This is a genomic window from Stenotrophomonas sp. STEN008 (assembly GCF_056760435.1).
Genome location: NZ_JBRRET010000010.1, coordinates 57,672 through 104,533 on the forward strand (window position 1 = coordinate 57,672; position 46,862 = coordinate 104,533).

Annotated in this window: 45 protein-coding genes, 1 tRNA gene and 1 other RNA gene; 29 read left to right on the plus strand and 18 right to left on the minus strand. The window is 67.5% G+C overall.

Annotation, left to right across the window (positions count from 1 at the left end; translation table 11 throughout):
- Positions 1-17: 17 nt before the first annotated feature.
- From ACVOME_RS07355 to gmk, 8 genes are all read right to left on the minus strand, one after another.
- Positions 18-1,295, minus strand: coding sequence for a citrate synthase (locus ACVOME_RS07355; protein WP_053520043.1), 1,278 nt, complete (start codon positions 1,293-1,295; stop codon positions 18-20).
- Positions 1,296-1,591: 296 nt separating this feature from the next.
- Entirely contained in the window at positions 1,592-1,834 is a 243-nt protein-coding gene (locus ACVOME_RS07360; protein ID WP_005410871.1) for a type B 50S ribosomal protein L31, read from the minus strand.
- An 88-nt stretch (positions 1,835-1,922) separates the two neighbouring features.
- Positions 1,923-2,861 carry a nucleoside hydrolase gene (locus ACVOME_RS07365; RefSeq protein WP_481504909.1) on the minus strand — a complete coding sequence of 313 codons (939 nt, stop codon included), beginning with the start codon at positions 2,859-2,861 and terminating at the stop codon, positions 1,923-1,925.
- Between the two features lie 299 nt (positions 2,862-3,160).
- Positions 3,161-5,272 carry an ATP-dependent DNA helicase RecG gene (gene recG, locus ACVOME_RS07370; RefSeq protein WP_262219106.1) on the minus strand — a complete coding sequence of 704 codons (2,112 nt, stop codon included), beginning with the start codon at positions 5,270-5,272 and terminating at the stop codon, positions 3,161-3,163.
- Positions 5,273-5,279: 7 nt separating this feature from the next.
- Positions 5,280-5,666, minus strand: a complete 387-nt coding sequence (locus ACVOME_RS07375; RefSeq protein WP_053519454.1) for a RidA family protein — start codon at positions 5,664-5,666, stop codon at positions 5,280-5,282.
- 142 nt (positions 5,667-5,808) lie between these two features.
- Positions 5,809-7,971: a RelA/SpoT family protein gene (locus ACVOME_RS07380; protein ID WP_053519455.1), complete on the minus strand. Its 2,163-nt coding sequence runs from the start codon at positions 7,969-7,971 to the stop codon at positions 5,809-5,811.
- A 106-nt stretch (positions 7,972-8,077) separates the two neighbouring features.
- Positions 8,078-8,377, minus strand: a complete 300-nt coding sequence (rpoZ, locus tag ACVOME_RS07385; RefSeq protein ID WP_005410877.1) for a DNA-directed RNA polymerase subunit omega — start codon at positions 8,375-8,377, stop codon at positions 8,078-8,080.
- A 110-nt stretch (positions 8,378-8,487) separates the two neighbouring features.
- Positions 8,488-9,153, minus strand: a complete 666-nt coding sequence (gene gmk, locus ACVOME_RS07390; protein ID WP_053519456.1) for a guanylate kinase — start codon at positions 9,151-9,153, stop codon at positions 8,488-8,490.
- Positions 9,154-9,504: 351 nt separating this feature from the next.
- Between gmk and fdnG the strand changes: the two genes are divergently transcribed.
- The 8 genes from fdnG (at position 9,505) to selD (ending at position 19,993) form a co-directional block, all read left to right on the plus strand.
- Complete coding sequence (fdnG, locus tag ACVOME_RS07395) at positions 9,505-12,573, plus strand: formate dehydrogenase-N subunit alpha (protein ID WP_481504910.1); 3,069 nt, start codon at positions 9,505-9,507, stop codon at positions 12,571-12,573.
- Between the two features lie 10 nt (positions 12,574-12,583).
- Positions 12,584-13,501: a formate dehydrogenase subunit beta gene (gene fdxH / locus ACVOME_RS07400; RefSeq protein ID WP_065175731.1), complete on the plus strand. Its 918-nt coding sequence runs from the start codon at positions 12,584-12,586 to the stop codon at positions 13,499-13,501.
- Positions 13,498-14,145 (plus strand): formate dehydrogenase subunit gamma, encoded by a 648-nt coding sequence (locus ACVOME_RS07405; protein ID WP_053519460.1) that lies wholly within the window; start codon positions 13,498-13,500, stop codon positions 14,143-14,145. Before fdxH ends, ACVOME_RS07405 begins: the two co-directional genes overlap by 4 nt.
- A 281-nt stretch (positions 14,146-14,426) precedes the next feature.
- Complete coding sequence (fdhE, locus tag ACVOME_RS07410; RefSeq protein WP_197600569.1) at positions 14,427-15,410, plus strand: formate dehydrogenase accessory protein FdhE; 984 nt, start codon at positions 14,427-14,429, stop codon at positions 15,408-15,410.
- A 4-nt stretch (positions 15,411-15,414) separates the two neighbouring features.
- Positions 15,415-16,839, plus strand: coding sequence for an L-seryl-tRNA(Sec) selenium transferase (selA, locus tag ACVOME_RS07415; RefSeq protein ID WP_065175729.1), 1,425 nt, complete (start codon positions 15,415-15,417; stop codon positions 16,837-16,839).
- Positions 16,836-18,767, plus strand: coding sequence for a selenocysteine-specific translation elongation factor (gene selB / locus ACVOME_RS07420; RefSeq protein WP_346475427.1), 1,932 nt, complete (start codon positions 16,836-16,838; stop codon positions 18,765-18,767). Before selA ends, selB begins: the two co-directional genes overlap by 4 nt.
- A 24-nt stretch (positions 18,768-18,791) precedes the next feature.
- Positions 18,792-18,887: transfer RNA gene (locus tag ACVOME_RS07425), tRNA-Sec, on the plus strand.
- 26 nt (positions 18,888-18,913) lie between these two features.
- Positions 18,914-19,993, plus strand: a complete 1,080-nt coding sequence (gene selD / locus ACVOME_RS07430; protein ID WP_065181687.1) for a selenide, water dikinase SelD — start codon at positions 18,914-18,916, stop codon at positions 19,991-19,993.
- A gap of 33 nt (positions 19,994-20,026) precedes the next feature.
- On the opposite strand, the gene ACVOME_RS07435 is transcribed toward selD, so the two are convergent.
- On the minus strand, positions 20,027-20,887 hold the full coding sequence (locus ACVOME_RS07435) for a YicC/YloC family endoribonuclease (RefSeq protein WP_053519464.1): 861 nt from the start codon (positions 20,885-20,887) through the stop codon (positions 20,027-20,029).
- A gap of 123 nt (positions 20,888-21,010) precedes the next feature.
- Here ACVOME_RS07435 and rph point away from each other — a divergent pair, with 123 nt between their 5' ends.
- From rph to pepQ, 7 genes are all read left to right on the plus strand, one after another.
- Positions 21,011-21,736: a ribonuclease PH gene (rph, locus tag ACVOME_RS07440; protein ID WP_053519465.1), complete on the plus strand. Its 726-nt coding sequence runs from the start codon at positions 21,011-21,013 to the stop codon at positions 21,734-21,736.
- Positions 21,733-22,122 carry a VOC family protein gene (locus ACVOME_RS07445; RefSeq protein WP_074899697.1) on the plus strand — a complete coding sequence of 130 codons (390 nt, stop codon included), beginning with the start codon at positions 21,733-21,735 and terminating at the stop codon, positions 22,120-22,122. Before rph ends, ACVOME_RS07445 begins: the two co-directional genes overlap by 4 nt.
- Entirely contained in the window at positions 22,119-22,715 is a 597-nt protein-coding gene (gene rdgB, locus ACVOME_RS07450) for an RdgB/HAM1 family non-canonical purine NTP pyrophosphatase (RefSeq protein ID WP_005410891.1), read from the plus strand. Before ACVOME_RS07445 ends, rdgB begins: the two co-directional genes overlap by 4 nt.
- Before the next feature lie 56 nt (positions 22,716-22,771).
- Positions 22,772-23,998 carry a radical SAM family heme chaperone HemW gene (gene hemW / locus ACVOME_RS07455; protein ID WP_128988524.1) on the plus strand — a complete coding sequence of 409 codons (1,227 nt, stop codon included), beginning with the start codon at positions 22,772-22,774 and terminating at the stop codon, positions 23,996-23,998.
- A gap of 105 nt (positions 23,999-24,103) precedes the next feature.
- On the plus strand, positions 24,104-26,374 hold the full coding sequence (locus ACVOME_RS07460; RefSeq protein ID WP_065181688.1) for a DUF1631 family protein: 2,271 nt from the start codon (positions 24,104-24,106) through the stop codon (positions 26,372-26,374).
- Positions 26,371-26,745: a PilZ domain-containing protein gene (locus ACVOME_RS07465; protein WP_065175725.1), complete on the plus strand. Its 375-nt coding sequence runs from the start codon at positions 26,371-26,373 to the stop codon at positions 26,743-26,745. Before ACVOME_RS07460 ends, ACVOME_RS07465 begins: the two co-directional genes overlap by 4 nt.
- Positions 26,746-26,819: 74 nt before the next feature.
- A complete protein-coding gene (gene pepQ / locus ACVOME_RS07470) occupies positions 26,820-28,151 on the plus strand; it encodes a Xaa-Pro dipeptidase (RefSeq protein ID WP_065181689.1) in 1,332 nt (443 codons plus the stop codon).
- A gap of 538 nt (positions 28,152-28,689) precedes the next feature.
- Here the strand turns inward: pepQ and ACVOME_RS07475 are convergent.
- Both ACVOME_RS07475 and ACVOME_RS07480 read right to left on the minus strand, forming a co-directional pair.
- On the minus strand, positions 28,690-30,012 hold the full coding sequence (locus tag ACVOME_RS07475; RefSeq protein ID WP_111186809.1) for an aminopeptidase P N-terminal domain-containing protein: 1,323 nt from the start codon (positions 30,010-30,012) through the stop codon (positions 28,690-28,692).
- 5 nt (positions 30,013-30,017) lie between these two features.
- Positions 30,018-30,566, minus strand: coding sequence for a UPF0149 family protein (locus tag ACVOME_RS07480; RefSeq protein WP_053519828.1), 549 nt, complete (start codon positions 30,564-30,566; stop codon positions 30,018-30,020).
- A 153-nt stretch (positions 30,567-30,719) separates the two neighbouring features.
- Here ACVOME_RS07480 and ACVOME_RS07485 point away from each other — a divergent pair, with 153 nt between their 5' ends.
- From ACVOME_RS07485 to ACVOME_RS07520, 8 genes are all read left to right on the plus strand, one after another.
- Positions 30,720-30,941, plus strand: a complete 222-nt coding sequence (locus ACVOME_RS07485) for a TIGR02449 family protein (protein WP_005410898.1) — start codon at positions 30,720-30,722, stop codon at positions 30,939-30,941.
- Positions 30,938-31,234 carry a cell division protein ZapA gene (locus ACVOME_RS07490; protein WP_053519829.1) on the plus strand — a complete coding sequence of 99 codons (297 nt, stop codon included), beginning with the start codon at positions 30,938-30,940 and terminating at the stop codon, positions 31,232-31,234. Before ACVOME_RS07485 ends, ACVOME_RS07490 begins: the two co-directional genes overlap by 4 nt.
- Positions 31,235-31,332: 98 nt before the next feature.
- A non-coding RNA gene (ssrS, locus tag ACVOME_RS07495) (6S RNA) lies at positions 31,333-31,518 on the plus strand.
- A gap of 83 nt (positions 31,519-31,601) precedes the next feature.
- Entirely contained in the window at positions 31,602-32,195 is a 594-nt protein-coding gene (locus ACVOME_RS07500) for a 5-formyltetrahydrofolate cyclo-ligase (protein ID WP_053519830.1), read from the plus strand.
- Positions 32,192-32,671 carry an EVE domain-containing protein gene (locus ACVOME_RS07505; RefSeq protein ID WP_283219376.1) on the plus strand — a complete coding sequence of 160 codons (480 nt, stop codon included), beginning with the start codon at positions 32,192-32,194 and terminating at the stop codon, positions 32,669-32,671. Before ACVOME_RS07500 ends, ACVOME_RS07505 begins: the two co-directional genes overlap by 4 nt.
- 22 nt (positions 32,672-32,693) lie before the next feature.
- Positions 32,694-33,341 carry a ribose-5-phosphate isomerase RpiA gene (gene rpiA, locus ACVOME_RS07510; protein ID WP_065175077.1) on the plus strand — a complete coding sequence of 216 codons (648 nt, stop codon included), beginning with the start codon at positions 32,694-32,696 and terminating at the stop codon, positions 33,339-33,341.
- 23 nt (positions 33,342-33,364) lie between these two features.
- Complete coding sequence (locus ACVOME_RS07515; RefSeq protein WP_164150879.1) at positions 33,365-33,811, plus strand: DUF192 domain-containing protein; 447 nt, start codon at positions 33,365-33,367, stop codon at positions 33,809-33,811.
- 133 nt (positions 33,812-33,944) lie between these two features.
- Positions 33,945-34,790 (plus strand): SirB1 family protein, encoded by an 846-nt coding sequence (locus ACVOME_RS07520; RefSeq protein WP_053519834.1) that lies wholly within the window; start codon positions 33,945-33,947, stop codon positions 34,788-34,790.
- A gap of 39 nt (positions 34,791-34,829) precedes the next feature.
- Here the strand turns inward: ACVOME_RS07520 and ACVOME_RS07525 are convergent, their stop codons facing one another.
- Positions 34,830-35,054 carry a rubredoxin gene (locus ACVOME_RS07525; protein ID WP_053519835.1) on the minus strand — a complete coding sequence of 75 codons (225 nt, stop codon included), beginning with the start codon at positions 35,052-35,054 and terminating at the stop codon, positions 34,830-34,832.
- Between the two features lie 34 nt (positions 35,055-35,088).
- On the opposite strand from ACVOME_RS07525, the gene thiE reads away from it, so the two are divergent.
- Together thiE and hemL are read left to right on the plus strand one after the other, a co-directional pair.
- A complete protein-coding gene (thiE, locus tag ACVOME_RS07530) occupies positions 35,089-35,715 on the plus strand; it encodes a thiamine phosphate synthase (RefSeq protein ID WP_111186788.1) in 627 nt (208 codons plus the stop codon).
- A gap of 15 nt (positions 35,716-35,730) precedes the next feature.
- A complete protein-coding gene (gene hemL / locus ACVOME_RS07535) occupies positions 35,731-37,020 on the plus strand; it encodes a glutamate-1-semialdehyde 2,1-aminomutase (protein ID WP_065175080.1) in 1,290 nt (429 codons plus the stop codon).
- 159 nt (positions 37,021-37,179) lie between these two features.
- Here the strand turns inward: hemL and azu are convergent, their stop codons facing one another.
- Positions 37,180-37,629: an azurin gene (gene azu / locus ACVOME_RS07540; RefSeq protein ID WP_050509801.1), complete on the minus strand. Its 450-nt coding sequence runs from the start codon at positions 37,627-37,629 to the stop codon at positions 37,180-37,182.
- Positions 37,630-37,752: 123 nt separating this feature from the next.
- On the opposite strand from azu, the gene ACVOME_RS07545 reads away from it, so the two are divergent.
- A complete protein-coding gene (locus tag ACVOME_RS07545) occupies positions 37,753-38,355 on the plus strand; it encodes an HAD-IA family hydrolase (RefSeq protein ID WP_065181694.1) in 603 nt (200 codons plus the stop codon).
- A 110-nt stretch (positions 38,356-38,465) separates the two neighbouring features.
- On the opposite strand, the gene ACVOME_RS07550 is transcribed toward ACVOME_RS07545, so the two are convergent.
- Positions 38,466-39,692 (minus strand): acetylornithine transaminase, encoded by a 1,227-nt coding sequence (locus ACVOME_RS07550; protein ID WP_262219095.1) that lies wholly within the window; start codon positions 39,690-39,692, stop codon positions 38,466-38,468.
- 63 nt (positions 39,693-39,755) lie between these two features.
- Here ACVOME_RS07550 and ACVOME_RS07555 point away from each other — a divergent pair, with 63 nt between their 5' ends.
- Complete coding sequence (locus tag ACVOME_RS07555) at positions 39,756-40,628, plus strand: ion transporter (RefSeq protein WP_053519846.1); 873 nt, start codon at positions 39,756-39,758, stop codon at positions 40,626-40,628.
- A gap of 105 nt (positions 40,629-40,733) precedes the next feature.
- Here ACVOME_RS07555 and ACVOME_RS07560 read toward each other — a convergent pair whose 3' ends face one another.
- Both ACVOME_RS07560 and ACVOME_RS07565 read right to left on the minus strand, forming a co-directional pair.
- The gene (locus ACVOME_RS07560; protein ID WP_481504911.1) at positions 40,734-41,714 is read right to left on the minus strand and encodes a YiiG family protein; all 981 of its coding nucleotides are present in this window, start codon (positions 41,712-41,714) and stop codon (positions 40,734-40,736) included.
- Between the two features lie 76 nt (positions 41,715-41,790).
- Positions 41,791-42,609, minus strand: coding sequence for an SDR family oxidoreductase (locus ACVOME_RS07565; protein WP_053519841.1), 819 nt, complete (start codon positions 42,607-42,609; stop codon positions 41,791-41,793).
- Between the two features lie 108 nt (positions 42,610-42,717).
- Between ACVOME_RS07565 and ACVOME_RS07570 the strand changes: the two genes are divergently transcribed.
- Complete coding sequence (locus ACVOME_RS07570; protein ID WP_481504912.1) at positions 42,718-43,401, plus strand: hypothetical protein; 684 nt, start codon at positions 42,718-42,720, stop codon at positions 43,399-43,401.
- A gap of 34 nt (positions 43,402-43,435) precedes the next feature.
- On the opposite strand, the gene ACVOME_RS07575 is transcribed toward ACVOME_RS07570, so the two are convergent.
- A complete protein-coding gene (locus ACVOME_RS07575) occupies positions 43,436-43,924 on the minus strand; it encodes a DUF2867 domain-containing protein (protein WP_414487636.1) in 489 nt (162 codons plus the stop codon).
- A gap of 14 nt (positions 43,925-43,938) precedes the next feature.
- Positions 43,939-44,601 (minus strand): serine/threonine-protein kinase, encoded by a 663-nt coding sequence (locus tag ACVOME_RS07580; RefSeq protein WP_111186793.1) that lies wholly within the window; start codon positions 44,599-44,601, stop codon positions 43,939-43,941.
- Between the two features lie 85 nt (positions 44,602-44,686).
- On the opposite strand from ACVOME_RS07580, the gene ACVOME_RS07585 reads away from it, so the two are divergent.
- Positions 44,687-46,684 (plus strand): bifunctional DedA family/phosphatase PAP2 family protein, encoded by a 1,998-nt coding sequence (locus ACVOME_RS07585; RefSeq protein ID WP_065181701.1) that lies wholly within the window; start codon positions 44,687-44,689, stop codon positions 46,682-46,684.
- The last annotated feature ends 178 nt before the right edge of the window (positions 46,685-46,862 follow it).

Genomic DNA, 46,862 nt, shown 5'->3' on the forward strand with positions numbered 1-46,862 from the left:
TTGCGGTTGCGGGGCGATCAGCCCTGGTAGTCGCGCACGTCGCTGCCGGTGTAGACCTGGCGCGGACGGCCGATCTTCATTTCCGGATCGACCTGCTGTTCCAGCCAATGCGACACCCAGCCGGAGGTACGGCCCAGGGCGAACATGACGGTGAACATCTCGGTCGGAATCTGCAGCGCCTTGTAGATGATGCCGCTGTAGAAATCGACGTTCGGGTACAGCTTGCGGGCGACGAAGTAGTCGTCCTGCAGCGCGGCCTGCTCCAGCTTCACGGCCACGTCCAGCAGCGGGTCCTGCACGCCCAGCTGCTTGAGCACCTTGCTGGTCATCTCGCCGATGACCTTGGCGCGCGGATCGAAGTTCTTGTAGACGCGGTGGCCGAAGCCCATCAGGCGGAAGCCGGAGGTCTTGTCCTTGGCCTTGAGCACGGCCGATTCCACGTTGTCGGCCGAACCGATTTCTTCCAGCATCTTCAGCACGGCTTCGTTGGCACCACCATGGGCCGGACCCCACAGCGCGGTGACGCCTGCGGCAACCGACGCATACGGATTGGCACCGGTCGAGCCGACCAGGCGCACCGTCGAGGTGGACGCGTTCTGCTCGTGGTCGGCGTGCAGGATGAACAGCAGGTCCAGCGCCTTGACCACGTCTGGATTCAGTTCGTACTGGCCGTCGGCCGACTCGAAGGTCTGCTTCAGGAAGCGGCTGACGTAATCCAGCGAGGTGTCGGGCGTGTTGGCCGGCAGGCCCTTGCCGTGACGGTAGATCAGCGCCGAGAGGGTCGGCACCTTGGCGATCAGGCGCACAGCGGCCTGGCGGCGCTGTTCGGCGTCGGACAGGTCCAGCGCGTCGTGGTAGACGGCCGACAGCTGCGCGATCGCGGCAGCCAGGATGGCCATCGGATGGGCATCCTTGGCGAAGCTGCCGATCAGGGTGTTGATCGAATCGGGGACGTTGGCCTCGGCAGCCAGCTCATCGGTGAAGGCCTTCAGCTGCTCGGCGCTCGGACGCTCGCCGTTGATCAGCAGGTAGGCCACTTCGACGTAGCTCGACTTTTCCGACAGCTGTTCGATCGGGTAGCCGCGGTACAGCAGCACGCCCTTGTCGCCGTCGATGTAGGTGATGGCGGACTTGCAGCTGGCCGTCGCGGTGAAGCCGGAATCGTAGGTGAAGTACCCCGTTTCCTTGGTCAGCTTCGCGATGTCGACGCAGTCGTTGCCAAGGGTGGGTTTGATGACGGGCAGAACGACCGACGTGTCGCCGGCGTTGAGCGTGACCTGATCAAGATCGGACACTGTGTGCGCTCCTTCATGGGAAGGCGCCTGCCCAAGCGCATTGGTCAGGCACGTGAATGACGTCCACGACCTGTGTCGTGGATCACGCCATTATCGCACAGCAGCATTTGCCCGGTGCTAGACGGAAGTCGTAGACGGCAGGCGGCCGGAACCCGGCCAGCGAGTGGCCCGGATCGGCAAAAGCGTTGTCACGCGAACGCAGTGTTCTGTCCATCCAAACGCCTGTTGGGCAGGCGCCGGGGAAAAACAAACGGCCGCGCAGAGCGCGGCCGTCGGTTCGGAGCGGGATCGACAGATCAGCGCGCGTAGCGCTTCTGGAACTTGTCGATGCGGCCCGAGGTGTCGATGACCTTGTGCTTGCCCGTGTAGAACGGATGCGAAGCCGAGGAAATTTCAACCTTGACCAGCGGGTATTCGTTGCCGTCTTCCCACTGGATGGTTTCCTTCGTCGCCATGGTGGAGCGGGTCAGGATCTTGAAATCGGAGGTGACGTCATGGAAGACGACGTCGCGGTAGTTCGGATGGATATCGGCCTTCATGGGCTCACACCGTAAATGGGCTGGTGGTCAAGAGCGGCATTATAAGCACCGGCCGCCCCTTGGAGCAACCGGTGGCGTGGATCCGCGCTCAGTCCGCGCCAAGTGCCTGCCGCACAAGGCTTTCGAAGCGGGCCTGGTCGTAGGCCATCAGCAGGTCGCAGTTGTCCGGCTGGCCGGTCTGGCGGTTCCAGTCGACGAGGGTCACGCCGCGACTGAACGTTCCGTTCAGTTCCACGTTCAGCGGCCGCGATTCCACCCGCAGCTGCCCTTCCGGGTTCAGCGCCCAGGCCATGGCCAGGGCATCGGCGGTGTACCAGCGTCCGCCCTTGCTGTCTTCGGACAGGCCACGGGTCTTGCGCGAGATCAGCTCATAGAAGCGGGCGCGCTCCGAATCGGCCTGCAGCCACGTCTCGGCCTGCTGCAGCGGCAGGCCGTGGGCGACGGTGGCTTCCCAGTCCGACACCAGCAGGTGCTTGAATGCGGTGAACACCACGTGCGCCGCTTCCGGATCGAAGGCGATGTTGAACTCCGCCGCCGGCGTGATGTTGCCGTGGCAGGTGACCGCGCCGCCCATCACCACGATGCGCTTGATGCGCTCAGGCAGGGTCGGGTCCAGCTTCAGCGCCAGCGCCAGGTTGGTCAGCGGGCCGAGCATCACCAGCATCAGTTCGCCGGCATGCTTGTGCGACAGGCGCAGGATCGCCAGCGCGGCATGCTCGGCTTCGGCCTGTCGGCCCGGCGGTGGCAGATCGACATCGCCGTAGCCATCACGGCCGTGCACATGCGCGGCATCGACGGAGGGATGCAGCAGCGGATCGGGGCTGCCGGCAAACACCGGCACGTCGGGACGGCCGACGATGTCGCAGAGCTTGAGGGCGTTACGGACGGTGTACTGCAGGCCGACATTGCCGGCGGCGATGGTCAGGGCGACCACGTCATGCCGTTCATCGGCAAAGGCCATCAGCAGGGCCAGGGCGTCGTCCACACCGGGATCGGTGTCGATCAACAGGGGGATCTTGTGGGTCATCGTTGCCGTCTTCAGATCGGCAACGAAGTGTGGACCGGGATGATGACCGTTGCAAGTATGGGGGTTCTGGCAGGGCTGTGCCCTGCACCCGCCGAATCAACGGCAAACGCCAGAGCAACGGCAAAAGCTGGTTTTCTGGGGGATGGCGGGGGTGGGTCCGACATTTTCCCGCGGCCTGTCGGAATGGCATTTTGCTCTGGTAGGTGTCGACCTTGGTCGACACCTCCACGGGATGATCGAGAAGGCTGTCTGTAGAGTCGAGCCATGCTCGACTCCCGCGCGCAGCGCACAGAGGCCGCTTACGCCGAGGCGTAGCGCACGGCCGTGCCGATCCAGCGGCTGACCACGCGATCGGCCAGTGCGGGCTGCTGGGCCAGCAGGCGCTCGGCCAGCTCATGCACGCCGGGCAGCAGGCCGGCGTCGCGTGCAAGATCGGCGATGCGGAAGCCGGCCAGGCCTGTCTGCCGCGTGCCAAGCAGTTCGCCCGGGCCGCGCAGCTCCAGATCCTTCTCGGCGATGACGAAGCCATCGTTGGTTTCGCGCATGGTCTGCAGACGCTCGCGCGCCATCTGCGAAAGCGGTGCCTGGTACAGCAGCACGCAGCGCGACACCGCCGAACCGCGGCCGACGCGACCGCGCAGCTGGTGCAGCTGGGCCAGGCCCAGACGCTCGGCGTTCTCGATCACCATCAGCGAGGCATTGGGCACGTCCACACCCACTTCGATCACCGTGGTCGCCACCAGCAGGTCGATGTCACCGGCCTTGAACGCGACCATGGTCGCCTGTTTCTCGGCGGCCTTCATCCGCCCGTGCACCAGCCCCACGCGCACGCCCGGCAGCAGCGCCTGCAGCGATTCGAAGGTGGCCTGTGCGGGCGTGGCATCCAGCTCTTCGCTTTCCTCGATCAGCGTGCACACCCAGTACACCTGCCGTCCTTCCGCGCAGGCCAGGGCGATACGTTCGATCAGCTCCGGCCGGCGGTCGTTGTTCAGGGCCACGGTCTGCACCGGCGTACGGCCCGGCGGCAGTTCGTCGATGGCCGATACGTCCAGGTCCGCGTACTCGGACATCGCCAGCGTGCGCGGAATCGGCGTGGCGGTCATCACCAGCTGGTGTGGCACGCTGTTGCCACCGGCGCCCTTGTCGCGCAGCGCCAGGCGCTGGTGCACGCCGAAGCGGTGCTGTTCGTCGACGATGGCCAGGGCGAGGTCCTGGAACACCACCGCCTCCTGCATCAGCGCGTGGGTACCGACCACCACCTGCGCTTCGCCATTGGCGACCTGTTCCATCACCTTCGCGCGCGCCTTGCCGGTGACCTTGCCGGCCAGCCAGGCGATACGTACGCCCAGCGGCTCCAGCCAACCGCGCAGATTGTTGAGATGCTGTTCGGCCAGCAGTTCGGTGGGCGCAGCCAGCGCGACCTGCTTGCCCTGCTCTACCGCCAGCATGGCGGCCAGCGCGGCCACCACGGTCTTGCCGGAACCCACGTCGCCCTGCACCAGCCGCAGCATGGGACGGGGTCGCGCGAGGTCTTCGCGGATCTGCTTGAACACGCGCGCCTGCGCACCGGTGAGGGCGAACGGCAGCTGCTTCAGCAGGGCCTTGGCCAGCGCACCGGGGCCGGCCAGCGGCGGCGCATGATGCGCCTGCAGCGCGATGCGTTGGCGACGCAGGCTGAGATGGTGTGCCAGCAGTTCTTCCATCGCCAGCCGGCGCTGCGCCGGATGGGTGCCGGCGGCCAGCGCGGCCAGGTCGGCATCCGGTGGCGGCCGGTGCACCGTCAACAGCGCACTGCGCAGCGACGGCAGGCCGAGGCCATCGAGCCAGCCAACGGGCAGCAGTTCCAGCGCGGCTTCTTCAGGCAGGCGATCCAGCGCCTGGCCGATCAGCCTGCGCATCGTCATCGGGCCCACACCTTCCACCGTGGGATACACCGGATCGAGGCGGTCGCCAAGTTCAGGATCATCGTTGCGCCCCAGCACCTGGTAGCTGGGATGAACGATTTCCAGGCCAAGGTGGCCCGGCTTGGGCGTACCGAAACAGCGCAGGCGGTTGCCGACCGCGAACTGGCCGACCTGCTGCTGGCGGAAATGGAAGAAGCGCAGCACCAGGGTGCCCTGCCCCTCGTCCTCGACCGCCACCTTCAGCATCGGCCGGTAGCGCATGCCGCGCTCGACCGCGACGACGCGCACTTCCACCTGTGCCGGCACGCCGGATCGCAGGTCTTCGATGCGGGTCAGCCGGGTCCGGTCCTCATAGCGCAGCGGCAGGTGAAGCCAGAGATCCTGCAGGGTGGCCAGGCCACGCGCCTGCAGCTTGGCGGCCACGGCCGGACCCACGCCGGCGAGCATCGCCAGGGATGCTTCGCCGGACGGTGACAGGACCGGAGTGACCGCCGCCTTGCGTGCCACGGGGGCGTCAGTCGATGACCATCACCGCGTCGACCTCGAAGTTGGCGCCCTTCGGCAGGCCGGAGACTTCGATGGTGGAACGGGCCGGGAACGGAGCCTGGAAGTAGTCCTGCATGACAGCGTTGACCTTGGCGAACTCGCCCAGGTCGGTCAGGTACAGGCCAAGGCGCACGACCTGGTCCAGCGAACCGCCGGCAGCTTCGGCCACGGCCTTGAGGTTGTCGAACGCGCGGCGGGCCTGGGCTTCGACATCACCGGCACCGACGATGTCGCCGGTCGCCGGATCAAGCGGGATCTGGCCGGAGAAATACACGGTGTTGCCGGCGCGCACGGCCTGCGAGTAAGGGCCGATGGCGGCAGGCGCCTTTTCGGTGTTGATGATCTGGCGGGACATGGTCGCTCCGGTGCATTTGGAAAACAGAGCGGCGATTGTAGCAACCCGGTAGCGGGGGGGGGGGGGGGGGCCCGCCGGGCGCCCCCGCCCCCCCCCCCCCCCCCCCCCCGCTACCGGTGCACCATTTACGCATGGCGTGGCTCTACTGGCGGCGCACCGACTGCACGACCGACAGGCGGCGCAGGCGCCGCATGACCTCGGCCAGGTGGTTGCGGTCGCGCACCTGGATGTTGAACGCCAGCACGGCAGCGTTGAAGTCGCGATCCAGATAATCCACGCGCTCGATGTTGGACTGGCTCTGCGCGATCGCGGCGGCAAGCTGGGCCAGCACGCCGGTACCGTTCTCCACCTCCACCACCAGCGAGGTGTCGTAGTCACCGGAAACGGTGGTATCCCAGCCGATCAGCACCCAGCGCTCGGGCGACTTGCGCAGCTCGGCCAGGTTCGGGCAGTCCATGCGATGCACCACGATGCCCTTGCCGGCGGTGTGGTAGCCCATGATGTCGTCGCCGGGAATCGGCTGGCAGCAGCCCGCGAAGGTGACCACGCCGCGCTCGCTGCCATTGATCAGGATCTTCTCCTGCGAGTGGTGGCGCGAATGCGGGCCGCCACGCAGTTCCGCATAGGCCATCAGCGCCTGCGCGGCCTGGGTCGGCATCCAGTTGCCGAGCGCGACCTCGGCCAGCAGGGCCTCCAGACGCGGGAAACGGTGCTCGGCCAGGAATGCATCCAGGCGCCCCTTCGGCAGCCGCTCCAGCGAGGAATCCATCGCCTCCAGCGCACGGTCAAGCATGCGGTGGCCCAGCTGCACGGCGTCCTCGTGCTCCAGCTGCTTGAGCTGGTGGCGGATCGCGGTGCGTGCCTTGCTGGTGACCACGAACTCCAGCCACTGCGGTTTGGGCGTGGCCGAACGCGCGGTGATGATCTCCACCGACTGCCCGGAGACCAGCTTGGTGCGCAACGGCACCAGCTTCTTGTCCACGCGCGAGGCCACCGCCATGTTGCCGACATCGGTATGCACGGCGTAAGCGAAATCGAGCGCGGTGGAATTGCGCGGCAGGGCCAGGATCTTCCCCTTCGGCGTGAACAGGTAGACCTCGTCCGGGAACAGGTCGACCTTCACGTTGTCGAGGAATTCCAGCGAGGAGCCGGCCGCGCGCTGCGAATCGATCAACTCGACGATCCACGCGTGGGCACGGCTCTGCGCGCTGTTGGGCGAATCGCCACCGAACTTGTAGGTCCAGTGTGCGGCCACGCCTCGCTCGGCAATCAGGTCCATTTCCTCGGTACGGATCTGCACCTCGATCGGCGAGCCATACGGTCCGAACAGCACGGTGTGCAGCGACTGGTAGCCGTTGGCCTTGGGAATGGCGATGAAGTCACGGAAGCGACCGTCCAGCGGCTTGAACGTGGCATGCACCGAGCCCAGTGCGTGATAGCAGGTGGGCACGCTGCGCACGACCAGGCGGAACCCGAACACGTCCATCACCTGGTCGAAGCTCTTGTTCTCGTCGCGCATCTTGTTGTAGATGCTCCACGGCGTCTTGATGCGGCTGACCAGGCGGTGTTCGATGCCCTCCTTCGCCAGTCGCTGCGAGAGCTGCACTTCCACCTGCGCCATCGCCTCGCGGCGCACCACCGGCTGGCTGCGGATGTGCTTTTCCAGGATCGCGTGGCGCCACGGATACAACGCCTTGAAGCCCAGGTTCTGCAGCTCGCTCTTGACCAGGCTCATGCCCAGCCGCTGCGCGATCGGCGCGTAGATCTCCAGCGTCTCGCGGGCGATGCGGCTCCTCGCTTCGCGGCTCTGGGCGCCCAGCGTGCGCATGTTGTGCAGGCGGTCGGCCAGCTTGATCATGATCACGCGCAGGTCGCGCGACATCGCCAGCAGCATCTTGCGGAAGCTCTCCGCGGCAGCTTCCTGGCGGTCCCGGAACTTCAGCTTGTCCAGCTTGGTCACGCCATCGACGAGTTCGGCAACCGGCTCGCCGAACTCGGCGGCCAGCGCCTCGCGGGTCAGCGGCGTGTCCTCGATGGTGTCGTGCAGGATCGCGGCGATCAGCGCTTCGACATCCAGGCCGAGCTCGGCCAGCACCTGCGCAACCGCCACAGGATGGGTGATATAGGGCTCGCCCGACTTGCGTGTCTGCCCAGCGTGCGCAGCGGCCCCGACTTCCCAGGCACGGCGCAGCAGCGGCAGCTGCTCCGGCGGCAGGTAATGGGCGGCGCGTTCAAGCTGGAGGACGTAGTCGGGTACGGCGGCAGTGGGGGCTGCGGCGACCTTGGCAGTGGGGCCTGGGTTCATGCCCGAAGCCTATTCCAGCGCGACGTTTACGGCAAATCCTGAATGCGAAACAGCCCGCACGGGGCGGGCTGTTCGGCGTGTCCAGCGATGACGTTGATCGATGCGATCAATCGTCGTTCTTGGACATGTCTTCATCGGCGACCACTTCCGCGGCGGCCCACTCCAGCGCTTCGCGCTCGGCGCGCTCACGCTCGGCCTTCTCGACTTCGTCGATCAGCGCGTTGTCGATCTTGCGGGCAGCGATCTCGCGCAGCGCCAGCACGGTCGGCTTGTCCTCGGTCTCGCTGTTGTCCAGCGTGGCCTGCACGCCATTGGCGAGCTGGCGGGCACGCTTGGAGGCCATCATGACCAGCTCGAAACGGTTGTTAACGACTTCCAGGCAATCTTCTACGGTGATGCGGGCCATACGGGCTCCCGGCGACCGGTCGGCCGCTCAGTCGAATGAGGGAAAGGGGACGGAGTGTACCGGCAGGGGCTGGACAAAATCAAGCCAACCCTCACCCGATTCTTTTGGAATCAGTCAGTTGCGCCCGGATCAGGGGTCAACAGGGCCTGGATCAGCCCGGCGTGGCGGACCTTCTGGGCCTCGCGGCGCAGGCGGCTGGCGGTGAAGATCGCGCACAGCTCGTCCACGGCGGTGTCGAACACCTCGTTGACGATGACGTAGTCGAACTCATTGAAGTGCAGCATCTCGTCGCGGGCGGCGCCCAGGCGCTGGGCGATCACCGCCTCGCTGTCCTGCCCACGCTTGCGCATGCGGTCCTGCAGGGCCTGCTTGGACGGCGGCAGGATGAACACGGTGACCGTGCCCGGTACCAGCTGCCGGACCTGCTGCGCGCCCTGCCAGTCGATCTCCAGCAGCACATCCTGGCCGGCCGCCAGCTGCGGTTCCACCGACTGCCGCGCCGTGCCCTTCCAGTCTCCGTGCACCCATGCATGCTCGAAGAAGTCGCCCGCAGCAATCATCTGCTCGAACTTCTCTGCGGTGACGAAGTGATAGTGCTCACCGTTCACTTCACCCGGTCGCATGGCCCGCGAAGTGAAGGAGATCGACAGGGCGATCTGCGGGTCGCGGGCCAGCGTCGCGTTGACGATGCTGCTCTTGCCGGCGCCTGAAGGGGCGGCAACGATGTACAGCGTGCCGCGCGCGATGGTGGCCGACGGGGTGGACGGGGCGCTCATGCACGGAACCCAACTGGTTGATTTCGCAAAATTTTTCCTCGATGTTCCAGACATGGCGCGGAGGATCGCGCCAGGACGGCGGGGACTGCGCGGAACATCCTGGAACCAGGCCCGGCAGACGGCTCCCCGGGGTGCGGGCACGCAACTTTACCAGAGCGGCCCCTCCCCGCGCCCGGCCACACCCGGCCGGCCTTGTGCCACATGGGCATGCGGGGGGCTGTGCTATAACCGGCGCATTGCGGTCGTTCCCGGAAAGACGCTCGCGGCATGCTGGCGGTTCTCCCCTTCGACGGCCGTACCCACCGACAGCCCGGAGGCCTGCACGCCTCCCCGCCATCCAAGGAGAACGGCATGCCCTCGATGAGTCGCCGCCAGTTCCTGAAGGTCACCGGGACAACCCTGGTGGGCTCCAGCCTGGCCCTGATGGGCTTCGCGCCCGGCATCGCGCTTGCGGAGGTGCGGCAGTACAAGCTGACCCGCGCCACCGAGACCCGCAACACCTGTACGTACTGTTCGGTGGCCTGCGGGATCCTGATGTACAGCCTCGGCGATGGCGCCAAGAACGCCGAGCCGAGCATCTTCCACATCGAGGGCGACCCGGACCATCCGGTCAACCGCGGCACGCTGTGCCCGAAGGGCGCCGGCCTGGCCGACATCATCCACAGCAAATCGCGCCTGCTCTACCCGGAATACCGGGCACCGGGTACGAACGAGTGGAAGCGCCTGAGCTGGGACGATGCTCTGGACCGCATCGCGCGGCTGATGAAGGAAGACCGCGACGCCAACTTCGTGCAGAAGAACGAGGCGGGGCAGACGGTCAACCGCTGGCTGACCACGGGCATGCTGGCGGCCTCGGCCACCAGCAATGAAACCGCGGTATTGACCCACAAGGTCGTCCGCTCGCTTGGAATGCTCGCATTCGACAACCAGGCACGTGTCTGACACGGCCCGACGGTGGCAGGTCTTGCCCCGACGCTAGGCCGAGGTGCGATGACGAATCACTGGGTCGACATCAAGAATGCCGACCTGATCCTGATCATGGGTGGCAATGCCGCCGAGGCACACCCGTGCGGGTTCAAATGGGTGACCGAGGCCAAGGCACACAACAAGGCCCGCCTGATCGTCATCGATCCACGCTTCAACCGCTCGGCCGCGGTGGCCGATGTCTACGCGCCGATCCGCACCGGCACGGACATCGTGTTCCTGGGTGGCCTGATCAACTACCTGCTGGCCGAGGACCGCATCCAGCACGAGTACGTGCTGAACTACACCGACATGTCGTTCCTGGTGAAGGACGAATTCGCCTTCACCGACGGCCTGTACTCGGGCTATGACGCGCAGAAGCGCAGCTATGACCGCTCCAGCTGGGACTACCTGTATGGGGACGACGGTTACGTACGCAGCGACCCGACGCTGAAGGACCCGCGCTGCGTCTACAACCTGCTCAAGCAGCACTACGCACGCTATACCGTGGAGATGGTCGAACGCATCTGCGGTACGCCCGCCGACAGCATCCGCCAGATATGGGACATGATCGCGTCCACCGCCGGCAAGGACAAGGCGATGACCATCCTGTACGCGCTGGGCTGGACGCAGCACTCCGTCGGTGCGCAGAACGTGCGCGCCGGCACGATGGTGCAGCTGCTGCTGGGCAACATCGGCGTGGCCGGCGGCGGCATGAACGCCCTGCGTGGGCATTCCAACATCCAGGGCCTGACCGACATCGGCCTGATGTCCGACCTGCTGCCGGGCTACCTGACACTGCCCAGGCAGGACGAGCAGGACTACAACGCCTACATCGCCAAGCGCACGCAGAAGCCGCTGCGCGCCAACCAGATGTCGTTCTGGCAGAACTACCCGAAGTTCCATGTCAGTCTGATGAAGTCATGGTGGGGCGATGCCGCCACCGCCGACAACAACTGGTGCTTCGATCACCTGCCCAAGCTCGACAAGCCCTACGACATGCTGCAGGCCTACGAGCTGATGAACGAAGGCAGGATCCATGGCTACATCTGCCAGGGCTTCAACCCGCTGGCCTCGGCACCGAACAAGGGCAAGCTGATCAGCGCGTTCTCCAAGCTGAAGTTCATGGTCAGCATGGACCCGCTGGAAACCGAAACCATCGCCTTCTGGCAGAACCATGGCGCACTGAACGACGTCGACCCGAGCACCATCCAGACCGAAGTGTTCCGCCTGCCGACCACCTCGTTCGCCGAGGAGAACGGCGCGGTGGTGAACTCCTCGCGCTGGCTGCAATGGCACTGGAAGGGCGCCAACGCACCGGGCGAAGCGCGCAGCGACATCGAGATCATGTCCGAGCTGTTCCACCGCATCAAGGCGCTGTACGAGAAGGACGGCGGCGCGTGGTGGGAGCCGGTGCGCGACCTCGCCTGGAATTACGCCGACCCGAAGCTGCCGACGCCGGAAGAACTGGCGATGGAGTACAACGGCAAGGCCCTGGTGGACGTGTTCGACCCGAAGGACCCGACCCGGCTGGTGCGCAAGGCCGGCGAACAGCTGGCCGCGTTCGGCGACCTGCGCGACGACGGCAGCACGTCTTCCGGCTGCTGGATCTACATCGGTGCGTGGGGGCCGACCGGCAACATGATGGCACGGCGCGACAACAGCGACCCCACCGGCATCGGCAACACGCTGGGCTGGGCCTGGGCGTGGCCCGCCAACCGCCGCGTGATGTACAACCGCGCCTCGTGCGACGTCGCCGGGCAGCCGTTCGATCCACGACGCACCCTGCTCGCCTGGAACGGCAGGAACTGGGGCAACATCGACGTGCCCGACTTCAAGGCCGATGAAGACCCGGCCGGCGGGATGGGCCCGTTCATCATGAATCCCGAGGGCATTGCCCGCTTCTTCGCCAAGGCCGGCATGGCCGAAGGCCCGTTCCCGGAACACTACGAGCCCTTCGACACGCCGTTGCGCAGCAACCCGCTGAGCCCGGGCCAGGCGCTGACGCTGAACAATCCGGCCGCACGCGTGTTCGACAGCGACCGCGCGCAGATCGGCTCGCCGGACGAGTTCCCGCATGTGGCCACCACCTACCGGCTGACCGAGCATTTCCACTTCTGGACCAAGCACGGCAAGCTCAACGCCATCATCCAGCCGGAGCAGTTCGTCGAGATCGGCGCAGCCCTGGCCGACGAGCTGGGCATCGGCAACGGCAGTCGCGTGCGGGTCAGCTCCAAGCGTGGCCACATCGAAGCCGTAGCGATGGTGACCAAGCGGATCAAGGCACTGCAGATCGATGGCAGGACGGTGCACCAGGTGGGCGTGCCGATCCACTGGGGCTTCCTGGGTGCTGCCAAGCCCGGTTACATCGCCAATACGCTGACCAACGCCATTGGTGACGGCAATTCGCAGACGCCTGAATCGAAGTGCATCCTGGTCAAGGTCGAGAAGGTGTAGGAGACACGCCATGTCACTGCAATCGCTGGACATCATCCGCCGCTCGGCCACCACCACGCCCTCGCCGCAGGCGCGCGGCGCCCACACCGGGCAGGTCGCCAAACTGATCGACGTGAGCAAGTGCATCGGCTGCAAGGCCTGCCAGGTCGCCTGCATGGAGTGGAACGACCTGCGCGACGAGGTCGGCAGCTGCGTCGGCAGCTATGACAACCCGCCGGACCTGAGCGACCAGTCGTGGACGGTCATGAAGTTCCGCGAGTACGAGGACGAGAAGGGCAAGCTGGAGTGGCTGATCCGCAAGGAGGGCTGCATGCACTGCAGCGACCCGGGCTGCCTGAAAGCCTGCCCGTCGCCGGGCGCGATCATCCAGTACGCCAACGGCATCGTCGATTTCCAGGAGGAGAACTGCATCGGCTGCGGCTACTGCGTGACCGGCTGCCCGTTCGACGTGCCGCGGATCTCCAAGAAGGACCACAAGGCCTACAAGTGCACGCTGTGCTCGGACCGCGTGGCCGTGGGCCAGGAGCCGGCGTGCGTGAAGACCTGCCCGACCGGGGCGATCACGTTCGGCAGCAAGCAGGCGATGACCGAGCATGCCGCCGGCCGCGTCGAGGACCTGAAGTCACGCGGCTACGGGAATGCCGGGTTGTACGACCCGCAGGGCGTCGGTGGCACCCACGTGATGTACGTGCTGCAGCACGTGGACAAGCCCGAGCTGTACGCCGACCTGCCCAAGGACCCGCGCATCAGCCCCATGGTCGAGGTCTGGAAGGGGGTGGCCAAGCCGCTGGGCGTGCTGGCAATCGCCGCGACAGCCTTCGTGGGCTTCCTGCACTACATCGGCATCGGCCGCAACACGGTCAACGATGAGGAGGAAGAGCAGGCCGAGCACGAAGCAAAGAAGATCGAAGAGGAGCAGCGGCCATGAAGTACGCCCCGCACCCCCGCCAGATCGTGCGCTACCGCGCTCCGACCCGCATCAACCACTGGATCGTGGCGATCTGCTTCGTGCTGACCGCGCTGTCCGGCCTGGCCCTGTTCCACCCTGCGCTGTTCCCGTTGACGGCGCTGTTCGGTGGGGGGCCGTGGACACGCATCCTGCATCCCTTCGTCGGCCTGGCCATGGTGGTGGGCTTCGCCCTGCTCGCCTTCCGCATGTGGCGTGACAACCTGCCTACCGCCGACGACCGCGCATGGCTGCGCGGCATGCGCGAAGTGCTGCGCAACGAGGATGAGACACTGCCACCGGTTGGCCGCTTCAACGCCGGCCAGAAACTGCTGTTCTGGGCGATCATCGGCTGCCTTTCAGCGTTGCTGCTGACCGGCTTCGTGATCTGGCGGCAGTATTTCAGCCATCTGTTCCCGATCGGCGTGATCCGTTTTTCGGTGCTGGTGCACGCACTGTTCGGCTGGGTACTGGTGTGCGCCATCGTGGTGCACATCTATGCCGCGATCTGGATCAAGGGTTCGGTGCGCGCGATGACCCAGGGCAAGGTGACCTATGGGTGGGCCTACAAGCACCATCGGCAGTGGTTCAGGGACATCCTGCGCGGGCGGCGCGGAGAGGGGTAACGGCAGGGCCTGCGGCCCTGCACCCGCCGGATCAACGTCAACGTCAACGTCAAAAGCGGGCTTCCTGAGGGATGGCGGGGCGGGTCCCGCTGCTGTTGGTGGGTGTCGACCTTGGTCGACACGATGAACACGGCAACAACCGATGGGGTCAACCGATGGGGTCAGATCCCTTTTCCTTTGGAAAACGGATCTGACCCCCACCATTCAGGTGGCTGGCAGCACGCTGGACGCCAGCGTCGACAACAGCGAGGATGGAGGCTGGTTCTTCCGGCTGGCCCCGCATGGCGCAACGCATCCTTGAACCCGGTGAGATCGAGACGCTGGCCTCGCGTGATGTCCCGCGCATCATCCTGCCGGATACCGCCTCGCTGTTCGGCGGACGCGCGGACCGGCTGCGCAGCCTGGCCGGACGCAGTGCCATCGGTGGCTACCTGCAGCTGCTGGCAGCACTGGCCGATGCACAACAGGCGCTGCTGGACGAACTGACGCCGCACCAACGCGAGGCGCTGCAGGCGCAGGCCCGCGCGCAGCAGTCGAGCGCGGCGGCCAGCGCCGGCATGCCATTGCGGCCCGCCAACACACTTCAGCTCGATGGCCGATGGCGCGACTGGTTGCGCGCGCTGTGCCGGCACTGCGCCGATGAAGCCGGGCTGCCTGCGGAGACCCGACAGGAACTGCAACGGGTTGCCGCGGCCGCTGACGCCTGGCTGGATGCACAGGCGCATGCGGTGCTGGAGCGCGACGACGCACCGTCGCTGGACGCGGTCGCTGCCCTGCTGGTGATGAACGCGCTGCAGGTGTACTGGGCCGTACTCGCGGCCAGCTTCCGCCCCACCGACCTGAAACCGCTTGCCGATGCACCCGGGCTGTGCCCGCTGTGCGGCTCGTTGCCGGTGGCCAGTGTGGTGCAGGCGCGCCCACCCTACGCCTCCTACCGCTATCTGTCGTGCTCGCTGTGCGCCTGCCAGTGGCACTACGTGCGCGTGCAGTGCAGCCAATGCGGCGCGGCCGGCAAGGACATCGCCTATCGCGCGCTGGCCGAGGTCGACGGCGATGCAGGGGAGGTGGTGCGTGAAGGCGCGATCCGCGCCGAGACCTGCGATCACTGCCACAGCTACCGCAAGATTCTGTATCTGGAGAAGGATCCGGCGCTGGAGCCGGTCGCCGACGACCTCGGCACGCTGGCGCTGGATCTGTTGCTGGGCGAGGAAGGCTACATGCGCGCCAGCCAGAATCCGCTGCTCTGGCAGTCCGACGGCGACTGAACCGATGCCTCGCGTGCACGCCCCCACCGCCCCGGCCAGCGCCCTGCCCTCGCTGGACCGCCTGCTGCGCCTGCCGGCGTTGTCGACGCTGATCAGGGACCACGGCCGCAGCCGCATCGCCCATCTGCTGCGCGAGCACGTGCAGGGGTTGCGCGAGCGCAGCGGCTGCGGCCAGCTGTCACCGGAACAGCTGCAGCGGGCCGTCGCGGAACCCGGCGTGGTCGCGGCCCTGCAGTCGGCGCTGGCAGCCGATGCACGCCTGGATCTGCAGCCGGTATTCAACCTCACCGGCACGGTGCTGCATACGAATCTCGGCCGCGCGCTGTTGCCGGACGCGGCGGTACGCGCAGTAACCCGCGCGATGACGGCGCCGGTGGATCTGGAATTCGACATCGCCCTGGGCCGTCGAGGCGACCGCGATGCGCGCGTGCGGGCACTGGTCTGCGAACTGACCGGCGCCGAAGCAGCGACCGTGGTCAACAACAACGCAGCAGCAGTCCTGTTGCTGCTCAACAGCCTGGCCAATCGCCGCGAGGTAGTCGTGTCGCGGGGCGAACTGGTGGAAATCGGCGGCGCCTTCCGCATTCCCGATGTAATGCGCAGCGCCGGTGCGCGGCTGCGCGAAGTGGGCACCACCAACCGCACCCATCCGGCCGACTTCGACAGCGCCATCGGCACGCGCACCGCGCTGCTGATGGAAGTGCACGCCAGCAACTACGCCATCACCGGCTTCACCGCCAAGGTCGACACTGCACGGATGGCATCGATCGCGCACGGGCACGGGCTGCCACTGGCGGTGGACCTTGGCAGTGGCAGCCTGTGCGACCTGTCTGCCCACGGTCTGCCGCGCGAACCTACAGTGCAGGAAGCGCTGGCGGCGGGCGCCGACCTGGTCTCGTTCAGCGGCGACAAGCTGCTCGGTGGACCGCAGGCCGGCATCATTGCCGGCCGCGCCGACCTCATCGGACGCATCAACCGCAATCCGCTCAAGCGCGCCCTGCGCATGGACAAGATGGGCCTGGCCGCGCTGGAAGCGGTACTGGCGCTGTACCGCGAACCGGAACTGCTGCCGCAGCGGCTGCCGACCCTGCGCACGCTGTCCCGCGAACAGGGAGACATCCATGCGCAGGCACAGCGCCTGCTGCCTTCCGTGCAGCAGGCGCTGGCCGCGCATTACGCGGTTGAAGCGGTGCCGATGTACAGCCAGGTCGGCAGTGGCGCGCAGCCACAGGCGCAACTGGCCAGCGCCGGCCTGCGCATCCGCGTCGCTGCAGCTGCCGGGTTGGACCGTCTGGCCAAGCGCCTGCGCGGCCTGCCACGGCCGGTGCTCGGGCGCATTGCCGAGGATGCGCTGTGGCTTGACCTGCGCGGGCTTGAGTACGGGGATGAGGCTGCTTTCCTCGCCCAGTGGAGCGCGCTGCAGGCATGATCGTCGGTACCGCCGGGCATATCGACCATGGCAAGACCAGCCTGGTGCGGGCACTGACCGGCATCGAAACCGATCGCCTGCAGGAAGAGCGCGCGCGCGGCATCTCCATAGAACTGGGGTATGCCTATGTGCCGGTGGAGGCCGCACGCGCAGAGGGGCCTCCGGCGATGCTGGGCTTCGTCGATGTGCCGGGTCACGAGCGCTTCGTGCACACGATGGTGGCCGGTGCCACCGGCATCGATGTGGCGCTGCTGGTGATCGCCGCCGATGACGGCGTGATGCCGCAGACCCGTGAGCATCTGTCGATCCTGCAGCTGCTGGGTGTGGACCGCGCTGCAGTGGCATTGACCAAGATCGACCGTGTGGATGCGGCGCGCATTGCCGAGGCAGAAGCGGAGATTGTTGCCCTGCTGGCCGGCACACCGCTGCAGGGGTCTGCAGTATTCGCCTGCAACAGCACCGACAGCGCGGATGCCGGCATCCATGCGCTGCGCGCCCACCTGCATGCGTGGGCCGCCGCTAACGACAGCCGCCGGACGGCCCAGCGCCGCAGCGAGCTGTTCCGCATGCCGGTGGATCGCGTGTTCTCGCTGGCCGGTCACGGCACACTGGTCACCGGCGCGGTACAGGGCGGCGTGGCCGCGGTCGGCGCGCATCTGCAGTTGATGCCGACCGCCATCGACGTGCGCATCCGCAGCATCCATGCGCAGAACCAGGCCAGTGGACAGGCTGCCGCGGGACAGCGCTGTGCCCTGAACCTGGCCGCCATCGCCCGCGACGGCATCACCCGCGGCGACTGGATCGCCGATCCGCGCGCGCTGCAGGCCACCACCCGGGTCGACGTACGCCTTCGCCTTGCGGCACAGGTGCGGCCCCTGCGCGACTGGACACCGCTGCACATCCACTGGGGCACGATGCACCGGCAGGCCCATGTGGTGCTGCTGGAGGATGAAGACAGTGGCAACGGCCAGCTGGTGCAGCTGGTGTTCGATGCCCCGGTCTGCGCGATGTGCGGCGACCGCTTCATCGCCCGCGATTCGGCTGCAGCGCATACGCTGGGCGGCGGCACCGTGCTCGATCCCGATCCACCGCAACGACGTCGGCGCAGCCCGGCACGCCGGGCGTGGTTGGCAGCCCTTGAACAGCTCGCGGCCGGCGCCGGCGTCGGGCCGCTGCTGCAGCAGGCACCGGCCGGCATCGCGCTGGCCGCCCTGCAACGCTACTGCCGGCGTGAGGCCGCACAGATCGATCTCCCTGCAGATGCCCGGCGCATCGCCACCCGCGAGGACACGGTGATCATCCTCGCCTCGCACTGGCAGGCGCTGCGCGAACAGGTGATCCGCTCGCTGCATGACTGGCACGAGCGACGGCCGGACGAGCCCGGTGTCGACAGCGGGCGCCTGCAGCGCAGCACCCTGCCCGCGCTCTCGACCAGTCTCTGGAACGCGCTGCTGCAGGACCTGTTCGACGATGGCGCGTTGCAGCGCGTGGGCGCGTGGTGGCGGCTGCCAGGCCACGACCATGCGCCGCCGGAACGCGAGCGCGCGCTTCTCGAACGCGTGCTCCCGCGTCTGGATGCCGGTGGTTTCGATCCGCCCTGGGTGCGCACGCTTGCGGCCGATCTCGGCTTCGCCGAGGAGGAGATGCGTGCGGTCCTGCGTCGCGCCGCAGCGCGCGGCGAGCTGTTCCAGGTGGTGCCGGACCTGTTCTACGCACCGGCCCGCATCGACGCGCTGGCGGCAACGGTCGCCCGGCTGTCACAGGCAACCGGCATGGTGGATGCTGCAGCATTCCGCGATGCCATCGGCCTGGGCCGCAAGCGCAGCATCCAGATCTTGGAGTTCTTCAATCGCGTTGGCTACACTCGACGCGTCGGTGACCAGCATCGGCCGCGCGGCGACCTGCAATGGAACACCGCCCACGGATGACTGCACCGGTACCGCCGTACCTTCGGAAGGCATGCGCATCCGGGCATGCGGCTGGGCTTCAAACCCAGCAGGGGGCGTCGATCGCTCCCTGGTAGGTTCGACTCCTGCTGCCTTCCGCCATTCGTGTTCCTGCAGGAGATGCCGGCATGGCCTCGCATGTGCAGTCCCCACTCCCCCCGTCGGCCGAGGCTCCGCAGCGATTGACTTCGCTGGCCCACGGCGGCGGTTGTGGCTGCAAGATCGCACCCGGCGTGCTGGCCGAACTGCTGCGGGGCACCCCGGCGTTCCCTGCGCCGGCCGAACTGCTGGTCGGCCGCGAGACCAGTGACGATGCCGCGGTCTACCGGCTTGATGATCGCCAGGCGATCGTCGCCACCACCGACTTTTTCATGCCGATCGTCGATGACCCGTTCGACTTCGGCCGCATCGCCGCCACCAATGCGCTGTCGGACCTGTATGCGATGGGCGCGCGGCCGCTGTTCGCACTGGCCATCGTCGGCATGCCCATCAATACGCTGCCACAGGACACGATCCGCGGCATCCTGCAGGGCGGCGAACGTGCCTGTGCCGACGCCGGCATCGTGGTGGCCGGGGGCCACAGCATCGACTCGGTGGAGCCGATCTATGGCCTGGCCGCGATCGGCGTGCTGGATCCGCAGCGGCTCAAGCGCAATGCCGATGCCCGCGCCGGCGATGTGCTGGTGCTGGGCAAGCCATTGGGCGTGGGCGTGTATTCGTCGGCGCTGAAGAAAGAAGTGCTGAATGCCGAGGGCTACCGGCAGATGGTCGAGTCGACCACCCGCCTGAACAGCGTGGGCCTGCCCCTTGCCGCGCTGGACGGCGTGCATGCCATGACCGACGTCACCGGCTTCGGCCTGCTCGGCCATCTGCTGGAGGTGTGCCGTGCCAGCGGGGTCGCCGCCGAGGTGGACAGCACACAGGTGCCTCTGCTGCCGCAGACCCTGGACCTGCTGCAACGTGGCTGCGTTACCGGCGCATCCAACCGCAACTGGGCCTCGTATGGCGGCCAGGTGCATTTCGCCGAAGGCGTGGCCGCCCACTGGCAGCCACTGCTGACCGACCCGCAGACCAGCGGCGGCCTGCTCGTATCCTGCGCAGCGGACGCCGTGGATGCGGTGAATGCCGTTTTTGCCGGCGCCGGGTTTGCCCAGGCCGCGGTGATCGGCCAGCTGCTGGCGGGGCCCGCCGGCGTCAGCGTGCGCTGAAACGATGAGGGCGCCCGAAGGCGCCCCGCAGCATCACTCGATGTTCTGCACCTGCTCGCGGATCTGGTCGATCAGCACCTTCAGCTCGACTGCGGCATTGGACGTGCGGCTGTCCACCGACTTCGAGCCCAGCGTGTTGGCTTCACGATTGAACTCCTGCAGCAGGAAGTCCAGGCGGCGGCCGACCGGCTCGCGCTGCGTGAGCACGCGGCGGATCTCGACGATGTGGCTCGACAGGCGGTCCAGCTCCTCATCCACATCCAGCTTCTGCAGCCACAGCACCAGCTCCTGCTCAGCGCGGCCGGGATCGACCGGATGCGGCAGATCGGCCAGGCGCGCAGCCAGCTTGGCACGCTGGCCATCACGGATGGCGGGAATCAGCGTGCGGACGTCACCCGCGATGCGCTCGATGCCATCCACGCGCTCGGCAATGGCCGCGGCGAGCTTGCCGCCCTCGCGCTCGCGGGCCTCGACGAATCCGTCCAGCACCTGATCCAGCAAGGCCAGCGCCTCGACCTGCAGGGCCGCCGCATCGGTGGCCTCGCCCCGGGTCACGCCCGGCAGCTGCAGCAGATCGGTGAAGCTCACCTGCAGGTTGGGAAAATCCGACGTCAGGCGGTGGGCCAGATGCCCGAGCTGGCCCAGCAGGGCCTCATCGACCTGCAGATTCCCCGCCGCGTCCGGCGCACGCAGTCGCAGCACCAGATCCAGCTTGCCGCGGCTCAGGCGCGCGGCGATGCGCTCGCGCAGCTGCGGCTCCAATGCCCGCAGCTCTTCAGGCAGGCGGGTGCCGACCTCCAGGAAGCGGTGGTTGACCGAGCGCAGCTCGCAGCCCAGCGTGCCCCACGGGGTGACCCGCTCGCCACCCGCGTAGGCGGTCATGCTTCGAATCATGGAATGTGTCCGGTGCGTGCAAAGGGGGAATGGTACCCTAGCGCCCTCACCAGAGCCCCCCTGCCCGCCCCGTGAAGGTCGCGGGCATGGCGGCGTACTCCCCGCCCTTACGGAACCCGCATCATGTCCGATTCCCGCCCCAGTGGCCGCCAGCCCGACCAGCTCCGCCCGGTCGTCATCCAACGCGGCTTCACCCGCCACGCCGAAGGCTCGGTACTGGTGTGCTTCGGTGAAACCCGCGTGCTGTGCACGGCCAGCGTCGAGAACCGGGTTCCGGGCTTCCTGCGCGGCAAGGGCGAAGGCTGGGTGACCGCCGAGTACGGCATGCTGCCGCGCGCCACCCACACCCGCAGCGACCGTGAAGCGGCGCGTGGCAAGCAGGGCGGCCGCACGCTGGAGATCCAGCGCCTGATCGGCCGCAGCCTGCGCGCCTGCGTGGACCGCAATGCCCTCGGCGAACGCACCATCACCCTGGACTGCGACGTGCTGCAGGCCGACGGCGGCACCCGCACCGCGGCCATCACCGGCGCCTACGTGGCCCTGGTCGACGCCGTGAACGTGCTGATCAAGCGCGGCGAGATCAAGCGCAACCCGATCCTGGGTGCGGTAGCAGCGGTGTCGGTGGGCGTTTACCGCGGCACTCCGGTGCTGGACCTGGACTACGCCGAAGACAGCGACTGCGACACCGACATGAACGTGGTGATGAACGATGGCGGTGGCTTCATCGAGCTGCAGGGCACTGCCGAAGGCCATGCCTTCCGCCGCGATGAACTGGACGCGCTGCTGGGACTGGCCGAAAAGGGCGTGAACGAACTGCTGGCCGCACAGCAGGCAGCGCTGTCGGCATGAACCGGCGCCTTGCCCTGACCACCCTGGTGGTGGCCGACTATGACGAGGCCATCGCCTGGTATACCGGCAAGCTCGGCTTCGCACTGCTGGAGGACATCGACCAGGGCCACAAGCGATGGGTCGTGGTCGGACCGACAGACGGCAGCGCCGCCGCCCTGCTGCTGGCGCGCGCCAGCGACGAGGAACAGCGCAGCCGCATCGGCAACCAGACCGGTGGGCGCGTTGCGTTCTTCCTCAACACCGACGACTTCCACCGCGACCATGCGGCGATGCTGGCCGCCGGGGTGGAGTTCCTGGAATCGCCGCGCGAAGAACCCTATGCAACGGTCGCGGTGTTCCGCGATCTGTATGGCAACACCTGGGACCTGCTGGAGCCCCGTCAATGAAGAAACTGGTACTGGCCAGCCACAACGCCGGCAAGCTGGTGGAGATGCAGGAGATCCTTGCCGACCTGCCGCTGCAGATCACCTCGGCCGCCGAACTGGGCCTGGGCGACGTAGAAGAGACCGGCCTGACCTTCGTCGAGAACGCGCTGCTGAAGGCGCGCGCGGCCTGCGAAGCGACCGGCCTGCCGGCGCTGGCCGATGATTCGGGGCTGATCGTCGATGCGCTCGGTGGCGCACCCGGCCTGTACAGCGCGCGTTATGCCGGCCACCCGACCAATGCCGCCGCCAACAACGCCAAGCTGCTGGACGCGATGGCCGACATCCCCGATGGCCAGCGCAGCGCCCGCTTCTATGCGGTGATCGTGCTCCTGCGCCACGCCACCGACCCGCAGCCGCTGATCTGCGAGGGCCGCTGGGAAGGGCAGATCATCCGCGAACTGCGTGGCACGAACGGTTTTGGCTACAACCCGGTATTCCTGGACACCACCCACGGCCTGACCGCCGCGGAAATGGAGCCAGCCCTGAAGAACGCCATCAGCCACCGTGCCATTGCCCTGCAGCAGCTCAAGCAGCAGCTGGCGACGCTGTACTGAAGCCATCCGATCGAACCAGGGAAGCCGGCCAACGGCCGGCACTACCGATGAAGCCCATGCCGCACGCCCACGACCACTGCAACCACCTGCCCGGCGAAGCCTGCTCCGCTGACCACGACAGCCCACCGCGACTGGTGCCACCGCCGCTGTCGTTGTACGTGCACCTGCCGTGGTGCGTGCGCAAATGCCCGTACTGCGATTTCAACTCGCACCAAGCCAAGGGCGAGCTGCCGTTCGAGGCCTACATCGATGCACTGCTGCGCGACCTGGACCAGGACCTGCCGCTGGTCTGGGGCCGGGTGGTGCACAGCGTGTTCTTCGGCGGTGGCACGCCCAGCCTGTTCCCGCCGGAGGCGATCGATCGCTTCCTGCAGCAGGCCAGCGCCCGCCTGCGCTTCGCGCCGAACGCCGAGATCACGCTGGAAACCAATCCCGGCACCGCCGAGCATGGCCGCTTCGACCGCTACCGCGCGGCTGGCGTGAACCGCCTGAGCTTCGGCATCCAGAGCTTCGACGACGAAGCGCTTAAGCGGCTGGGCCGCATCCACGACAGTGGCGAAGCCGAGCGTGCGGTGAAGATGGCCCAGGATGCGGGGTACGACAATTTCAACATTGACCTGATGTACGCACTGCCCGAGCAGACGCTGGCCGGTGCCGAATCGGACCTCGAGCGCGCCTTTGCACTGCAGCCGGCGCACATCTCGCACTACCAGCTGACCCTGGAACCGAACACGGTGTTCTTCGCGCGCCCACCGCAGGGCATTCCCGATGAAGACAACGCCTGGGACATGCAGGAACACTGCCAGGCGCTGCTGGCGCAGGCCGGCTTCGGCCAGTACGAGGTCAGCGCCTACGCGCGCCCCGGCCGGCAGAGCGCGCACAATCTGAACTACTGGCGCTTCGGCGATTACCTGGGCATCGGCGCCGGTGCACACGGCAAGATCAGTTCCGGCGCCGAAGAGCACGTGCTGCGGCGCTGGAAGCTCAAGCATCCGCAGGCCTACCTGGACAGCGCTGGCACCCCGGCGTCGTTCGGTGGCGATGACGTGATCACGCCCGCGCGGCTTCCGTTCGAGTACATGCTCAACCTGCTGCGCCTGCACGAGGGCTTCAGCCTGCGTGATTTTGAATCGCGCACCGGCCTGCCGCGCAGCGTGCTCGACGCACCGCTGGCCGAGGCCGTGCAGCGCGGCTGGCTGGAGACGGCCGATGGCCAGGTCCGCCCGACCGAACTGGGCCGCCGTTTCACCAATGATGTGGTGAGCCTGTTCCTGGACGAATGAGCGCCCCGGCGTGCAGCGTGTGCATTCACCCTAAAGTAGCGCCGGCCTCGGCCGACACGGTAGATTCACAGGATCGCTCCGCGGGAATCCGGGTACCGCACGCCGATGTCAGCTGTCTTCTCCCTCTCCGCCACCGACGCTGCCCGCCTGGCCAGCACCGACCTGCCACCGCGGGTACGTGAACTGCTGGGGGCGTTGACCGGCCTGTGCCGGCAGGCACTGACCGCGCCGCTGATCCTGACCGTCGAAGCGCTGGAACAACTCCTGTTGCACGATGCCGACCGCGCGCGCAGTCCGCAGCAGCAGGCTGAACTGATGGCGCAGCGTAGCCAACTGCATGCCTTCGCCGGCCACTTCAGCGAGCGCATGCTCGATGCGGTGGCCGAGGCACTGGCGCGGCTGCGCGAACCGACCGCCTTCACGGCAGCAGCACCACCGCCCGCACTGCCGGGCACGATCGGCCTGTCGCTGGTCGACGAGCACGAGGTCGACCGCGACCTGCTGCTCACCGAAATGGTCCGGCGCGAGACGCAGCGCTCGGCCAACGCCCTGAACCTGCTCGGCCAGCGCCTGGGCGTGCTGGCTGCGGCGCCTGCGTTCGAAGCCGATACCCTTCCGCTGGCACCGCAGGCGCTGTGCGCGATGGTGCGCAGGGTCGCCGAACAGGATGGCCTCGGGGCAGAGGTGCAGCTGGCGCTGTATCGCAGTTTCGAGCGGCAGGTGCTGGAACGCCTGGGCGACCTGCTTGATCGGGCCAATGCCCTGCTCGCCCAGCAGGGCGTGCTGCCGGGCCTGGTCTACACCCCGTATCTGGCCCGCTCGTCGAGTACGCGACGGATCATCACCCAGTCCGTCGCTGGCGGCCGTGCCACGCAGCCAGCCAGGCGCGCGGCGGCCCCCATGACCGGCTGGGGCGAGAACCTGCCTGCCGGCTCCTGGTCGACCCTGATGCAGGATGCCTTCCAGTCCGGTTCCGCATCCGCTGCAGCGACCCCCGGGCTGACCACCGCCACCGGCACCCTGCTGCACGACCTGCTGCAGCGCGCGCGTACCACGCCGGCGGCAGACGCGCCTGCGGTACCGACTGCTGCCGTCGATGCGGTATTGGCAAGGCTGCAAAACCAGGCCAGCGCCGCTACCGGTGTGGTCGACCTGCAGGCCGCCGTGGTCGCGCAGCTGCGCAGCGAGCATGGCCCGCATGCGCAGATCGGCAGCCATGATCGCGACAACCTGGACCTGCTGCGCCTGTTGATGCAGCAGATCCAGCAGCAGCAGCGCCCGGACCCGGTGCCCGCCGCCCTGCTGGCGCGCCTGCAGGTACCGTTGGCACGTGCAGCGATGGCCGATCCGGGCTTCTTCGTACGCGACGAGCATCCTGCGCGCGAGCTGCTCAACCATATCGCCGAAGCCGGTGCCCGCTGGCTGGGGGACGACGACGTCGATCCGCAGTTTCTGCAGCGCATGGCACAGAGCGTGCAGAGCCTGCTCGGCGAGGATGCACGCACGCCGGAAGCCTTCGCTGCTGCCAACGAAGAGGTGCAGCAGCACCAGCGCGCGGCCGCCCATCGCGCCGAACTGGCCGAACGCCGCCACGTCGAAGCCGCGCGCGGCAGGGAGCGCCTGGAACTCGCGCGGCGCCAGGCCAGCGCCCAGATCGAGCAGTGCTGCAGCACGCAGCAGCCGCCGCGCTTCGTCCAGACCCTGCTGCGCCAGGCCTGGTCCGACGCGCTGACCCTGACCCGGCTTCGCCATGGCGAGGACTCGCCCCAGTGGCAGGAGCGGCTGCAGCAGACCGAGCGCATCGCGGCCGTTACTGCAACCGCCGCCAACGGCGTCGATGGCACCGATGGCGCCTTGGCCGCCGATGTGGAGGCCGCGCTGCTGCAGGTGGGCTATCACGCCGAGGAAGCCTCAGCGGTGGCCCGTCGCCTGGCCACGCCCGGGGGCGAGGACGACAGCACGTCGCGTACCGAACTCAGCGCGCGGCTGAAGGCCCGCGCCCGGCTGGGCGAGCACACCGACAGCCGCAGTGCGTCCGCCCCTGCCGCGCCACGCAGCAGTGCGGAGGAGGCCGCCTACGAGCAGCTGTGCTCCCTGCCCTTCGGCAGCTGGTTCGACATCGACAACGGCGACGGCACGCTTCGCCGCCAGCGCCTGTCCTGGTACAGCCTGCTGACCGGCCATGTGCTGTTCGTCAATCCGCGCGGGCAGAAGATTGCCGAAACCGACCTCGACAGCCTGGCGCGGCAGATCAGCGCTGGGCGTGCGCATCTGGTCACCGAAGACAAGGGCCGGCTGGTCGACCGCGCCTGGAAGGCCAGCCTGGGCGCCCTGCGTGCGCTTGCCGGCCGCAACCCGCAGGACACCCCCGCATGAGCATGACGCCGCCGCAGGACACCCGCCGCGCCCCCCGACGCCAGGTGTCGGACCTGGTGCCGGTGACCGACCAGATGCGCGACTGCGTGGTCGGTCGCCTTGGCAATGTGTCCGAAACCGGCATGCTGATGCTGGCCAGCACTGCGCTGCGCGACGACGCGCTGTATCAGTTCCGCTTCCCGCTGCCGCTGGGCGATGGCCAGCAGGCAGCCATCGACGTGGGCGTGCACCTGTTGTGGAGCGAGCCGGCGCACGCCCCGGGACAGAGCTGGGTGGGCTTCCGGTTCCTCACCCTGTCACGCGAACACCGCCAGCTGCTGCGGCAGTGGGTAGGCGAAGACAGCGACGAAGGACCGCTTTCGACGGACTGACTGCCGGTTCCGGCACAGCGGTTTCTGCCGGTATGCGGCAGAATCTAGGGCCGTTTCCGTGTCGAGCCACCGCAATGATCCAGCAAGACCCCGGCGCCCTGTATCCCGATCACCTGGCCGTGCTGTGCCGACGCGCCGAGCAGGCGCTGGCGCGCGGCGGCTTTGATCACCTCGTGGTGCCCAGCGGCACCCTGCACTACCAGGTGTTTGATGATCGCGACTATCCCTATGCGGTGAATCCGCAGTTCAAGGCATGGTTGCCGCTGACGCGCGTGCCCAACAGCTGGATCGTGTTTACGCCCGGCAAGCGGCCGGTGGTGATCTTCCATCAGCCGTTCGATTACTGGCACGTAGTGCCGGACGCGCCGAGCGGCTGGTGGGTGGAGCACTTCGACATCCACATCATCCGCACGCCGGATGAAGCGCTGGCGTTGCTGCCGGCCGATCCGTCGCGCTGCGCGATCCTGGGTGAGCCGCAGAGCGCACTGGGCAGCCACGTGCCGAACAATCCTCCGGCGGTGGTGAATTACCTGGAATGGCACCGTGGCAGCAAGACGCCCTACGAGATCGCCCTGATGCGCCAGGCACAGGTGCTGGGCGTGCGCGGCCATCGCGCCGCCGAAGCCGCGTTCCGCAACGGTGCCGACGAGTTCAGCATCCACATGGCGTACTGCCAGGCGGTGGGCCAGGACGCCAATGAACTGCCCTACGGCAACATCGTGGCGTTGAACGAGCACGCCGCCGTTCTGCACTACACCGAACTGGGCCGCAAGGCACCGCAGCCGCTGCGCAGCTTCCTCATCGATGCCGGCGCCAGCGCGCACGGCTACGCCAGCGACATCACCCGTACCTACGCGGCGCACGGCCACGACGAATTCGCTGCGATGATCGCTGCCGTCGATGCCGCCCAGCAGCAGATGTGCGCGGCGGTGCGCCCGGGCGTTGATTACAGGACGCTGCACGTGGACGCGCATCTGTCGCTGATGGGCGTTCTGAAGGACTTCGGCGTCATCAGGGTATCGCCGCAGACCGCGCTGGAAACCGGCGTCAGCGCCGCATTCTTCCCGCACGGCATCGGCCATCTGATCGGCCTGCAGGTGCACGACGTGGCCGGATTCGCCGCCAGCGACGAAGGCGGCCGGATCGAACGTCCGGCGGGTCATCCCTACCTGCGTCTGACCCGCGTGCTGGAACCGGGGATGGTGGTGACCATCGAGCCGGGCCTGTACTTCATCGACATGCTGTTGAACGAGGTCAAGGACGCCGGCCATGGCGATGCGATCAACTGGGAGCGCGTGGACTTCTTCCGTCCGTATGGCGGCATCCGCATCGAGGACGAAGTGCTGTGCACCGATGGCGAAGCGGACAACCTGACGCGACCGGAGTTTGCGGCAGCCAACGGCTGAGCCCCTCGTGGTTGGATGCTGAATCAAAGCAGCGCTTGGCGGGGCGGGTGGGCCATGCAGGGGACGCTGCAAGTACGTCCCTGTAAGCTCGGTGGCGCCATCCATGGCGCCAACGCCCCTGCATGGCCTACCCACCCCACCTTTGACAGTTTCCTGCCGCGTCCAACCACGGAAAAGAAAAAATAAAAGCAGAAGCGGGTCGCTCGCTGCGCTCGCTCCGTGTCGACCAAGGTCGACACCTACCAGCAGCCGCAATTACCGGTAGATCCACGCCATGCGTGGATGATTCATTCGATATCTGACAGATGTGCCGACCAACGGTCGGCCCCCACCAACAGCCGCGTGAACCTGTCGAAGGCGGGGCACTGTGGGTTTGCGGGGTGTGAGCCGCATGGATGCAGCGACCAAGCCTCCAGGGATGGATTCACGGCGTCCCCGCAAACCCACAGTGCCCCGCCATCCCACGGATAGCCCGCTGTTGCTGTTGCTCCAGCTGTTGCGTCTGCGGGTGCAGGGCTGCAAGCCCTGCCGGCAACCCTCAACCCGCCATCACCGCTTCGATCTCGTCCGCACTCCGCGCCAGCCCTTCGGTCAGCACGCGATGGCCATCGTCGGTGATCAGCACATCGTCCTCGGTGCGGATGCCGATGCCACGCCAGCGCGGCTCCACCGTCGTATCGTCCACGCCGATGTACAGGCCCGGCTCGATGGTGAACGCCATGCCCGGCTCCAGCAGCCGCGAGTCCCCGGCCAGGCGGTAGTCGCCCACGTCGTGCACATCCAGCCCGATCCAGTGGCCGGTCTTGTGCCGGTAGAAGCGCTGGTACAGGCCTTCGGAAAGATTCTTCTCCAGCGTGCCCTTCAGCAGGCCGAGCCGCAGCAGGCCTTCGGTCAGCGTCTGCACCGCCGCCAGGTGGCCGGCTTCGTAGGGTACGCCGGGCCGGGCCTGGGCCAGCGCCGCCGCCTGGGCCTGGCCGACCAGATCATGCAGCGCGCGCTGCTCGGCGCTGAAGCGCCCGTTCACCGGGAAGGTACGGGTGATGTCGCTGGCGTAGCCACGGTACTCAGCACCCGCATCGATCAGCACCAGCTCGCCGTCGCGCGCACGCCCGTTGTTGTCGCGATAGTGCAGGATGCACCCGTTGCGGCCGGCGCCGACGATGCTGCAGTACGCCGGCACCGCATCGCTGGCGCGGAACACCCGCTCCAGTTCGGCCTGCAGCTCGTACTCATGGATGCCCGCCTTCGCCGCCTTCATCGCTGCCAGGTGCGCACGCACGCTGATCTGGGCGGCGTGCTGCATCAGCGCCACCTCCGCGCCGGACTTGAACAGGCGCTGCTCATGCAGCAGGTGGCCCAGCTCCAGGAACTCGTGCGGCGGCTGCGCACCGTGGCGCACCTGGGAGCGGACACGGTTGACCCAGCCGATCAGCTTCAGGTCGAAGTCCGCGTCACGGCCGAAGTGGTAGTAGACGCGCGAGCGTCCCTCCAGCAGGCCCGGAAGGATGTCGTCCAGATCGTCGATCGGATAGGCATCGTCCATGCCGAACTGCGCCACGGCGCCTTCCTGGCCGGCGCGGCTGCCGTCCCAGGCCTCGCGCTCGGCATCGCGTTCGCGGCAGAACAGGATCGCCTCGCCGTGACGACGCCCGGGAATCAGCACCAGCACGGCTTCCGGCTCCGGGAAGCCGCTCAGGTACTGGAAGTCCGAATCCTGCCGGTACGGGTAATGGGTATCCAGGCTGCGCACCTTCTCGGACGCGGCGGGCAGCACCAGGATGGCGTCTTCGCCGGCCATGTCCATCAGCTGCCGGCGACGACGCTTGTACTCGCCGGCCGCGATGCCGGTGCGCTGCTTGATGTCCATCAGTTCAGGCGCTGCCGGTGGCGCGCGGCCAGCACCACATCGCCGTGCAGCAGCAGCACCGCCACGCGGATGAATTCCTCGATCTCCGACAGCGCCTCATCGTCGTCCTCGCCACCCGCCTCGAAATCCTCGCTGGAAGCACGCGCCAGGCTGGCCATGTCGGTCAGCGCCTCTTCGCCCTCTTCGGACAGGGCCGGACGACGGCCGCCACTGCCCAGTCCGAATCCACCAAGGAAGGCGCGGGTCCAGCTGAACATCGCGTCGGCCTGCGCAGCCACGTCCTCGCTGTCGCTCAGCAGCAGCTCGAACGCGAAATCGCGGTCCTCCAGCTGCTTGATGGTGGCCTGCAACAACTGCCCGAGGGCGCTGTCGGCCGCCACCGGCGGCAGGCTGTCGTCGGCCAGCACACGCGCCGGCCAGTCGTTGCCGGGAGCTCCACCGGCGGCCAGCCAGCCGCACAGGCCGCCATGCAGCTCGGCAGCGGTGGCGCCCAGGCCCAGGTCCTGGCTGGCGCGGGAAACGTCGTCGACGGAGGGAAGTTCGGTCATCGTGCGGCTCGTTCGGAGAAGGAAACCCCGAGCGCGCACGCGCGCGCCCGTGAGCCCTGTAGTGTAGCAACCCGATAGCGACCTCCCCGTGGCCATCGGGGCCTGCTGCGACAGCGCTTGACCGCCCAGACCCGGCTTGCCTATCGTGCCTGCATGGAACCCGCCGATCCCCTTGCCCAGCTGCAGGACTTCGCCGCCCGCGTGGAAGCGTTGCTTGAACGCAACCAGCGCCTGGCCGAAGAGAACCGCAGCCTGCGCCACCAGCAGGAACAGCTGGTGGCCGAGCGCTCGACGCTGCTGGCCAAGAACGAACAGGCGCGCTCGCGGGTGGAAGCGATGATCAGCCGGCTCAAATCCCTGGAGCAGCACACATGAGCGCCGAACCGGTCAGCGTCCGCATCCTCGACCGCGAGTACACCGTCGGCGTGGGTGCCGATGAACGCGACAGCCTGATGGCGGCCGCGCGCCTGCTCGACGCACGGATGCGCGAGATCCGTGGCAGCAACCGCATGGCGGCGGTCGACCGCATCGCGGTCCTGGCGGCACTGAATCTGGCCCATGAACTGCAGCTGTTGCGTGACGAGAACGCCCGCCAGGCCGTGGCCCTGCAGCAGACGCTGGCCGACCTGAACCGGCGGCTGGACCGCGCCATCGACGGCAATCCCTGACAGATCGCGCGACACGCGTCTTCTCATTTCTGAATTGGCACGGACTGTTGCCGACGAACGGCCTATCCAGATCAGGACCGGCCGCTATAATGGCCCTGCGTTCTCTGCGGTACTCGACGGCATGTGCAAACATTCGCCTTGTCCCTTAAGAACGACACCGGGAGCGCGACAGCGCCGGGAGTGCAGGTCCGCCTTGTAGCGGGAAGCCCGATGGTTCTCCAGCGTTCCCACTTGAGCCCCCGGGTTCAAGGTCGTTTCGCATGCATCGACATTGCGGAGAATGCAATATTCCAGCAAGGGCGGCGTCTTCGGGCGTCGCCCTTGTTCTTTCCGGCACAATGACGGCTGTTCCTTGCCGCACTCTGCCATGACCGACCCGCGCCAGGCCCTGCGCCACGACCTGCGGCAACGCCGCCGTGACCTTTCCGCCAGCGAGCGCATCGCCGCCGCCGATGCCCTTGCCGATGGGCTGCTGGCGTTGCCGTTTGCGCCGCTTCACGGCCACGTTGCCGGCTATTGGGCGCTGGACGGTGAGATCGCGCTGCATCGCTGGCAGCTGCAGCTGCCCGATGGACTCACCTACTGCCTGCCGGTGCTGGCCGGCGACACGCTGCGCTTCGCGCCCTGGCGGCCCGGTCAGCCCCTGACCGGCAATCGCTACGGCATTCCGGAACCGGACGTGGCCGTGGAAGACACGCTGGAACCGGCGCAGATGGCGCTGGTAGTGACCCCGCTGGTGGGTTTCGACACACAGTGCCGGCGGCTGGGCATGGGGGGCGGCTGGTATGATCGCAGCTTCGCCTTCCGCCACGACCGGCCGGCGCCGCCCTGGCTGGTCGGTGCTGCCTTCGCGGTGCAGCAGGTCGAGTCCTTGCCGGTGGCGTCGTGGGACGTGCCGGTGGATGCGATCTGCACCGAAGCCGGCACCCTGTTCCCCTCCGCTGCCCCCGTGAACGCATGACCGCCCGCAAGCGCTATTGGCTGATGAAGTCCGAGCCGGACGCCTTCTCCATCGATGACCTGGCCAAGGTCAAGGTCGAGCCCTGGAACGGGGTGCGCAACTACCAGGCGCGCAACTTCATGCGCGATGGCATGCAGGTCGGCGACGGCATCCTGTTCTACCACTCCAATACCAAGGTCCCCGGCATCGTCGGCCTGGCCACGGTCGCCAGCCCGGCCTACCCGGACGATACCCAGTTCGACCCGAAATCCGACTACCACGACCCGAAAAGCACGCGCGAGAACCCGCGCTGGATGCTGGTGGACGTGGCCTTCGACCGCAAGCTCAGCCAGGTGATCGCGCTGGACGAGATCAAGCTGCACGCCGAAGCGCTCGGCGAGGGCTTCCCGCTGGTTGCCAAGGGCAACCGGCTGTCGGTGTTCCCGGTGACCGCCGCGCAGTGGAAGCTGCTGCTGTCGCTGGAAAAGAAATCCTGATTCCCTGCTGAGAGTTCCTCCCATGTCCGAAGCCAAGCGCCTGGCCGCCGAGAAAGCCATCGAGTACGTCGAAGACGGCATGATCGTCGGTGTCGGCACCGGTTCCACCGTCGCCTATTTCATCGATGCGCTGGCGCGCATCCAGCATCGCATCAAGGGTGCGGTGTCCAGCTCGGAACAGAGCACCGCGCGCCTGAAGCAGCACGGGATCGAGGTGATCGAGCTGAACCACACCGGCAACCTGTCGCTGTACGTCGACGGCGCCGACGAGTGCGATCCCGGCAAGTGCCTGATCAAGGGCGGTGGCGCTGCACTGACCCGCGAGAAGATCATTGCCGAGGCCAGCGAGCGCTTCGTCTGCATCGTCGACCCGAGCAAGCAGGTCCCGGTGCTGGGCAGGTTCCCGCTGCCGGTGGAAGTGATTCCGATGGCACGCAGCCTGGTGGCCCGGCAGATCCGCGACATGACCGGGGGCCAGCCGACCTGGCGCGAGGGCGTGGTCACCGACAACGGCAACCAGATCCTGGACATCCACAACCTGCAGATCACCGATCCGGAAAAGCTCGAGCGCGAACTCAACCAGCTGCCGGGCGTGGTCTGCGTCGGCCTGTTTGCCCGTCGCCGTGCCGACGTGGTGATCATCGGCGGCGAACCGCCGGTCGTGCTCTGACCCTCACGCGAAGGATCCTGACGATGTCGCTGCTGCGTTCGCTGCTGATGCTTCCCTTGCTGGCCCTGGCCGGCTGTGCCACCGATGCGGCCCGTCACTGGGTCGAACTGGACGGCGCCCGCTACCACGTGGAGCTGGCAACCAATGATGAGGCCCGCGCACGCGGGCTGATGTTCCGCGACCAGATGCCCGTTGACCACGGCATGCTGTTCATCCATGACCGCGAGGAAATGCAGGCGTACTGGATGAAGAACACCAAGATCGCGCTGGACATCCTGTACTTCGACAGCCAGCGCCGGCTGGTGAGCCAGCAGCGCGACGTGCCGCCCTGCTCGGCCGGCGACATGTGCCCGCCCTATCCCAGCGGCGGCCCGGCCCGGTACGTGCTGGAACTCAACGCCGGCCAGGCCGAGAAGCTCAAGCTGAAAGACGGTACCGAACTGACCTTCGGCCCGGGCATCGAGAAGTAGGCCCACGCGGCCCGGCGGCCGGCCGGCACCCCGGTCGGGGTCGGATCCCTTTCGCACGCGGACGGGATCTGACCCTTGGATTTTTCACGCCACACCGCTTGAATCCGTCTGCGATTGCCGCCAGTCTGTGACCATGCCGGACCGGATCACACTCCCCGACTGGGATGCACTGGCCGACCTCGAAGACGAGGCGCTGCCGTTGTTGCCGACCGCGCTGCTGATCGCGCGCGATGAATATCCGGATCTGCAGCCGTCCACCTACGACGCGCTGATCCAGAGCCATGTCGACCACCTTCGCGCCGAAGTGGACAGCATCGAGCGCAGTCCGCTGAAAATGGCCGCGATCAATCGCCACCTGTTCGACGAACTGGGCTACAGCGGCGACCACGACGAGTATTACGATCCGCGCAACAGTTATCTCAACCAGGTATTCGAGCGCAGGCTCGGCAATCCGATCTCGCTGGCGCTGGTACAGATGGAGGTCGCGCGGCGGCTGGGCATTCCGCTGGACGGCGTGTCCTTCCCCGGCCACTTCCTGGTGCGCCTGCCGGTGGATGACGGTGTCCTGGTGATGGACCCGTTCAACGGCGGTCGGCCGCTGGATGTGGACGAACTGCGGGAGCGCGCAAAGTCACATCTGGGCGGGCAGATGCCCGACGACCAAGTGCTGGCGCAGATTCTCGATCCGGCACCGTCCCGCGCGATCCTGATGCGGATGCTGCGCAACCTGCACGGCGTGTATGCCGAGGCCGGTGAATGGGACCGTGCCGCGCGCAGTGCCGACCGCCTGCTGAAGCTGGCGCCGGAGCAGGACGACGCCCTGCGCGACCGGGGCCTGGCCTACCTGCAGCTGGAGTACCTGACGGGAGCCCGGCACGATCTGGGGCAGTACCTCAAGCGCAATCCCGAGGCCAGCGACGCGCAGTGGCTGCGCGAGAAGCTGATCGATCTGGGCGGGCCGATGCCACGGCTGCATTGAGGCGGCCGGTGCGCGGACCTGCGGCCCGCCCCACGTCCGTCAATCGACCTCGACCATCTCGAAATCGGCCTTGGTAACGCCGCAGTCCGGGCAGGTCCAGGTGTCCGGAATGTCTTCCCAGCGCGTGCCCGGCGCAATGCCCTCTTCCGGCAGGCCGTCGGCCTCGTGGTAAAGGAAGCCGCAGACCACGCACATCCAGGTACGCAGGGTGGTGGGGGTGGCGTCGCTCATCGGATAATCGGGGTTGAATTCACGGGCCGCCATTGTCCCATCGCGGTCCACTCACCGGTAGCCATCGATGACCTCTGCTTCCCCGGCGCCCCGTGGCGTCTACCTCATCACCCCGGATGAGCCCGACACCGCACGCCTGCTGGCCCGCACCGCGCCCTTGCTGGCCGCCGGCGCCACCTGGCTGCAATACCGCAACAAGACCGCCAGCGACGCGCTGCGGCTGGAACAGGCCACCGCACTGCAGGCGCTGTGCGCAGAGCACGGCGTGCCGCTGATCGTCAATGATGACCCGGTACTGGCCCGGGCCGTGGGCGCAGCCGGCGTGCATCTGGGCGGTACCGACGGCGACATCGCCAGCGCGCGCGCCCTGCTCGGTGCCGACGCCATCATCGGCGCCTCCTGCTACGACCAGCTGGCCAACGCCGAGGCCGCCGCAGCCGCTGGCGCCAGCTATGTGGCCTTCGGCGCCTTCTTTCCGACCACCACCAAGATCACCACCAGCCGTGCCCACATCGATCTGCTGCGGCAGAGCGCCGCACTGGGCGTACCGCGGGTGGCGATCGGCGGCCTGACGCCGGACAATGTCGGTCCCCTCATCGAGGCCGGCGCCGACCTGGTGGCCGTGGTCAGCGGCATCTACGCCGCAGCGGACCCGGTCGCCACCCAGCGCGCCTACCTCGCCCAGTTCCGGTAACACCTAGGAAACCCGATGAACCACGACCAGTCCCACGCCCTGTTCTCCCGTGCCCAGCACTTGCTGCCGGGCGGCGTCAATTCGCCGGTCCGCGCGTTCAAGTCGGTCGGCGGCGAGCCCTTCTTCGTCGAGCGCGCCGATGGCGCCTACCTGTACGACGTGGACGGCAACCGCTACATCGACTATGTCGGTTCCTGGGGTCCGATGATCGTCGGCCACAATCATCCGGCCGTACGCCAGGCGGTGAAGAAGGCCGTCGAACAGGGCCTCTCGTTCGGTGCGCCGTGCGCCGCCGAAGTGACCATGGCCGAGACCATCACCCGCCTGGTGCCGTCCTGCGAGATGGTGCGGATGGTCAACTCCGGCACCGAAGCGACCCTGTCGGCGATCCGCCTGGCGCGCGGTGCCACCGGTCGCAACCGCATCGTCAAGTTCGAAGGGTGTTACCACGGCCATGGCGACTCGTTCCTGGTGAAGGCCGGCAGCGGCATGCTGACCCTCGGTGTGCCCACCTCACCGGGCGTTCCGGCAGGCCTGAGCGAACTCACCCTAACCCTGCCCTACAACGACTTCGAGGCCGCCACCGCACTGTTCGAGGCACAGGGCAGCGAGATCGCCGGCCTGATCATCGAACCGGTGGTGGGCAACGCCAACTGCATCCCGCCACGCGACGGCTACCTGCAGCACCTGCGCGAGCTGTGCACGCAACACGGCGCACTGCTGATCTTCGATGAAGTGATGACCGGCTTCCGCGTGGCGCTCGGCGGCGCGCAGGCGCATTACGGGATCACGCCGGACCTGACCACCTTCGGCAAGATCATCGGCGGCGGCATGCCGGTGGGCGCCTATGGCGGTCGCCGCGACCTGATGCAGCAGATCGCCCCCGCCGGCCCGATCTACCAGGCCGGCACGCTCAGCGGCAATCCAGTGGCGATGGCGGCCGGCCTGGCAATGCTGGAACTGGTCCAGCAGCCCGGCTTCCACGCCGACCTGGCCGAGCGCACCGCACGCCTGTGCGAGGGCCTGGAAGCTGCGGCCGCAGACGCCGGAGTGGCCGTGACCACGACCCGGGTCGGGGCGATGTTCGGGCTGTTCTTCACCAGCGAGAAGGTGGAGACCTATGCGCAGGCCACCGCCTGTGACATTCCGGCGTTCAACCGCTTCTTCCACGCCATGCTGGACCAGGGCGTGTTCCTGGCGCCGTCGGCGTATGAGGCCGGCTTCCTGTCCAGTGCGCACGACGATGCGGTGATCGAAGCGACGCTGGCCGCTGCACGCGTGGCGTTCAAGGCCGCCAAGGGCTGAGCCCTGCCCATGGCGGGCGCCAACCTTGGTTGGCACTGCCTTGCACCGTATCCACGCCTGGCGTGGATCTACTGCAACGTGTAGAGCCGAGCCATGCCCGGCTCATCGTACGCAGCGCGGAAAAGAGCAGTCGAGCATGGTGCGACGCTGCAAACGGCATCAACCAAAGACGAACGTGCCCTTCATCATCGCGAAGTGGCCGGGGAACGAGCAGAAGAAGGTGTAGTCACCGCCCTTCTGCAGGCCCTGGGTAGAGAAGCGCACGCGCGTGGTCTCGCCGCCGCCGATCACCTTGGTGTGCGCCAACACGCGCTTGTCGGCCTTCGGCAGGTAGCTGTCGGCCAGGGTCATGCGCATGCCCGCCATCGCCACCGGCTGGTAATCGGCACTGCGGGTCAGCACCCAGTTGTGGCCCATGGCAGTGGCGGCCAACTTACCGGTGTGGCGCAGCGTCAGATCCACGGCGGTGCAGTCGGCGGCGACCTTGATCTCGCGGCTGCTGAAGCTCATCTGGTCGGTGCTGTCGATGCTTACCGCACACACCCGCGCCATCGCCGACGGCGCCAGCATCAGCGCGCCCAGTCCCACTGCCACCATCCAAGCCTTCATCGTTGCCTCTCCTGCGGATTCAAGCGCCATTCTAGGCAGCCCCCTGTGGCCGCGTCTGCGACCGTCTGTCGCATGCCCACTCCAGGGTTTCCCGCACACTTGCCGCAATGGCATGCTCGGCCGATGCGGATCGACCTGTTGCTGCTGGATGTAGACGGCGTGCTGGTGCATTACCAGCGCGCGCAACGCGTGCTGCATCTGGCGAAGGCGCTGGGGGTTCCGACGCAGGCCGTGCAGGCCGCGTTGTACGACAGCGGGCTGGAAGCCGCGCATGACAATGGCTTGCTGGGCGGCCCTGCCTATCTGGCGCGATTGGGAGAGCTTCTGCACAGGACCATCGACGTGGACACCTGGACGGCAGCGCGGCAAGCCGCGAGCCATCCGCAGCGCGCAGTCCTGCAACGGCTGCGGGCCCTGCAGCTGCCGATGGCGGTGCTGACCAACAATGGCGCGCTGATGAAGCAGGCGTTGCCTTCCCTGCTGCCGGAGCTGTTCCCTGCCCTGCTGGGTCGCGTGTTCTGCAGCGCCGATTTCGGCCTGCGCAAACCGGCGCCGGAGGTGTTCCTGCGCACGCTGGAGATGCTTGATGCAGCGCCTGCGCACACGCTGTTCGTCGATGACCTGTTCGCCAACGTGCGCGGCGCACGCGCCGCTGGGCTGCACGCGGAAACGGTGCACGATGGCCGTGGGCTGGGCAAGGTGTTGAAACGCTACCGGATCACGTGACCGCTGTAGAGCCGAGCCCATGCTCGGCTGCTGTTGCCTGACGTGGAGATGAGCCGAGCATGGGCTCGGCTCTACAGCGATTCCGCGGCAACGGGGTCAGCGCCAAGGCTTCAGCGTGCGGCGATGAACGCTGCAACAGCGGCACGCAGGCGCTTCAGGCCTTCGGCCACTTCTTCGTCGGTGATGTTCAACGACGGCACGAAGCGCAGCACGTCCGGACCGGCCTGCAGGGTCAGCAGGCCGTGTTCGGCCGCGTGATCGAGGATGGCACCGGCCTGCCCGGCGAAGTCCTTGGCCAGGACCGCGCCCAGCATCAGGCCGCGACCGCGTACGCCACTGAACACGCCGAATTCCTCGCTGATGCGGGCGAAACCATCGCGCAGCGCCTTCGACTGGCGGCTGACATTGGCGGCGATCTCAGGCGAGGACAGTTTGCGCAGCGCTACGCGGGCGACGGCAGCAGCCAGCGGATTGCCACCGAAGGTGGTGCCGTGCGCACCGAACTGCATGGTCTCGGCGACCTTCGGGCCGGCCAGCATCGCGCCGATCGGGAAGCCGCCTCCCAGCGCCTTGGCCAGGGTGACCATATCCGGCACCACGTCATCCTGCCAGTGCGCGAACAGCGTGCCGGTACGGCCCATGCCCGCCTGGATCTCATCCAGCACCAGCAGCGCGCCGTGCTGGTCGCACAGCTCGCGCACGCGCTTGAGGAAACCGGACTTGGCCGGCATCACGCCACCCTCGCCCTGCACCGGCTCCAGCATCACCGCCGCCACGTCGCCCGCGGCCATCGCCGTTTCCAGCTGCACTTCGTCGTTGAAGTCGATGTAGCGGAAGCCACCGGGCAGCGGCTCATAGCCTTCCTGGTACTTCGGCTGGGCGGTGGCGGTCACCGCGCCCAGGGTGCGGCCGTGGAAGCTGCCGCGGAACGTGATGATCACCCGCTTGTCAGCCGGCCGCCCCTGGCTGGAGGCCCACTTGCGCACCATCTTGATCGCCACTTCATTGGCTTCGGCGCCGGAATTGCACAGGAACACGCGCTCGGCGAAGCGGCTGGCCTTCACCAGCTCTTCCGCCAGGTGCAGCGGCGGTGCGCTGTAGAACACATTGCTGGTGTGCCAGAGCTTGCTGGCCTGCTCGACCAGTGCCGCCACCAGATCCGGGTCGTTGTGGCCCAGGCCGCACACGGCGATACCGGCCGCCAGATCGATGAACTCACGGCCCTGACTGTCCCACACGCGGGCGCCCTGGCCACGCTCCAGCACCACCTGGCGAGGCTTGTAGACCGGCAGGTAGTAGTGCGAAAGGGAGATCAGCGGGTCGGTCGCGGCGGTCATGGCAGTCGGCAGGATTCAGGAATGCCCATTCTCGCGCCGGAACCCCTGCGGCACAATGCGCCCATGCGACCGTTCTCCGCCCCCCAGCTGAACCCCGCCACCGAAACCGGCTGGCGCCGCCAGTGGTTCGACATCATCTACCGGCACGATACCCGGCCCTCGCGCAATTTCGACCTGCTGCTGGTGGTGACCATCATCGCCAGCATCCTGGTGGTGATGATCGACAGCGTGCAGCACCTGCACGCCGAGTGGTCCACCAGCCTGTACGTGCTCGAGTGGGGCTTCACCCTTATCTTCACCGCCGAGTACCTGCTGCGGCTGGCGGTGGTCAAGCGCCCGCTGCGCTATGCCGTGAGCGTGTGGGGCATCATCGACCTGCTCTCGATCCTGCCCGCGTACCTGTCGATGTTCATCCCCGGCGCGCAGAGCCTGCTGGTGGTGCGCGCACTGCGCATCCTGCGCGTGTTCCGCATCCTCAAGCTGACCCGCTACATCGAGGAAAGCGGCGTGCTGATGCAGTCGCTGTGGCGCAGCCGGCGGAAGATCCTGGTGTTCCTGTTCACGGTGATCACCATCACCATCATCGCCGGCGCGCTGATGTACGTGATCGAAGGACCGGAGAATGGCTTCAGCAACATTCCTGCCAGCATGTACTGGGCGGTGGTGACCATGGCCACGGTCGGCTTCGGCGACATCGTGCCGCAGACCGTGCTCGGCCGCTTCGTCACGTCCGTGCTGATCCTGATCGGCTACAGCATCATTGCCGTGCCCACCGGCATCTACACCGCTGAACTGGCCAGCACCATGCGCGAGGCCGAGCTGGCGGCACGCCGCGATGCCCGGGGTTGCCCGCACTGCGGGCTGGAAGGCCACGAACCGGATGCACGCCACTGCCGGGCCTGCGGCAACGCGCTGCCGGAAGCCTTCAACCGCTGACCCGTACCTGCGCGGGGCGGTGAGCAGCCTGCCGCCGCTCCCGCCTCAGCGCATCTGATTGCTGGCACTGACCAGTGCGTCGGCACACTGGACTGTCACCCGGATCTACTGCCGGTTGCTCTGGAACACCAGCGCGTTGTAGACATGCAGCAGTCGCCCGGCCGAACCCCGCGGGGCCATCGACGGCGAATCCAGCATGCGCCGCTCGAAGTCGTTGTACGGGGTCTTGCTGCTGACCCGCTGCAGGCGCTCCTTGCCCTCGCGACGGAAGTTTTCGGCTTCGCGCTCGAAGCTGTTCCAGTCCAGCTTGCCCGGCTCCTGATCGGCCACCTTGGCATGTGCTTCGTCGGAAATGCGATTGAAGGCCTGCAGCCGTTCATCGGCCTGCGCCGGATCGAAATCGTCGTCACCCATCAGGTCCATGATCGCTTTCGCTTCCAGCATCATCGCCAGCCGGTAGTACTCGCGGGTGCGGCCCTCGGCCTGTTCCAGCGCCTTGAGGTGCTCGCGCTGGGCAGCATCGTTCTGGCGTTCCAGTTCAACGTTGAACGTTTCGCTGGCGCCGGCGAAGGCCTTGAACGCCGCCATCAGCGGCGCGTGCAGCTGCTTGCCCTTGGCGAACTGGTCGTCCTCGTAATCCTGGCGCTCGTAGTAGTCGTGTGCCTCATGGCTGACCGGCACCAATGCCTTCAGCGCCTGCAGGTAGCGGCCAGCCGCCGCATCGAGTTCCGGCAGCGCGGGCTGGGCCGCGATCGCCTCGGTGATCGGTGCGTCGCACTGCTTCATGTCGTAGTCGTCGATCTCGCTTGGTCCGTACACACGGGTCTCGCGTCCGCTCGGACCGGCCTCCAGATCCTTGATCCAGCCCGTGTAGGCGCGGGCGCTGCCATGCACCTCGGAATCGACCGCGTTGAAGCAGCCGATATAGGCGTTGAGCTTGGCGGTCAGCTGCTGCTGGGCATCCTGCGTAGGCGCGGCATCGGCCTTGTCGGACGTGCCGGACGAGGCGGGCGGCTTGCCACCACAGGCGACCAGGGCAAGCGACAACAACGCAGCGAGCAGCGCTGCAGTGGTACGACGGAGCATCTACGCACATCCTTGTTGAAAACGATTACAGCCGCGAATTCTATCGCAGTTGGCCGATCATGACACTCGCATCGGATCAGTCGAGGAACAGATCCGGCAGCAGCGGCCGCGACGGATCGACCGCGTAGCCGGACAGGTCGGTGATGCCGGCCTGTGCCAGCACCTCGTCATCGATCAGGAACTGGCCGTGGAAACCCGCGGCTTCGCGTACCAGCACTGCATGCGCGGCATCGGCCATGATCTGCGGCGTGCGGCATCCCGCCGCGTCAACGCCGGGGATCATGTTGATGGCGTCGGTGGCGATCACCGTGCGCGGCCACAGCGCATTGACCGCCACGCCCTGCGGCCCGAACTCGGCGGCAAGACCGAGGGTGACGAAGCTCATGCCCATCTTCGCCAGCGTGTAGCCGGTATGCGCGCCCCACCACTTCGGTTCCAGGCTCGGCGGCGGCGCCAGGGTGAGGATGTGTGGATTCGGGGCCTGCCGCAGGTACGGCAGGCAGGCCTGTGCGCACAGGAAACTGCCACGCGCATTGACCTGCTGCATCAGGTCGAAGCGCTTCATCGGTGTCTCCAGCGTGCCGCGCAGCCAGATCGCGCTGGCATTGTTGACCAGGATGTCGATGCCACCGAAGGTATCGACCGTAGCGGCGACGGCCGCCTGCACCTGCTCTTCCTCGCGGATGTCGCATTTCAACGCCAGGCCCTGGCCGCCGGCCGCATTCACCGCATCGGCAGCGCTGTGGATGGTGCCCGGCAACTTCGGGTTAGGCACCGACGACTTGGCCGCGATGGCCACGTTGGCACCATCGCGCGCGGCACGCAGCGCGATCGCCAGGCCGATGCCACGCGAGGCACCGGTGATGAAAAGGGTCTTGCCCTGCAGACTGCCCACGTTCCAGACTCCAGCGTATGCAATGAGCGGCTAGTATGCCGCGGCGACGCGGAGTTCACCCCGTCTTGACGATACTCGGGCCTCCAGTCAACGCACGAGGTCCACGCCATGCGCCGTTCCCGTCTGCTGCTGCCTGCCCTCGCACTCGCCCTGATGACCGCCTGCCAGGGCAGCTCGCCCGAGCCCGGCAAGGAACCCGTCGCCACGGACACCCCCAGCGCGGAGAAGGCAGCGACCGATGGCCGGATGCGCTGGAGCGAGGCGGTGGTGTGGGACGGCGACCTCAACGCCTGCCGTCAGGGAGGCGATGCGGCGACGCGCGACTGCCTGCGCGATGCGATGCGAAGCGGCGGCGCCAGCTCGGATGCAATCACGGCCGCCGAGCAGCTTTCCACCGGCGGCGAACTGGCCTATGTCAGCGCGTGGCATGAGCATGACGGACTGGGCGTGGCCACGGTTGAATATCCCTTCCGCGCCAACACCAACCAAGGCACGCGCCTGGTGGATGCAGGCGGCAAGCGCATCGATGTCGATGCGGTGCAGCTGGACGATGCGCTGCGCGCCGACCCGACTGTGCAGGCATTGCTGAAGGCCAACCCGCAGGCGACGCCGTTCGCACCGGCGCAGGCCGCAGGCACCGCACCACTGGAAGGCGGCGGCATCCGCCTGCTGTACCGCACGCCGCTGCGCGACTGCCATGCCTGCCCGGATGTGGGGCAGCTGCAGATCGGCTATGACTTCGATGCCAAGCGGAACTTCATTGGCCAGCAGCTGGTGCCGGCAACGCCCTAGCGCTCCGGTGGCGCCGGGTGCCGCCGGGCCCGGCCTACCCGTACGCGCGTACCTGCCTGCGCAGCAGATGCGGCACGATCAGCCGGTGCATCGGGTCCACCGGCAGCATGTACAGGCGCCCGAACGCGTTGTGCGTATGCACCACCGTCGCCACTTCCAGCGTGTCACCCTGCCACTGCAGCGCCAGCTGCACGTGCAGGTGCCGGTCGTCATCCTCCAGCACGATGGCATCATCGTGCAGCGACTGCAGGGTGAAAATGCCGAGCCGCTGCCCGGGACTCGGATGCTGCGCAGCCTGCACCGCACGCAGCGAACCCAGATCCTTCATCCCGAGCAGGCGCATGCCCTGGTTGCGCAGCGCCATCAGCCCGTCAAACCACGCGGGGACCGTCGCTGCCATGTCGCGATAGGCCTGCAGTGCACTGCGCCCCTGTCGATGGGTGGCGACGCGGCAGGCATGCACGAAACCCGCACCCGCCAGCTGCGGATGCAGGACGCTGGCCGCGCTCGGCAGCGTGGTCACTACGTTCCACCGTCTCACGGCTTCGGCCCCTGCCCTTCGTTGTCTTCCCAGTGCAGGATGCGCCGTGTGACGAAGCGGTAGACCGGCTTGCCGGTGGCGAACCACAGTTCGCGTACCCACGACGTGCGCTTGAGCACGCGCTTCTCCACCGGCGTCAATGACTCGCGGCAGTACATGCGTTTGTGCTTGAGCAGATGGCGCAGATCCTCGCGGGCCAGCAGGCGCATCCAGCGCGAGCGCGGATTGCCGATCACCGCCAGCTGGAAGTCGATCAGCGCCGGACGACCATCGTCGGTGACCAACCAGTTGGCCTCCTTGGCCAGGTCGTTGTGGGCGACGCCGCGCCGATGCAACTGCTGCAGCAGGCGCCGCGCGGCGCGGAACCAGGCGAGGTCGCCGCGCGGCGGGCGCTGGTACATGGCATCGCCGGCCATGAAACTGCGATCCAGGTGGCGGCCATCCCAATCGATCAGCTGCGGGACATCGGCCATGCCGTGGATATGGCGCAGCGCGCGTGCTTCGCGCCGCGCCAGCCACCACGCCGGCAGGCGCAGCCACAGCGGCGTCGCCCCCAGATCGCGGCGCACGAACGGCCCGTCGGGGCCCTCCATACGAAGGATGCGGCCGAAGCTGTCGGCCTTCAATGCATGTGGTGGGACGTCTGGCGAATGCGGCATGGCGCCATTCTAGGCGATGCCGACGGTGGCAAACGGTCGGCAAGCGGCTGGGAACCAGTCACCTTCACGCCCTTATAATCGGGCAATGGACTCTTCATGGATCGACGCCACCCTCGCGTGGATTGCCGCTCATCCCGTGCTGGCGGGCGCGGTCATTTTTCTGATCGCGTTCTGCGATGCGGTCATCATTCTCGGCGCCATCGTGCCCGCACTGCCCCTGCTGTTCGCCGTGGGCGTGTTCATCGGCCTTGGCCAGATCTCCGGGCCGTACGCGGTCGCTGCGGCAGCGCTGGGTGCATTCGCGGGCGACGGCATCAGCTACTGGATCGGCCGCCGCTGGGGCGATCGCCTGCGCGGCGTGTGGCCGTTCAGCCGCTACCCGCAACTGCTGGACCGTGGCGAGAACCTGTTCCGCCGCAATGCCTTCAAGAGCATTCTTGTGGCCCGCTACGTCGGCGCGATCCGGCCGTTCGTCCCCGCCATCGCCGGCATGATGAACATGCCCGCCAGCCGCTACATGCAGGCCAGCGGCATCGCCAGCATTTCCTGGGCCGTGCTGTTCCTGGCGCCAGGCTGGATCCTGGGCGAAGCCTATGACGCGGTCGCGGCCGTGGCAGGTCGCCTGGTGGTGGTGGTCGGCCTGCTCGCGGTGATCCTCAGCCTGGTCTGGGCGATCGTGCTGTACGGCTACCGCTGGTCCGCCGCGCGCATGGATCATTGGCTGTCGCGCCTGCTCGACTGGTCCAACCGCCATCCGACTCTGGGCCGTTACACGGTCGGCGTGCTCGACCCGAAGCGGCGCGAGTCGGTGCCGTTGGCGATGCTGGCACTGATGCTGCTGCTGCTCGGCTGGGGCTGGTTCGCACTGCTCACCCTGGTGGTCGCGCACGGTGAACCGCTTGCGGTCGATCTGCTGGTGCACCAGGCCATGCTGGCGCTGCGCAACCCGCTGGCCGACTACCCGATGGCGGCGCTGGCCTCGCTCGGCGCATGGCCGGTACTGCTGCCGGCCACCGCCGCGGCGATGGGCTACCTGATCTGGCGCCGGCGCTGGATGGCTGCGGCGCACTGGCTGGCCGCGCTCGCCTTCGGCCTGGCCCTGACGCTGCTGCTCGGCGCGACCGTGGATGTGGTCCGCCCGGTCGACGCCAGCAGCGGCTTCGGCTTCCCGTCGGTATCGGTGACCATGGCCACCATCACCTTCGGCTTCTTCGCGGTCCTGATCGCGCGCGAGATGCCCGGCCGCACCCGCGTCTGGCCGTACCTCGTATCGGGCATCGTGGTCAGCCTGATCGGCTTCTCGCGCCTGTATCTGGGCGCACACTGGCTGAGCGATGTGATCGGCGGCATGCTGTTCGGCACGTTCTGGCTGCTGGTGCTGGGCATTGCTTACCGCCGCCGGTTCAACCGGTCGTTCTGGGTCAAACCGGTCGCCTGGCTTTTCTACGGCGTCTTCGCCGTTGCCGCGATGTGGTATGCGCCGCGCAACATCGCGGTGAAGCTGGAACGTTTCGAGCCGTCCCTGCCCGCCGCGCAGGCGATGGATATGCAGGCGTGGTGGCAGCACGACTGGTCCGCGCTGCCGGCGCGCCGCAACGAGTTCGACGATGACCAGCGCTGGCCGCTCGATGTGCAGGTCGCCGGTCCCCTGGCCCCGTTGCAGGCACAGCTGGAGGCACGTGGCTGGACGCTGCAGGAGCAGGCCGGTTGGCAGGAAGCATTGCTGATGCTGGACAAGGACACCGGTGCGGAGCAGCTGCCGGTCTTGCCGGCAACGCTGGACACGCGCGTGGAAGCATTGCTGATGGTGCGCCAGGGGGCGCGTCCGGACGAGCGCTACGTGCTGCGCCTGTGGCCGGCCGCCGTGCAGCTGCAGCCGGGCGACACGCCACTGTGGCTGGGCAGCGCACAGACCCTGCGCTACGAGCGCCACTTCCAGTGGATCGGCATGTGGCATCCGCTGCGCGGCGTGGATCCAGCCTTGAACGCGGTGAAGGACGCCGTGCAGGACCTGCCGCAACGCGAGGATGTGCACGGCGAAACCGGGTTGCCGGTACTGCGGTTGAAGACCGTCGCACCGTGAGGAGCCGCCGGGGGGGGGGGGGGGGGGGCCCCGGCGGGGGGGGGGGGCCCCCCCCGCGGGGGGGGGGGGGGGGGGGGCGGCCATCTCCGCGGGCGGGGCCCGGCCCCGCGCCGGGGCGGGGGTTACCCTCCCCCCCCCCCCCCCTCGCCCTCCAGCGCTCGACCATGCCGCTTTACCC

Bases quoted from the DNA above. Each gene is read 5' to 3' on its own strand.
- ACVOME_RS07360 (WP_005410871.1), bottom strand. From the start codon at position 1,834: ATGAAGGCCGATATCCATCCGAACTACCGCGACGTCGTCTTCCATGAC.
- ACVOME_RS07365 (WP_481504909.1), bottom strand. From the start codon at position 2,861: ATGACCCACAAGATCCCCCTGTTGATCGACACCGATCCCGGTGTGGAC.
- ACVOME_RS07375 (WP_053519454.1), bottom strand. From the start codon at position 5,666: ATGTCCCGCCAGATCATCAACACCGAAAAGGCGCCTGCCGCCATCGGC.
- ACVOME_RS07380 (WP_053519455.1), bottom strand. From the start codon at position 7,971: ATGAACCCAGGCCCCACTGCCAAGGTCGCCGCAGCCCCCACTGCCGCC.
- rpoZ (WP_005410877.1), bottom strand. From the start codon at position 8,377: ATGGCCCGCATCACCGTAGAAGATTGCCTGGAAGTCGTTAACAACCGT.
- gmk (WP_053519456.1), bottom strand. From the start codon at position 9,153: ATGAGCGCCCCGTCCACCCCGTCGGCCACCATCGCGCGCGGCACGCTG.
- fdxH (WP_065175731.1), top strand. From the start codon at position 12,584: ATGTCACTGCAATCGCTGGACATCATCCGCCGCTCGGCCACCACCACG.
- ACVOME_RS07405 (WP_053519460.1), top strand. From the start codon at position 13,498: ATGAAGTACGCCCCGCACCCCCGCCAGATCGTGCGCTACCGCGCTCCG.
- fdhE (WP_197600569.1), top strand. From the start codon at position 14,427: ATGGCGCAACGCATCCTTGAACCCGGTGAGATCGAGACGCTGGCCTCG.
- selA (WP_065175729.1), top strand. From the start codon at position 15,415: ATGCCTCGCGTGCACGCCCCCACCGCCCCGGCCAGCGCCCTGCCCTCG.
- selB (WP_346475427.1), top strand. From the start codon at position 16,836: ATGATCGTCGGTACCGCCGGGCATATCGACCATGGCAAGACCAGCCTG.
- selD (WP_065181687.1), top strand. From the start codon at position 18,914: ATGGCCTCGCATGTGCAGTCCCCACTCCCCCCGTCGGCCGAGGCTCCG.
- ACVOME_RS07435 (WP_053519464.1), bottom strand. From the start codon at position 20,887: ATGATTCGAAGCATGACCGCCTACGCGGGTGGCGAGCGGGTCACCCCG.
- rph (WP_053519465.1), top strand. From the start codon at position 21,011: ATGTCCGATTCCCGCCCCAGTGGCCGCCAGCCCGACCAGCTCCGCCCG.
- ACVOME_RS07445 (WP_074899697.1), top strand. From the start codon at position 21,733: ATGAACCGGCGCCTTGCCCTGACCACCCTGGTGGTGGCCGACTATGAC.
- rdgB (WP_005410891.1), top strand. From the start codon at position 22,119: ATGAAGAAACTGGTACTGGCCAGCCACAACGCCGGCAAGCTGGTGGAG.
- hemW (WP_128988524.1), top strand. From the start codon at position 22,772: ATGCCGCACGCCCACGACCACTGCAACCACCTGCCCGGCGAAGCCTGC.
- ACVOME_RS07460 (WP_065181688.1), top strand. From the start codon at position 24,104: ATGTCAGCTGTCTTCTCCCTCTCCGCCACCGACGCTGCCCGCCTGGCC.
- ACVOME_RS07465 (WP_065175725.1), top strand. From the start codon at position 26,371: ATGAGCATGACGCCGCCGCAGGACACCCGCCGCGCCCCCCGACGCCAG.
- pepQ (WP_065181689.1), top strand. From the start codon at position 26,820: ATGATCCAGCAAGACCCCGGCGCCCTGTATCCCGATCACCTGGCCGTG.
- ACVOME_RS07480 (WP_053519828.1), bottom strand. From the start codon at position 30,566: ATGACCGAACTTCCCTCCGTCGACGACGTTTCCCGCGCCAGCCAGGAC.
- ACVOME_RS07485 (WP_005410898.1), top strand. From the start codon at position 30,720: ATGGAACCCGCCGATCCCCTTGCCCAGCTGCAGGACTTCGCCGCCCGC.
- ACVOME_RS07490 (WP_053519829.1), top strand. From the start codon at position 30,938: ATGAGCGCCGAACCGGTCAGCGTCCGCATCCTCGACCGCGAGTACACC.
- ACVOME_RS07500 (WP_053519830.1), top strand. From the start codon at position 31,602: ATGACCGACCCGCGCCAGGCCCTGCGCCACGACCTGCGGCAACGCCGC.
- ACVOME_RS07505 (WP_283219376.1), top strand. From the start codon at position 32,192: ATGACCGCCCGCAAGCGCTATTGGCTGATGAAGTCCGAGCCGGACGCC.
- rpiA (WP_065175077.1), top strand. From the start codon at position 32,694: ATGTCCGAAGCCAAGCGCCTGGCCGCCGAGAAAGCCATCGAGTACGTC.
- ACVOME_RS07515 (WP_164150879.1), top strand. From the start codon at position 33,365: ATGTCGCTGCTGCGTTCGCTGCTGATGCTTCCCTTGCTGGCCCTGGCC.
- ACVOME_RS07520 (WP_053519834.1), top strand. From the start codon at position 33,945: ATGCCGGACCGGATCACACTCCCCGACTGGGATGCACTGGCCGACCTC.
- ACVOME_RS07525 (WP_053519835.1), bottom strand. From the start codon at position 35,054: ATGGCGGCCCGTGAATTCAACCCCGATTATCCGATGAGCGACGCCACC.
- thiE (WP_111186788.1), top strand. From the start codon at position 35,089: ATGACCTCTGCTTCCCCGGCGCCCCGTGGCGTCTACCTCATCACCCCG.
- hemL (WP_065175080.1), top strand. From the start codon at position 35,731: ATGAACCACGACCAGTCCCACGCCCTGTTCTCCCGTGCCCAGCACTTG.
- azu (WP_050509801.1), bottom strand. From the start codon at position 37,629: ATGAAGGCTTGGATGGTGGCAGTGGGACTGGGCGCGCTGATGCTGGCG.
- ACVOME_RS07545 (WP_065181694.1), top strand. From the start codon at position 37,753: ATGCGGATCGACCTGTTGCTGCTGGATGTAGACGGCGTGCTGGTGCAT.
- ACVOME_RS07550 (WP_262219095.1), bottom strand. From the start codon at position 39,692: ATGACCGCCGCGACCGACCCGCTGATCTCCCTTTCGCACTACTACCTG.
- ACVOME_RS07555 (WP_053519846.1), top strand. From the start codon at position 39,756: ATGCGACCGTTCTCCGCCCCCCAGCTGAACCCCGCCACCGAAACCGGC.
- ACVOME_RS07560 (WP_481504911.1), bottom strand. From the start codon at position 41,714: ATGCTCCGTCGTACCACTGCAGCGCTGCTCGCTGCGTTGTTGTCGCTT.
- ACVOME_RS07570 (WP_481504912.1), top strand. From the start codon at position 42,718: ATGCGCCGTTCCCGTCTGCTGCTGCCTGCCCTCGCACTCGCCCTGATG.
- ACVOME_RS07580 (WP_111186793.1), bottom strand. From the start codon at position 44,601: ATGCCGCATTCGCCAGACGTCCCACCACATGCATTGAAGGCCGACAGC.
- ACVOME_RS07585 (WP_065181701.1), top strand. From the start codon at position 44,687: ATGGACTCTTCATGGATCGACGCCACCCTCGCGTGGATTGCCGCTCAT.